We start from the raw sequence: 55,727 nt of genomic DNA on the forward strand, positions 1-55,727 counted from the left end.
CCGCGCAGGTTCACCGCGGTCAGGATCACGATGGCGCCGACCGCGAACTCCACCTTGTTGTTGGCCACGAACGGCACCACCGAGCCGATGTTGGCGGCAGCGGACGCGATCGACACCGACACGGTGAGCACGTAGTCGACGAGCAGCGCGCTGGCCACGACCAGTCCGGCGCTCTGGCCGTGGTTGGTGGTGGCGACCTCGTAGTCCCCACCGCCCGACGGGTAAGCGTGCACATTCTGCCGGTACGAGGCCACCACCGCGATCATGACCACGGCGACCACGAGCGCGATCCAGGGGCTGAACGCGTACGCCGAAACGCCGGCTACGGAGAGTGTCAGCAGGATCTCCTCGGGCGCGTAGGCCACCGAGGACATCGGGTCCGAGGCGAACACCGGGAGAGCGATCCGCTTGGGCAGCAGCGTGTGGGCCAGCCGGTCACTGCGGAACGGCCGTCCCACCAGCAGCCGCTTCGCCGCGGTTGCGAACTTGGGCACGGGAGCACAGCCTAGGCCGTCGGTTCACCTCATCGGAGCAGCCACCGGTAGGTTTCTCAAGGCCTCGCGATAGCGTTGGACCGGTCAACTCGCGAGGAGGCGATTCGTGCACGTCGTGATCATGGGCTGTGGCCGGGTGGGCAGCTCAGTGGCCGCGGCGCTGGAGCGGCTGGGCCACACGGTCGCCGTCGTGGACAAGGACCTGCAGGCGTTCCGCCGGCTCGGCAGCGACTTCCACGGCCAGCAGGTGGTCGGCAACGGGTTCGACCGGCAGGTGCTGATCGAGGCCGGCATCGAGCGGGCCGGCGCGTTCGCCGCGGTGTCCAGCGGCGACAACTCCAACATCATCTCCGCCCGGGTGGCGCGGGAGACGTTCGGCGTCGAGCACGTGGTGGCCCGGATCTACGACCCCAAGCGGGCCGAGGTGTACGAGCGGCTGGGCATCCCGACCGTGGCGACCGTGCCGTGGACCACCGACCGGCTGATGCGCACGCTGCTGCCGGACGGCGTGGCGGCCGCCTGGCGGGACCCGACCGGCAAGGTGGCCGTGCTGGAGATCCCGGTGGACGAGGGCTGGGTCGGGCACACCGTGCGCGAGCTGCAGGAGGCCACCGGCGCGCGGGTGGCGTTCATCATGCGGTTCGGCACGGCGGTGCTGCCCCTGGCCAAGACCGTGATCCAGGCCGACGACCAGGTCTACGTGGCGGCGCTGTCCGGCACGGTCAGCGACGTCACCGCGGCGTCGGCGCAGCCCCCCGAGGAGGGTTCCTGATGCGGGTCGCGATCGCCGGTGCGGGCGCGGTCGGCCGGTCCATCGCCGCCGAGCTGATCGCCGCCGACCACCAGGTCATGCTGATCGAGCGGGAGGCCCGGCAGTTCGAGCCGCACACCGTCGAGCAGGCCGAATGGGTGCTCGCCGACGCCTGCGAGCTGTCCTCACTGGAGGAGGCCGGCCTGCAGACCTGCGACGTGGTGATCGCGGCCAGCGGCGACGACAAGGTCAACCTCGTGGTCTCGCTGCTCGCCAAGACCGTGTTCGCGGTCCGCCGGGTCGTCGCCCGGGTCAACGACCCCGCCAACGAGTGGCTCTTCAACGAGGCCTGGGGCGTCGACGTCGGGGTGTCCACGCCGCGCCTGCTCGCCGCAATGGTCGAGGAGGCGGTCAGCGTCGGCGACCTGGTCCAGCTCCTCACGCTGCGCCAGGGCCAGGCCAACCTCGTCGAGATGACGCTTCCCGAGGACACCCCCCTCGCCGGCCGCGCCGTCCGCGAGGTCCACCTCCCCCGCGACGCCGCCCTGGTCACCATTCTCCGCGGCGGCCGCGTCATCGTCCCCCAACCGGATGACCCCTTAGAAGCCGGCGACGAACTCCTATTCGTGGCATCAGCAGACGTAGAAGACGAGATCCGCGCCGCCTTGGGATACTGAGAGTAGAATTCCACGCATCCCAGATGGGTTTGTCCATTCTTTGTCCAGAGTGGATTCCCAATCCCCGATGCACCCCGCCAATCTCGCGCGCTAAGCTCCGCGCCGTGGCAGACAGGACCAATGAGCCTTACACCGTTGAGCAGCGTGGGGATGGCGAGATCCCCCCGCTTCCCGCCGATCCCGTAAAACGTCAGGATCCGGCGGCCGGTGGTGGTTTCGAGCTCGACCAGACCACGATGCACGGCGTCCTCGGTGGGCTGGACCACGAGACCAGCCGAATCGGCGAGGACCAAGGTGGCTTGGTGGACGCCGAGTGGACCGGCCGAGCACCGGCCGAAGACATCATCAGCAGAGCGTATGCCGCGAAGCTCCAGGTGGCCCTGCTGGAGTTCGTGACGCACAACGAGGCGATGCGCAGCTACTCCACGACGAGTGTCGACAACATCAAGGCGAGCCTGGCCGCCTACCTTCACCGCGACACCGACATCAGCGCCTTCGTTGATTTGATTTGATGGGGTGAATCATGTCGACCATGTCCGGCCAGGCCATTTTTGAGAACTTCATCCAAGGTGACCACGCAGCGTTGTCTACGTGCGCCGAGTTCACCCAGTCCATTGGTGGCAGCTACCTCAGCCGTAGCGATGCGTTGCATACGTTGATCGGCAAGATGGCATTGGCCTGGAAGGGCGCGGCGTCGGGAGCCGCCCAGAATGGTATTGCGCCGCTGGCGGTCGAGCACCAGTTCGCCGCGGAACGGCTCGCCAAGGTGCGCGAGGCGATCGACCGCCAGATCGAGACCTTTCTGGCGGCCAAGGGTGCGGTCGTGGAGGTTCCACGAATGCCGGCGGAGCCGGGCTACTGGGAGAACTACGAGCCCAACGGCACGTCAAACGCCGGCTACGAACGGCTGCTGCGTGCGTTCAATACCGCGAACGACCACAACATCGAGGTGATGAAGGCGTACGAGGCGGCGACCCGGGAGAACGAGGCCCTGCTCGCCGCCGCGCTGCGGAACCTCAACACCGTCGAGCCGCCGCCGGGCGGACCGCCGCAGCCACCCGGCGGGCCCGGCCGGCCCGGGCCGGGGCCGACGCCGTGGCAGGCACCGCCCGGCGGTGGCCAGGCACCGGGCGTCGGGAGCAGCTCCAGCCAGTTCTCGGGTACCGGCGGGACGACCACACCCGACACCTGGACCGGGGTCGGGCAGACCGACCCGCAGTACACACCCTCGCGGCCGCAGACCCTGCCACCCGTGGAGAACGGCTGGTCGCGGCCCGGCGGTCAGGGACCGGTCCCGGGCGGTTCCGGTGGCGCACCGGGCCAGCTCGGCACGGGTCTCGTTCCGGTCGGCGACGGGCCGGGTTCGGCTGCCGAGGCCGGGCGCGGTGGCGCGGCCGGCACCCGCGGGTTCGGCCCTGGCGGTTCTGGTGGCACCGAGGGTCCGGGAGGAGAGCGTGGCCGGCGCGGCGGCGGACGTGGCGGCCTCGTTCAGGGGGGCCGCGCCGCAGCCGGTGAGGGCGCGGCCGGGCGAGGAGCGCGGGGCGGCGCGAGTGGCCCCGGCGGCGGCCCGGCCGGGCAAGGTGGCCATGGGCAGGGCGAGGAGGATCTGGAGCACTACCGGCCGTCGTACCTCGTCGAGGCCGACCCGGAAGAGGTCTTCGGTACCAGCGAGGTCACCGCACCGGCGGTCATCGGCGAGTAGCCGTCGGTCACCGGGCCGGAACTCGGGTCCGCAGCCGCTGCCAGGCGAACACGATGCCGAAGACGAGGGCGACGGCCAGCCCTGACATCTGGATCAGCCAGGTGGTCAGCACGAACGGGTCGTCGAGATCGAGTGAGGTGCCGCGGATGCCGGACGCGATCGCGCCGACGGCGAGGAACAGCGGCCAGGCCGCGGCCACGAGCGCGGTCCACCACCAGCGCGCACCGAGCACGACCAGAGCCGCCACGGCCACGGAGATCACCAGGCCGGGCGGGATCGTGGGATACACGTCGACGCCGCCGATGATCTGGATGAGGATCATCGCGCCGAAGACCAGCAGGCCGGCCACGGTCAGTGTGGCGGAGCGGGGAAGGTTCGATGTCATGCCGACGATGCTGCCCGCCCCGGTGCTCCAGGTCGTCGGGCCGGAGGCGGCACTCCGCCTACGCGTCGGGGCGTAGGCGTCAGTTCTCGGTGGCCGGCTCGCCGTACTTGGCCCGCAGCCGGGCCTCGATGGCGTGGTCGTCCTCCTCGGCGGCGTGCACGAGCTCCTTGACACGGTGGCCGGCGCGGCGCACGGCCCAGACCGTCACCAGCAGGGCCAGCGCGGTCAGCGGGTAGCCCATGGCGATCCGGGCGAAGGCGAGCCAGCCGGTCTGGTCCTCGTTGTAGAGCCAGCGCTGCACGATGAACCGGGCGGCGAACACCGCTGCCCAGGACAGCGTCGCCAGGTCGTAGGCGAGCAGCGCGCGGCGGTCGGCGCGCCAGGCGGTGCCGTGGCCGTTGAGCATGCTCCAGATCACGCCGGCCAGCGGCCAGCGGACGATCACCGACAGCGTGAAGATGCTGCCGTAGACCAGGCTCGCCCAGATGCCGAACAGGAAGAAGCCCTTGGCCGAGCCGGTGCGGTAGGCGATGAACGCGGCGATGGCCACCCCGAAGAAGCCGGAGATGGCCGGCTGCAGTGGCTGCTTGCGCACGATCCGGACCAGCGTGATGAGCAGGGCGCTGCCGACCGAGCCCCAGATCGCCGGCTGCAGGGAGAAGATCGAGTTGATGAGAACGAAAACGAGCACCGGAACGGAGGAGTAGATCAGCCCGCTGATCCCGCCCATCTCCTGGAGCAGGGTCCGCCGCTGGTCCGCCTCGTCGGCCGGTGTGTCCGCCTGTTCGTCCTGAGGCGGTTGTGTCATGTGGCCATCTGCAGTTCGTAGTAGGGGTTGTACAGCACCTTCCGGCCGTCCCGCACCGCGAGGCGGCCGTGTGCCTTGATCGTCCGACCCGGCTCGATGCCCGGGATCCGGCGACGACCGAGCCAGACTAACGTCACACCCTCGGTGCCGTCGAACAACTCCGCCTCGAACGTGGCGACCGCGTCGCGCGGACACATCTCGACCGTGCGTAACCGCCCGAGCACCGTGACCTCGTCGCCGAACTTGCAGTCGCAGGCCCGTTGCGCCCCCTGGGCCTCCGCATTCTCCGACAGGTCATCGGCGTCGAGCTCGTCGACGTCGGTGGTCAACTTCTTGACCAACCGGCGCCAATATCCATCCCCCTTAGTGCCCATGCTGCCCACTCCTGTACGAGGGACCGGCCCCGACTCCGGCCCGTGCACAATCAGCGTAACCGCGGGAGGCCCGACCGAGTGAAGGATCGGAATGGGAGTGTGACCGAGCATCCGATCTTGTCGCCGAACGGCATCCGTACGGCCGTTCTTCTACCGGGCACCGGTTCAGACGAGGTGTTCATCCGGTCGGTGTTCGAGATACCGCTCGCCGCGGTGGGCGTGCGTGCCGTGCTGCCGGCGCCCCGCCCCGGCGCCGGGCTCGGCGAGGCCTACCTGGCCGCACTGGACGAGGCGGCCGCCCAGACCCCGGACGGAATCCTCGCCGGCGGCATCTCCTTCGGCGCGCACCTGGCGGCGGAATGGGCCCTGCGCAACCCCGGCCGCTGCGCCGGCCTGCTGCTGGCCCTGCCCGCCTGGCACGGCGACCCCGGCGACTCCCCGGCCGCCGTGGCCGCCCGCCTGGCCGCCGACACGGTCCGGGCCGGGGGCCTCGAGCCCGCGCTGACGTCCCTGACCAGTTCCGCCGACGCCTGGCTGGCCACGGAACTGGCCCGAGCCTGGCGCGGCTACGGCGACGGCCTGGCCGACTCCCTGCGCGCCGCGGCCGACCGCCCCGCACCGACCCTCGACGACCTGGCCACGCTCGACATCCCGGCCGGGGTCGCCGGCTGCCCGGACGACCACGTCCACCCGCTCCCCGTCGCCGAAGAGTGGACAAAAGCGCTCAACCAGGCCGTGTTGTGCACCACCCGCCTGGACATCATCGGCGCCGACCCGGAAGCCCTCGGCCGCGCCACCGTGCTCGCCTGGCTCCGTGCCGGTGGCAGGGAAGGAACGTCACGTTGATGCCAGTAGAGCGAAAGCGAGAACGAGCACAGGCACGTTGCTTCCCCAGCCAACCCCTAACCACGCTCCGCCAGGGTCAGCGCGCCACCGAGACCGATCATGGTGACGCCGCTGGCCACCCGTTGCCGGCGACGCCAGCGGGGATCGGCGAGCAGGCGGGTGCCGAGGGTCCCGGCGAACACGGCGACCAGCAGATCCACCGTCAGGGCCATGAGCACCGCGATCACGCCGAGCAGTCCGAACACGAGCGGGGCCGGGGCGGTGCCGGGGTGGACGAAATGCGGCAGGAACGCCAGGAAGAACAGCGCCGTCTTGGGGTTGAGCAGCTCGCTCACCATGCCCTGGACCACGGCCGAGCGGTTGGCCCGGCGGCGCTCCTCGACCGGGGCGTGATCGCGGCTGAGGAGCGCCCGGGCGCCGAGGTAGATCAGGTAGCCGGCGCCGAGCAGCTTGACGACGGTGAACGCCGTCGCGGAGGCGGCGAGGACCGCGGAGAGCCCGACCGCGGCGGCCGCCACGTGGCCCAGCGCGCCGATGCCGTTGCCGATCGTGGAGCGGATGCCGTCGCCCCGGCCGCCGCGGAGGCTGCGGGCCAGCACGTAGAGGATGCCCGGGCCGGGGATGACCGCGAACAGCGCCGCGGTCCCGAGGAACACCAGCCAGTCGGTCGAGGTCGGCATGACGCCGAGGTTAGCCTCGGGGGGACCGTGACGGCACCCAGCCACAATCAACCGGTCAACCGCACCACCGGCTGGAACGCGACGACAGCAGTTAATCCCGGGGAGGCGGGTCAGCCTGGGTCTGGGCGATGTGCTCGGCGATGGCCTCGGGCAGGTCGATGGGCAGCGGGGTACGGACCGGCATGGGCAGGGTGCCGCGCGCCACGACCGTGCCCTGCAGCAGCTCGCGCAGGGCGTCCGCGCTGGCCCGGGCCCGGTCCGGAGGGCCGGCCACCACGCCCCGCAGCATCCAGCGCGGGCCGTCGACCCCGATGAAGCGCAGGGTCACCTGGCCCAGCGAGGCCACCAGCTCCTGACCCCAGTCGCCGGCCGCGCTGTGCACGGTGGCGCCGTCGCCGCGCAACTGGACCGCAAGCTCCCCGCACACCTCCTCCCACAGCCCGCCGGACTTCGGCGCGGCGTAGGCGTTCACGGTGAACTGGCCGTGCTGGGTGATCACGTGCACGGCCCGCACCGGGCCGGCCGGGTCCATCTCCACCTGCAGCTGCGCGCCGTCCGGCACCGGCACCCGCAGCGACCCCAGATCCAGCCGGGACACCCCGTCGTCCGGCGCGTCCTCCTCGTCGTACGGGCCCAGCTCGGAGATGAGCGAGCCCTCGACATGACCTGAGTGCTCGAGATCGAACTCGGGCTCCCCGGCTCCCCGACCGCGACGTTCCCGTCGGCCGAACAGTCCCACGTACCTAGTCCTCCATACCCGTGACCGCGAGCACCGAATGTCCGCCCGTCGAGCCGTATCCGCCGGTGCCCCGCGCCGAGTCCGCCAACCCGTCGACCTCGCGGAACACCGCGTGCTCGACGCGCTGGATCACCAGCTGGGCCACCCGGTCGCCGCGCCGGAGCCGCACCGGCTCCCGCGGGTCGTGGTTGATCAGGCAGATCCGGATCTCGCCCCGGTAGCCGGCATCGATTGTGCCCGGCGTGTTCACCACCGACAGGCCGACCCGGGCGGCGAGCCCGGACCGCGGGTGCACGAACCCGGCGTAGCCCTCCGGGATGGCCAGCGCGATCCCGGTGCCGACCACCGCCCGCTCCCCCGGCCCGAGCTCCACGTCCGAGGTCGTCACCAGGTCGGCACCGGCGTCGCCGGGTCTGGCGTAGGCCGGGACGGGCACGTCGGGGTCGAGGCGGGTCAGCAGGACCTCCAGGCTGGGCACGACCGGCGAGACTACCCTGGTCCCGTGGAGGACTCCCGAAGCGGGACAGACGCCCGGCTGGGCCAAGTGGTGTACGCGGAACGGCTCTACGTCACCTGGTACTGGTGGCCGCTGCCGTTGCTGGCGGCGCTGATCCTGGCCGCGGAGCTCCACGGCGGGGTAGGCGGGGTACGGGCCTGGCTGCCGTACGTGCTGCTGGTTCCACTGACCGCCGCGCTGATCTTCCAGACCGGCCGGGCGCGGATCGCCGTGGAGGAGGGGGCCCTGCGCGTCGGCGACGGTCGGCTGCCGCTCGAGTTCGTGAGCGAGGTGGAGGCGTTCGGGCCCGCGGAGAAACGGCGCGTACTCGGCCCCCAGCTGGACCCGGCAGCCCGCGTGCTGCACCGGGGATGGGTCGGACCGGTGCTGCGCGTGCGGCACACCGATCCGGCCGATCCGACCCCCTACTGGTTGTTCAGCACCCGCAACCCCGAACAGCTCGCCGAGATCCTCCGAACGCGAGCCGGCTAGTCGAAACCTCAGGCACAGTCGCGGCAGATGAACTGCCCGTTGCGCTCCTCCGCCAACCGGCTGCGGTGGTGGACGAGGAAACACACCGAGCAGGTGAACTCGTCAGCCTGCTTCGGAACCACCCGAACGGTGAGGTCCTCGCCCGACAGGCCGGACAGGTCGGCGCCCGGCAGTTCGAAGTTCTCGGCGGTGTCCGACTCGTCGACGTCGACGACGCCGGACTGCGTCTCGTTGCGGCGCGCCTTGAGCTCCTCGAGGGAGTCCTCCGCCAGGTCGTCAGCCTCGCTGCGGCGCGGCGCGTCGTAGTCGGTAGCCATCTGCTTTCACCCCTGCAGTCGAACCTCAAGATGTGCTTCAGATCTGTCTGTGCCGCTGGTCAACGTTCCAGGGCCGCGGTTTGTGCCCGCATCCGCCGATGACCGCGAACTCGCCCGCCGCCTGGTGGTTTTCGGTGGTGTTCGGCTGCTACGGAATCGATTCGGTTGGGACTTCCGGCGACGGGAGCGCGCAGAGGGTAGCCCATCGACCGCCGAGATGTGAGCAGGGCTCACCCCTTCGGGTGCGATTCGTCGAAGATCCCGATTCACCGGGGCGCGCCCACGGTGCGAGATCCACTCTTGCCGACCGGCCCGTCACGTGGTGCGATGCGACCGGGTATCACGGTTCGCGTTCGGTCTGTCGCGACTCGCGACCGGGACACCCCGGCCCGTGACGATCCCTGGATCGGACCCTGAAACGCCTAGGCTGTCCAGCGGCGAATAACGATGTGGGTGGAGCGGGCCTTGACGGGCACGAGGGGAGGGAGGGGCTCGTGGCGGCCGGGAACCTGAGTCGGGGCCGGGGCCGGGGGTACCGGCGGCGCCGTCCGCTGCCCGCGGTCATCGTGCTGTGCGTGCTCGCGGTGGCCGCCGTCATCGTCTGGCTCCGGGTGCTGGACAAGGGTTCCGGCAACGTGGCGGTCAAGTGCGACCCGCCGCGCACCGCGCCCGTGGCCACCTCCGGGCAGCCGCCCACCACGCTCGGCCAGTCGCTCGCCCCGGACGCGCTGGACCGGACCGTTCCGGCGGCCCCGGCCCAGACCCTCGTGCACGTGGTCAACGCGAGCACCCAGCGCGGCCAGGCCGCCGAAATTACCGAGGCACTTCGTCAACTCGGTTTCAGCCAGGTGGCCCCGCCGGCGAACGATCCGCTCTACCTCTCCGGCGACCTCACCTGCCGGGCCCAGATCCGCTTCGGCCAGCAGGGCACGGCCGCCGCCCGCACGCTGAGCCTCGTCGAGCCCTGCGCGGAGCTCGTCAAGGACAACCGCCAGGACGCCACCGTCGACCTCGCCATCGGCAAGCGGTTCGACAACCTCCGCCCCAAAACCGAGGCGCGCCGCCTGCTCGAGCAGCTCAACAAGTTCTCCCTCGAGCACCCAGAAGCCCAGGGCGGCCTGCAAGCCAACCCCGCCGCCCAACCCGACCTCGACCCCACCCAGATCAGCGCAGCCCGCCAGGCCACCTGCACCTGATCCGGCGAGTCCCCACTTCAGGCACGCGAGTCCCCGCTTCGAGACCACGAGTTCCCGGTTCACGAACCGCGAACTCGCGTGCTCCAACCGGGGACTCGCGGCTCACACCTCGGCGAGGCCGGACTCGATCATGGCGGTGCGCAGCTCGTCGGCCACGCCGGGGGCGGCGGCCAGCAGCAGGTCCGGGCCGAAGCCGTCACCGGCCCGGCCCGGCAGGCGCACCTGGGCGCCGGCCTCCTCGGCGATCAGCGCGCCGGCCGCCCAGTCCCACGTGGACAGACCGTTCTCGAAGTAGCCGTCGATCCAGCCGGCCGCGACCGCGCACAGATCCAGTGCCGCCGAGCCGGCCCGGCGGATGTCCCGGATCCGGCCCACCAGCTTCGCCACACCTGCCGCCTGGCGCCGCCGCCGCTCCGCCTGGTACCCGAACCCGGTGGCCACCAGCGCGAGGTCCAGCCGCGACGTCCGGGACACCCGCAGCGGCACGCCGTCCAGGGCCGCCCCGTGCCCGCGCGCCGCGGTCCAGCACCGCCCGCTGTCCGGCTCCACCACCGCGCCGGCCACCGACGCCCCGTCCACCCGGGCCGCCAGCGACACCGCGTACCACGGGTAGCCGTAGAGATAGTTGACCGTGCCGTCGATCGGATCGACGACCCAGCACACTCCGCCGGGCTCGACCGCGGAGCCGCCGCCCTCCTCCTCGCCGAGCACCGGCTCGCCGGGCCGCAGCTCCGCGAGCCGCTGCCGCACCAGCCGCTCGCTGGCCCGGTCCCCCTCGGTCACCACGTCGGTCTCGCTGGACTTGGTGTCCACGTCCAGAATCGCCTTCTCCCGAGTGGTTCTGGCCAGCTCCGCGGCCTCGCCGGCCACCCTGACCGCAACAGCCAACAACTCCCGCTGCCCAACATGCACGGGACTATCCGACCACACCCAGATAACCTCCGGTGCGAGCGCACTGAATCGAGTACGAAGGGACCACGGGATGGCTGGCACCCGCGGGTTCGGCATTGACGTTGGCGGGTCGGGGATCAAGGGCTGCGTGGTCGATCTTGACGCGGGGCAGCTGGACGGGGAGCGGATCCGGATCGACACCCCCGATCCGTCCACCCCCGAGCTGGTGGCCGGCGTGGTCAGGGAGATCGTGGCCGGGTTCGGCTGGACCGGCCCGGTCGGCGTGACACTGCCGGCCGTGATCAAGCGCGGCACGGCGCTGACCGCGGCCAACATCGACAAGTCGTGGATCGGCACGGACGCCACCTCGACGTTCACCAGGAAGCTGGGCCGGCCGCCGGGCGACGTGGTGGTGCTCAACGACGCCGACGCGGCGGGCCTGGCCGAGATCCGCTACGGCTGGCCGGGTGACCAGGCGGGCGTGGTGGTGCTGCTGACGTTCGGCACCGGCATCGGCAGCGCCCTGTTCCTGGACGGGAAGCTGGTGCCCAACACCGAGTTCGGGCACCTGGAGGTGGACGGCGAGGACGCCGAGACCAGGGCCGCCGCCTCGGTCAAGGACGAGCTCGGGCTGTCCTACGAAGAGTGGGCCCACCGCGTGTCCCGCTACATCCGGGTGCTCGAGGACCTGATCTGGCCCGACCTGATCATCGCGGGCGGCGGGGTGAGCAAGAAGGCGGACAAGTGGCTGCCGCTGCTGGACGTCCGCACCCGCGTGGTGGCCGCCGAACTGCGCAACGACGCCGGCATCGTCGGGGCCGCGGTGGCCGCCGCGGAGGGCGCCGGCAACTGATCCACAGCCGTGATCGCACCCCAGGCGCAACACGCCGTTACAATGGAACAGTGCCCGCGACTCCACGGTCGCCGGGCCTTCCCCGAAACTTCCGGTACGTCAGGCATTTCTGCAGGGTCTGACGCCGCCGTGACAGATAGCTGCGAAAGGGCGTAAGTGGCAGCCGCACGAACAGCAACCCGAGCCTCCACCGCTTCGGCGCGCACCGCCAACACGACCACAAGCGCATCGGTCGACGAGGTTCCGGCTGAGGCACCGCCGGGCACCGAGCAGGCAACCGGCACCAAGGCGCCGGCCAGGCCGAAGCGAGCCGCGGGGGGCGCCAAGTCCACCCGCACGCCGCGCAAGTCCCCCACCAAGACCGCGAAGGCGGACGAGACCGCCGGCAAGGCCGGTCCCGACGGCGAGCCGGACGGCCCGGCCGACGCCGAGGGCGAGCCCGACCTCGAGACCCCCGACCTCGAGGACCTCGAGGACGTCGAGAGCGAGATCGCCGCCGCGGCCGTCGACGAGGTCGAGGAGGAGACCGAGGCGAAGGACGCCAAGGACGGCGACTTCGTCTGGGACGAGGAGGAGTCCGAGGCCCTGCGCCAGGCGCGCAAGGACGCCGAGCTCACCGCATCGGCCGACTCGGTTCGCGCCTACCTCAAGCAGATCGGCAAGGTGGCCCTGCTCAACGCCGAGGAGGAGGTCGAGCTCGCCAAGCGGATCGAGGCCGGCCTCTACGCGGCCGAGCGGGTGCGCACCGCCGAGGAGGACGCCGAGAAGATCACCCCGCAGCTGCGCCGGGACCTCCGGTGGATCGTGCGGGACGGCGAGAAGGCCAAGAACCATCTGTTGGAGGCGAACCTGCGCCTGGTGGTGTCGCTGGCCAAGCGCTACACCGGCCGCGGCATGGCGTTCCTCGACCTGATCCAGGAGGGCAACCTCGGCCTGATCCGCGCGGTGGAGAAGTTCGACTACACCAAGGGCTACAAGTTCTCCACGTACGCCACCTGGTGGATCCGCCAGGCCATCACCCGCGCGATGGCCGACCAGGCCCGCACCATCCGGATCCCGGTGCACATGGTCGAGGTGATCAACAAGCTCGGCCGCATCCAGCGCGAGCTGCTCCAGGACCTGGGCCGCGAGCCCACGCCGGAGGAGCTGGCCAAGGAGATGGACATCTCGCCGGAGAAGGTGCTGGAGATCCAGCAGTACGCCCGCGAGCCGATCTCCCTCGACCAGACCATCGGCGACGAGGGCGACAGCCAGCTCGGTGACTTCATCGAGGACTCCGAGGCGGTCGTGGCCGTGGACGCGGTCTCCTTCACGCTGCTGCAGGACCAGCTCCAGTCGGTGCTGGCGACGCTGTCCGAGCGGGAGGCGGGTGTGGTGCGGCTGCGCTTCGGCCTCACCGACGGCCAGCCGCGCACGCTGGACGAGATCGGCCAGGTCTACGGCGTCACCCGGGAGCGCATCCGGCAGATCGAGTCGAAGACCATGTCCAAGCTCAGGCACCCGTCCCGCTCGCAGGTGCTCCGGGACTACCTGGAGTAGACATCTGGCAATTCACTCAGCGCCGCCGGCCCCTTGTGACCGGCGGCTTTGCTGTCTGGCCGGGTTTGTCCCGGATCTGTCCTTGACGCTGCGTGCCCTTCGGGTATGTCCTGGGGGCGTCCGCGGGAGCGGGCGCCACTGGGAAGAATGGGGAACCCGAGGGGGGTTCATTTCATGAGCGATCGTGGTATTGACGCGCGCCAGTCTCGACTCGACCTTGCGGAGGTGATCAGCCGGTCGCCCTGGCCGGACCAGGTGAACAACGGCGAGGAAGGCGACTACCCGTATCTAGCCAACTTCAGTAAAAGCTTGCCGCACAACGAGTTCGGCGAGGTCGACGCGGCCGCTTACAACGCACTGCTGCGCGCTCTGTCCACACAGGACAATGAGGATTTCGAGCGGATCCCGACCGGGTGTGAGAACGCCCGGCGGCTCATCAACCCGCAGGCCGGGTTGGCTTTCGACGTCGAGGGCCCCGATCCGCAGTCGCTGACCATTCCGCCCGCGCCCCGTATCGACAGCGCGCGGAACTCCGCCGAGGCGGTCGAGCTGTACTGGATGGCACTCAGCCGCGACATCCCGTTCACCGCGTACGAGAGCCACCGGCTCATCGCCGAGGCGGCGCAGGACCTGTCGGAGCTGTCCGACTACCGCGCCCCGAAGATCGGCGGCCGGATAACCCCGGCCACGATCTTCCGCGGTGACACCCGGGGCGACCTGCGCGGGCCGTACCTGTCCCAGTTCCTGCTGCGCGACATCCAGTACGGCACGCTGCGCATCCCGCAGCGGCAGGACACGGTGTCCGACGCGGACTACCTGACCGCCTGGGACGACTGGCTGGCCGTGCAGCGCGGCTGCCAGGTCGAGCCCGAGCGGCGCAACCAGCAGGACCGCCGGTACCTGCGCAGCGGTCGCGACATCGCCCACTACGTGCACTTCGACGCACTGTACGAGGCGTACCTCAACGCCGCGCTGATCCTGCTCGACCTGAACGCCCCGTTCGACCAGGGCAACCCGTACGTGCACACGCGGCGGCAGGAAGGTTTCGGCACCTACGGCGGACCACACCTGCTGTCGCTGGTGACCGAGGTGGCCACCCGGGCGCTGAAGGCGCAGTGGTTCCAGAAGTGGTTCGTGCACCGCCGGCTCCGCCCGGAGGCGTTCGGCGGGCGGGTGCACGCGCACCTGACCAACCTGCGGGACTACTCGATGATCGACTCCGAGGTGCTGGAGTCCCGCGCGCTCAAGGCGACGTACGGGAAGTTCGGCACTTTTCTGCTGCCCCAGGCGTTCCCGGAGGGCTCGCCGGTGCACCCGTCGTACGGCTCCGGGCACGCCACCGTCGCCGGGGCGTGCGTGACCGTGCTCAAGGCGTGGTTCGACGAGTCCTGGGTGCTGCCGGAACCGGTGGTGTCCAACGAGGACGGCACCGAGCTGGTGCCGTTCACCGGGCCGGACGCCAACCGGCTGACCGTCGGCGGCGAGCTCGACAAGGTCGCCTCGAACATCGCCACCGCGCGCAACATCGGCGGCGTGCACTGGCGATCGGACTACACCGAGTCGGTGCGCCTCGGCGAGGCGGTCGCCATCGGCATCCTGCGTGACCAGGTCCGGGTGAACCACGAGGCCGCCACGTTCGGCCTCACCCGGTTCGACGGCACCCGGATGACCATCTGATGCGCGTTCGTGTCGGTGGGATCTGCTAGGCACACGCCATGCGCATCCTGGAGTTGACATCGGTGTCCGGGTTCGTCGCGTTCGACCTGGACTGCCCGACCAGCGGCGGCGGCACCCGGTGGGCACCGGGCGTGACCCGCGCGGAGGCCGCGCTGCTGGCCCGGGCGATGACCTACAAGTTCGCGGTGCTCGAACGGCCGCTCGGCGGCGCGAAGGGCGTGCTGCGGTCCGACGACGGCACGCCGCGGGGGACCGCCCTCGAGCGGTACTGCCAGGAGATCACGCCGATGGTCGAGCGGCAGGTGTTTCTCACCTCCTCCGACCTCGGCACGGCCACCGAGGACTTCGCCTCACTGCCCGGCTACGACCCGGATTCGGTGATGCACCAGTGGGTCGGCCCCACGATGGTGGACTCGCTGATCACCGGCGTCGGTGTGGTGGCGGCTGCGGACACGGCGCTGGGCGGGCTGGCCGGCCGGCGGTTCGCGATCGAGGGCTTCGGCAAGGTGGGCGGCGCGGCGGCCGGCGAGCTCGAGCGCCGGGGCGGCACCCTGGTCGCACTGTCCACCGTGTACGGATGTGTCGCCGATCCGTCCGGTTTGGACATTCGCCGATTACTGGAGTTACGGCAGGCGCACGGCGACCGGTGCGTGGAACACGTTGGTCTGCCGATGCTACCGGTGACCGCACTGTTCGAAGTGGACACCGATGTGCTGGTGCCGGGCGCGCGCATCGGGGTGATCGACCGGAGCCGGGCGGCGGCGGTGCGAACCCGGGTTATCGCCCCGGCGGCCAACGTGCCGTACACCGCGGCCGGCCTCGCTGTGCTGCGCGAGCGCGGCATCCTGGCGCTGGCGGACTTCGTCTGCGGCGCCGGAGCCACGATCGGCTACATGGCCGAGCGGTTCCTCGGCCTGGCCGGAGTGGAGGCCGCGAGCGAGCTGGTGGACCGTGAGGTCAGCGCGCTCACCGCCCGCAGCCTGGACCATCCGGACGGGCCGTTCGCCGGGGCCACCGCGCTCGCCGAGAAGTTCCTCCGCACCTGGCGGTCGCCCGACGAGATGCCGGCCGGCCCGCCCCTCGCCCCGGAGGGTTGACAAGCCTCGCGCCTGCCAACATAACCTCAGGGGAACGTGACGGCACTCAGCCACGGTTCACCCGCCACCCGCACCATTAGCTGGAACGCAACCGCGTCAAAAATTTCGGAGAGGCGGACCAGCGGCCAGCTTGTTGGCGCGCTCGGTGTAGTCGGCCAGCACGCGCCGGGCGACGGCCACGTCCCCGGCCGGCAGCCCGGCCAGGATCTCGCCGCTGAGCTCCAGCACCTGAGCGAAGAGCCGGTCGAACCGGGCCTGGCCGTCCGAGGTCAACTCGACGCCGGCCGGGCTTTCGGCCAGCAGGCCCGTGGACCGCAGCCCGGCGAGCACTTGGCCGGCCGCCGCCGGGTCGAGGCCGACCCCGTTGGCCAGCCGGGTGACGAGGTCGTCCCGGGGCACGGGCACACCCTCGTCGTTGACCAGCTTGAGTGTGATCCATTCGGGGAACGCCGCCGCCTCCCGGTCCAGCACGGTGGTCAGCAGCCGCCGGCCGGCCGCCGAGGCCATGCCGATGTCCTGCCCGAACAGGGCGGTCGTTGCCTGTGTCATGTTTCTGTCTCCTTCCCCAGGTTGCTGCTCGCCGAGCAGCAACCGCAGCATGTCGGTCAGTTCGCGGTACCGCCGCCCGGACACCCCGCCGAGCGGCCTGGCCAGCTCGTCCTGCAGCCGGTGGACGGTGGTGACCGCCCCGTCGATCACCGTGACGCCGTGCTCGGTGAGCCGGAGCTGGACCGCCCGCGGGTCGGCCGGGTGGGTCGCGCGCTCCACCAGGCCGGACCGCTCCAGGGCGCGGATCAGCTTCGAGACGAACACCGGCTCCAGACCGGCGAAGTCGGCGAGCTCCCGCTGGCTGGGCCGGTGGCCGTGCCAGGTGAGCCCGCGCAGCGACGCCAGCAGCACGTACTGCGCGTGCGTGAGGCCGACCGGGGCCAGCGCCCGCTCCACCGCCGCACGCCATTTCAGCATCAGCCGCCAGACCAGGGACCCCGCGGTGGCCTGCTCAGACGTCTGCACAACCGATAATGTACATAGACATTATGTCCATGGCAACTATGGCGGTTCGCCGGTCTCGTCCCCGGAGCGCAGGGCCACCCCGGCCACCACGGCGAGGATGCCCAGCGCCTCCGGCACGGTCGGCACCTGGGCGAGCAGCACCAGCCCGCTGAGCGTCGCGGTGACCGGCAGCAGCGCGAGCAGCACCGCGAACCGCGCCCGGCCCACTCCGCGCCGCAGCACCACCTGGTCCAGCGCGTACGGCACGGCGGTGGACAGCACGCCCACCCCGACGCCCAGCACCAGCAGCCGCGGCGAGCCCCACACCGGCCCGGTGCCCAGGGCCAGCGGCCAGAGCGCCACCGTCGCCACCGCGAACCCCACCGCCAGCCCGTCCGCCCCGGAGCCGACCGCGGCCACCCGCCGGCCCAGCAGGATGTAGCCGATCCACAGTGCGGCCGCAGCCAGCGCGAACAGCACCCCGAGGGCGCTGCCGGACCAGCGCACGTCGGCGATCAGCACCACCCCGGCCGCCACCAGCACCAGCGCCAGGATGTCCCGCCAGGTGCGGGAGCCGACCGCGGCGACCACCACCGGGCCGGCGAACTCCAGCGCCACCGCGGTGCCCAGCGGCAGGCGCGCGATGGACTCGTAGAACGCGAGGTTCATCACGGCGGTGACCAGGCCGAACACCGCGGAAAGCCAGAACACCCGGCCGCGCCAGGCCGCGCGCGGCGGGCGGCGCCAGGCCAGCAGCACCAGCGCCGCGCCGAGCTGCCGCAGCCAGGTCACCGCGGCCGGTCCCACGTCGGCGAACAGCCACACGGCGACCGCGGCGCCGAGGTACATGGACATTCCGCCGGTAGCGAACAACAGCGGCGCCGGGACCCTGCGTGCCCGCAGGACATTGCGGGTAAAGCCCATCAGGTGATCCCTCCCGGGGGGTCCGGGGGGCGGAGCCCCCTGGTAGGGGGCCTGGGGGGCGTGCCCCCCAGCAGGCACAGGATTGGCGTTGCGACGATCGGGTTAATCACAGGTTGAGCGTCCGTCAACTGGGCGCGGGAACACTGACGGGTGGCCAAACGTCTGGAAGAGTGGAGGCAACGAGCACCGGCCGACTGGCCACTGTGGTCGTTGCCGACGGAGGGCGCCGGGGTACCGGTGCCCGGGACGGAGGGAGAACTGCCATGACACCGACGCTCACCCGCCCCGAGCTGACCGCCGCCGACCGGTGCGACCGCTGCGGCGCCGCCGCACAGGTACGCGTCATCCTCCCGTCCGGAGGCGAGCTCATGTTCTGCGGTCACCACGCTCGGAAGCACAACCAGAGACTCGTCGAGCTGGCCGCCGACCTCCAGTCCAACGCCTGACCCCAGCCGTCGCCGAACGCCGCGCCCGACCGCCGGGCGCGGCGTTCGCCTATCCGATGCCGCACTTGTCGTGGGTACTTCCCACGACCAGCCCGACTTGTCGCGGGTACTTCCCACGACAAGTCGGACCTGCCGCGGGTAGTTCCCACGACAAGTCGTTCAGACCGCGTCCAGAATCGGCTCGAAGGCGAGCTCGGCGGCGCCGATGAGCTTGGCGTCGGCACCGAGGGCGCTGGCCACGATGCGGGTGCCGCCGACCGCGCGGGAGACCAGGCAGCGCCGCCGGACCTCCTGGCCGACCTGGGTGACCAGCCAGCCGGGGAGCGCCGTGAACAGGTCACCGAGCACGACCAGCTCGGGGGCGAGCATGTTGACGATGTTGACCAGGCCGAGGGTGAGCCAGTCGACGAACTCGGCCAGCGGCGCCGGCACCGGGTCGGGCCGGGTGGTCAGCGCGCGCAATTCGGCCACCACCGCGCCGCGCGGGGAGCCCTCCGGCAGGTCCAGCGCCCGGCACAGCGCCGGCTCGCCGACCTCGGTCTCCCAGCAGCCGCGGCTGCCGCAGTAGCAGGGCCGCCCGCCCGGCCGGACCACCATGTGGCCCAGCTCCCCGACGTAGCCGGCGGCGCCGCGCAGTGGGGCACCACCGGAGATCACGCCGCCGCCCACGCCGACGTCCGCGGACACGTAGACCACGTCGGCGGAACCGCGGGCGACGCCGCGCAGGTGCTCGGCGAGCGCCGCGAGCTCGGCGTCGTTGGCCACCACGACCGGCATCCGGAGGATCCCGCGCAGCGTCTCGCCCATCGGCACGTCGGTCCAGTGCAGGTTGGGCGCCTCGTGGACCAGCCCGTCGGAGCGGCGCACCACGCCGGGCACCGCGACGCCGGCGCCGACCAGGTCCACCCCGAGCTCGCCGACCAGCAACCGGGTCGACTCGACGATGTGGGTCACCACCTCGTCCGGTTCCCGGGCCTTGCGCCGCAGGTTCCAGCTGTTCCGGCCGAGCAGCTCGCCGCCGAGCCCGACCAGCGCGATGGCCACCTGCTCGACCCGCACGTCCACGGCCAGCACCACGGCGGCGTGCGCCTGCGGCAGCACCAGCAGCGACGGCCGTCCGGCTCCGGTGCGCCGGCGCGGCACCCGCTCCTCCACCACGCCCGACTCGGCCAGGCCGTCCACCAGCGCCTTGATCGTGCTGCGGTTCAGGCCCAGCTCGGTGGCCAGCAACGCCCGGGTGCACGGCCCACCGACATGCAACCGCCGCAGGAGCACGGTGCGGTTGTGCCGGCGTACCTCGTCGGGCCGCGCGCCCGCGGTCGGCGTGCTGGTCACGCGTCACCCCCTCGTTGCAGGCTCGGACCGGCTAACCGGTCGCGAGCGCCGCGCGACGACGGGAGAGCGCGTCGACCGTGGCCGCCAGCAGCAGCACCAGGCCGGTGATGATGTTGACCACCGCGGCGGGCTGCTTGAGCAGGCCAAGCCCATTCTCCACGACGGCGAGCACCAGGCCGCCGATCACCGCGTGCACGACCTTGCCCCGGCCACCGAACAGCGACGTGCCGCCGATGACCGCGGCCCCCACCGCGAACAGCAGCGTGTTCCCGCCGCCGGCCTGCGGGTCCACCGAGCCGACCTTGGAGGAGTAGACGATGGCGCCGACCGCCGCGACCGAGGTGCTGATCACGAACACGCTGGCCCGGATCTTGCTGACGTTGACACCGGCGCGCCGGGCGGCTTCGGTGTTGCCGCCGACCGCGTAGATGTAGCGGCCGTACCGGGTCCGGTTGAGCACGTAGGTGCCGGCGACCAGCAGCACCAGCACGATCGGCACGACGTACGGGATGCCCTGGATGGTGACCAGGTCCGGGTTGGGTGAGCGGTTCACCGTGAGCGCGAACGTGGCCAGCACGGTCAGCACGGCCACCACCGCCGCCTTGAACAGCACCACCGGAGTGGGCCGGGTGACCAGGCCGCGCCGCAGCCGCAGGTAGTGCTCGCCGAGCAGGACCACGGCGTATCCCCCGGCGGCGATCACGCACAGCGCCCAGCTGGCCGCGACCGACAGGTTGCCGTTGGCGACGTCGTTCAGCGTGTTCTGGGTGGAGATGCCGAACACCCCGCCCTGCCCGATGAACTGCAGGATCACGCCCTGCCAGGTGATGAACAGGGCCAGCGTCACCACGAACGAAGGCATACCGATCTTGGACACCAGGAAACCGGTGATCGTCCCGATGGCGCCGCCGATGCACACCGCGAGCAGCATCTCCAGCCAGGCGTTGGCCCCGGCGCCGGACAGCGCGATGGCCACCGCGCCGATGGCGAGCGCCGCGCCGGCCCAGATCCGCATGATCACCGCGAGGCCGGCGGCCACCACCATGCCGCCGACGAACACGTAGAACACCAGGTTGCCCATGCTGCCGAGGAGGTTCCCGCCGCGCACGTAGTGCATGGCCATCACCGAGGCGCACACCCCGGAGGCGGTACCCGCGGACAGGTCGATCTCGCCGAGCAGCAGGACGTACACCAGGCCCATCGCGATGATCATCTTGCCGGCCGACTGGGCGATCAGGTTGGCCGTGTTGTCCAGGGTCAGGAAGTTGTCCGAGAGCGAGGTGAACACGATCAGCAGCACGGCGAGCCCGAGGAGCGCGGGCAGCGAGCCGAGCTCACCGGAACGCAGCCGGATCAGGTAGTCCCGCACCGCCTCGCCGGTGGACTGCGCGGTGGTGTCGATGCCGAAGTCGGAGATCACCGTGCTGGCGGGCGTGCGGCCCGTGCTCGTGGTCGGGGTGTCGGTCATGGGCAGTGCCTTCTTATTGGCTCGATGGCGTAGCGCCAGTCTTGCTAGATGGTGACGGTCTCGGGGCGGGCGAGACCCAGGTCGCCCGACCGGCCGGCGGTGATCAGCTCGACCACCTGCCCGTGGGTGGTGTCCTTCGCCGGCACCTCGGCGACCATCCGGCCGAGGTAGAGCGTGGCGATGCGGTCGGCGACCTCGAACACGTCGGCCAGGTTGTGGCTGATCAGCACGACGCCGAGGCCCTGCTCGGCGAGCCGGCGGACCAGGTCGAGCACCTGACGGGTCTGCGCGACACCGAGCGCCGCGGTCGGCTCGTCGAGCAGCACGACCTTGCTGTCCCAGAGCACCGCCTTGGCGATGGCCACGGTCTGCCGCTGCCCGCCGGAGAGCGCGCCGACCAGGGTGCGCACCGACTTCACCGTGCGCACCGCGAGCGAGGCCAGCGTCTCGCGGGCGGCCTTCTCCATGCTCGACTCGTCCAGCAGCCAGGGCGCACCGCGCTCCCGGCCGAGGAACATGTTCTGCACGATGTCGAGGTTGTCGGCCAGCGCGAGGTCCTGGTACACGACCTCGATGCCGAGATGGGCGGCGTCCCGCGGCCCGTGGATGTCCACCTTCTCGCCCCGGAACACCACGTGCCCGGAGTCCATCGGGTAGATCCCGGCAACGCACTTGATCAGCGTGGACTTGCCGGCGCCGTTGTCCCCCACCAGCGCGGTGACCTCGCCGGCCCGGACCGTGAAGTCCACGTCGTGCAGCACGTGCACCGGCCCGAAGCTCTTGTTCACCCCGGTCAGCTCAAGAATCGGCTCGCTCACGTCGTCCCCTCGCAGGCTCGGTGACGCCGCTCGCGGACGCCCTGTGTCAATGATTCGCTCACAAGCTCGCTCATAGGGGTGATGCTCCTCCCGGAGGACTGCCGCACAGGCGGGGGTGGGCCCCGCCCCCCTGCCCCCCGCAGGGGGTGGGGGTTGGGGCCCAATTGTGCTTTTGCGTGCGGCAGTCCGGGAATGGGTTCCGACTACGAAATGCCGAGCTGGGTGCAGACGGCGGCCAGGTCGCCGGCGCAGATCTCGGTCGCCTTGACGAAGCCGTCGGCCACCACGTCCTTGACGTTGGCCTTGGTGATCAGCTTTGGCTCGGCGAGCACCGACTTGACGTCGCGGTTGCCGGTCCCGTCGTGCACGGTGTCCTTGGCCAGCGCGTCGGCACCCGACTTGTCACCCTTGGCCAGGAACGCGGTCAGCTTCGCCACCGCCTCGGCCTCCAGCTTGATCGCCTTGTACACGGTCATGTACTGGTCGCCGATGAGAATCGCCTTGAGGCCCTCCGGGGTGGCGTCCTGCCCGGTGACCGGGACCTTGCCGTTCAGGCCGTTCTTCTTGAGCACGGTGATCACCGCGCCGGCCAGGCCGTCGTTGGCCGCGACCACGCCGTCGACCTTGCCGCCGTTGCCGGTGAGGATCTGCTCGAAGGTGGTGCCGCCCTTCTGGTTGTTCCACTCATCGATCGGCTGGCTCTGCACCAGCTTCAGCTTGCCGCCGTCGTACAGCGGCTTGAGCACCTTCTGCTGGCCCTCGTGGAAGAGCGTCGCGTTGTTGTCCGTCGGCGCGCCCTCGATCTCGATCACCTGGGCGCCGGCCGGCTTGTCCTTCATCGCGTCGGCCAGGCCCTGACCCTGCAGCTGGCCGACCTTCACGTTGTCGAAGGACACGTAGTACTCGGCGCTGCCGCCGAGGTTGAGCCGGTCGTAGTCGATCGTGGGAATACCGCGGGCCTTGGCCCGGGACGCGATCGCGTTGGCCGACGCGGCGTTGAGCGACGCCATCACCAGCACCTTGACCCCGGAGGCGATCATGCCGTCCGCCAGGGTGCTGAACTTCTGCACGTCACCCTGGGCGTTCTGGATGTCGGGGTCGAGGCCCGCGTCCTTCATGGCCTTCTCGAGCAGCGGCTTGTCGAAGCCTTCCCACCGCGCGGAGCTCGCGGTGTCCGGCAGGATCACGCCGACCTTGATCCCGCCGGAGGACGCCCCGCCGCTGGTGTTCCCCCCACCACCGCCGGCGTTGTTCGCCTGGTTGGCCCCGCATGCCGACAGGACAAGGGTGACACCCACGCCCGCGGACAGGAGGGCAAGAGTCGTCCTGCGCATCCGTCGTCCTTCCAAAAGCCGGAAATGTTGCGGGGCACAACATATGCGCTCGCCGCTCGTGACGGAAGCCACACCCCCGTCCGAACAGGACACGGTTTGGCAACGGCGGGGCCATCTCCTGGTCACACGCGGGAACACGATGTTGACCGTCCTTGTTGGACAGTCACGGCCAACGTCCAGAGGGCCGAACCCGGTCCCATATCCCGAACCTCCCAGGAATTTACCAGGTGCGGAGGGTAGCGATGCGTTGCTCGAGCTGCTCGGCGGTGGCCATGGCGACGGGTGGGCCGCCGCAGGTGCGGCGCAGCTCGTTGTGGATGGCGCCGTGCGGCTTGCCGGTGCGGTGGTGGTACATGGTCACCAGCGTGTTGAGCTCCTTGCGCAGCGCGGCGAGCCGCTCGGCCACCGACGCGGGCCGCGGTGCGGACTCCCCGGGCTGGGCGCGGCGCCTCGAACGGTCGCTGAGCTGGCGTTCCTGGCGCTGCCGGAGCAGGTCCCGGACCTGGTCGGGTTCCAGCAGGCCGGGCAGGCCCAGGTACTCCTGCTCCTCGTCGGAGCCGGCGAACGCGGCGGTGCCGAACGAGGAGCCGTCGTAGATCACCTGGTCCAGCTCGGCGGAGGCACCCAGCGAGACGAACGCCTTCTCCTCCTCGCCCGGCTCGTCGTCGACCCGGTTCGCCTCGGCCAACAGGTCGTCGTCCCAGCCGTCCTTCTCCCGGTGCGGCTTGCCGAGCACGTGGTTGCGCTCGGCCTCCATCTGGCTGGCCAGCTCCAGCAGGGCGGGCACGCTGGGCAGGAACACGCTCGCGGTCTCGCCAGGGCGGCGGGCCCGCACGAACCGGCCGATGGCCTGGGCGAAGTAGAGCGGGGTCGAGGCGCTGGTGGCGTAGACGCCGACGGCCAGCCGCGGGATGTCCACGCCCTCACTGACCATGCGGACGGCCACCATCCAGCGCTCCTCGGACGCGTCGGCGAACTCGGCGATCCGGCCGGACGCCCTGGGGTCGTCGGACAGCACCAGGGCGGGCTCACGGCCGGTGGTGCGAGCCAGAGTCTTGGCGTACGCCTTGGCGGCCTCGTGGTCGGAGGCGATCACCAGGCCGGCCGCGTCGGGCATGCCGTCCGCGCGGATCTGGCCGAGCCGCTGGTCGGCCGCGGCGAGCACGGCCGGGATCCACTCGCCGGTGGGGTCCAGCGCGGTGCGCCAGGCACGGGCGGTGTGCTCGGCGGTGAGCGGCTCGCCGAGGCGCGCAGTGAACTCCTCCCCCGCGCTGGTCCGCCAGCTCGTCTCGCCGGAGTAGGCCAGGAAGATCACCGGCCGGACCACGCCGTCGGCCAGCGCGTCGGCGTAGCCGTAGGTGTGGTCGGCCCGGGAGCGCTGGAAGCCCGCCGGGTCGGGCTCGTAGCCGACGAACGGGATCGGCGAGTCGTCGCTGCGGAACGGGGTGCCGGTCAGGGCGATCCGGCGCACCGCCGGGGTGAACGACTCGCGGATCGCGTCGCCCCAGGACTTGGCGTCCCCGCCGTGGTGGATCTCGTCCAGGATGACCACGGTGCGCCGGTTCTCGGTGCGCACCCGGTGCAGCGTCGGGTGCGCCGCCACCTGCGCGTAGGTCACCGCGACGCCCTGGTAGTCCGAGCTGGTGGCCCCGGTCGTGTTGCGGAAGTTGGGGTCGATGGCGATGCCCGCGGCGTTCGCGGCCGCCGCCCACTGGTGCTTGAGGTGCTCGGTCGGGGTGACGATGGTGATCGCCTCGACCGTGCGGTCGGCCAGCAGCTCGGTGGCCAGCCGCAGCCCGAAGACCGTCTTCCCGGCGCCCGGCGTGGCCACCGCCAGGAAGTCCTGCGGCCGGGAGGCCAGGTATTTCGCCAGCGCCCGCCGCTGCCAGGCCCGCAGCGGCCGGGAACCCGTGGTCGCCGACGGAGCCAGCTCCTCCTGCACCGACACGCGTCGAAGCCCCCTTCTATCCCACAGCAGCGAAACGCCCTCGGCGCGCGAGGCGTTGAGGGCACCCGGGAGCTTACCCGCCCGGGCCGCTCGAACCGGCGTACGACGCGACACGTCTACCAACGGACGGGCCATTCGCGAGCGGATGGACCATGCTTGAAGGTGATGAGCCCGCAGCCACAACACCCGACGCGCAACGCCGCCCAGGCGACCGGCGCGCTGTCCCGGCGCGGCCCGTGGCGGCTGGTGAAGCGCACCACGCGCAAGGCCTGGGACGGCAACGTGTTCTCGGAGGCCGCCGAGGCCGCGTTCTGGCAGATCCTGTCGCTGCCCCCGCTGCTCCTCGGGCTCCTCGGCAGCCTCGGCTACGTGGCCGGCTGGTTCGGCCCGGACACCATTCACACGGTGCAGGGGAAGATCACCGAATGGTCCCGCACCGCGTTCAGCGAGAGCGTGGTCAACGGCATCATCGCGCCCACCGTCACCGACATCCTCAACAACGGCCGCGGCGAGATCCTCACCGTCGGCTTCCTGATCTCACTGTGGGCCGGCTCCTCCGCCATGTCCTCGTTCGTCGACGCCATCACCGTCGCCCACGACCAGTACGGCGTCCGCCACGAGGTCTGGCAACGCATCTTCGCGCTCCTGCTCTACATGGCCAGCCTCGTCCTCCTCGTCGTCGGCCTCCCCCTGCTCGCCCTCGGCCCCGACATTCTCCCCCAGCTCTTCCCCACCCCCTGGCGCCCCGAAATCCAACAATGGGTCGACTGGCTCTACTTCCCCAGCCTCGGCGTCATCATCGTCCTGGCCCTCGCCACCCTCTACAAACTGGCCCTCCCCCGCAAACTCCCCTGGCACCGCGGCCTCCCCGGCGCCATCCTCGCCATGGCCGTGTTCCTCCTGGCCAGCAGCGGCCTGCGCCTCTACATCTCCTGGATCACCACCACCGGCTACACCTACGGCGCCCTGGCCACCCCCATAGCCTTCCTGCTGTTCGCCTTCTTCATCGGCTTCGCCATCGTCATCGGCGCCTACTTCAACGCCGCCATCCAGGAGATGTACCCCGCCAAAATGACCCGCCGCCAACGCCGCCGCTGGCGCAGACTGGAAATGGACCACGTAGCCGAACAAATCCGCTCCAACGACAATTTGCCCACCCGCCCCACCTCCCAGCCGCCACCACAACCCGCGCCCGCACCGAATCTCACGGGGCCTCGTCAACCGGCGGGGCGGCGTCCGCCTCGCGCCAGCCTTTCCGGCGAGCGACCACAAGAAGGATCACCCCGAAACCGATGACCAGTCCGATCGCGGTCCTCTCGCATGTTTGCCGCTGGCGTCGTTGTGTTGGCCTGTGGCGTTGGTGTGTTGGCCCCTGGCGGGGATAAGGGGTGGCTTGTGGTCGCGCGCGGGTGGGCAGGGGATCGCCTGCTGTCTCGTGATCGGCCAACGCAGCGACGCGAGGCGCCAACACGGCGACGCAGCGCGCCAACACGCCCGAAGTTCTAGTCGCCGCCTGGGGGGAGGTTGTTGAAGATGCGCTTGCACTCGGGGCAGACGGGGGAGCCGGGCTTGGGGGAGCGGGTTACGGGGAAGACCTCGCCGCAGAGGGCTACGACGAGGGTGCCGGTCACCGCGCTCTCGGTGATTTTGTCCTTGCGGACGTAGTGGAACATCTTCGGGGTGTCGTCACCCGTGGTGTCGGTGCCGTCCGGGCGGGTGTCCGGGAGGACCTGAGTCTGCGTAGTCATCGTCCCTCATGATGCCCGACCTGGCAGGATCGGCGCATGTTCCAGAAGGTGTTAGCCAGCTTTGGCTCGGGCGGCGCGAAGGTGGACGCCCGACTACTCGATCGTAGTGTCCGCCCGGGCGGGACGCTGCACGGTGAGGTGCTGCTCGCCGGGGGTCAGGTCGACCAGGAGGTCGAGTCGCTGTCGGTGACCTTGCTGGCCAGGGTCGAGACGAACGGGAGTGGGCCGGCGGAGACCCTCGACCTGCCGTTCCAGAACGTGCAGCTGGCGGGGCGGGAGATGATCCGGGCCGGCGCGCAGGTGCGGGTGCCGTTCGAGGTTCAGATGCCGTGGGAGACGCCGATCACGGCGGTGTTCGGGAAGTACCTGACGGGCATGGCGGTGGGGTTGCAGACGAACCTGAACCTGTCCGGCACGCTGGTGGACCCGCAGGACGTGGACGCCGTGGCGATCGAGCCGCTGCCCGCGCAGCACCGCATCCTGGACGCGTTCTCCCGGTTGGGGTTCCAGTTCAGCCGGGCGAGCCTGGAGCGGAACCGGCTGGATGGCGTCGACCAGCAGCTGCCGTTCTTCCAGGAGATCCACTTCGCGTCGGCACAGGGGTTTGCCGGGGTGTTCAGCGAGCTGGCGGTGAGCTTCCTGGCCCGGCCGAGCGACCTGCAGGTGGTGCTGGACGTGCACAAGCGGGTGCGGGTGGTCAAGGGCGGCGGGCTGGGCGCCCGGGCGCAGTCGTTCGTCGGCTCGTTCACGCTGGAGTACGCCGCGCTCAGCCGGACCAACTGGGAGCAGCAGATCGAGGGCTGGTTGCGGGAGGTGGCCAAGCCGCGTGGCATCTTCGACTGAGCCACGGGCCTCCCGGCCGCACATGCCGGGCTACGGCGTCCTGCCGGCCGACCAGGGCACAGGGCTGTTGCCGTGGTCCTGGGCGCTGCAGCGCTTGCGGGACAGCCACGACTACTGGGTGGCCACGGTGTGGCCGGACGGGCGCCCGCACACGATGCCGGTGTGGGCGGTGTGGGACGACGGCACCCTGTGGTTCTCCGCCAGCCTGCGGTCCCGCAAGATCCGCAACATCCAGGCCGGCTCGGCCGTCTCCATGTCCACTGAGGACCCGCGGAACCCGGTCGTGCTCGAGGGTACCGCCGAGATCGTCACCGAACCGGGCGCGCTGCAACGGTTTCTGGACGGGATGAACGCCAAGTACGGCACGGACTATCCCCTCGAGTTCCTGGCCCCGGCGCGGAACGCGTCCGTCCGGGTCCGGCCGCGGTGGGCGTTCGGGGTGGCGGAGAAGGACTTCGAGGGTTCCCCGACCCGGTGGGAGTTCGGGTTGGGGGCGGGGTCAGCACAGTGATCATCGCCGGGGAGGTGGCCGAAGCGCTGGCGGACGGGCGGGCCGTCGTCGCGCTGGAGAGCACGCTGCTCGCGCACGGGCTGCCGGCCGGGCGCAACCGCGACGTGGCACGCCGGCTGGAGGCGGCCGTGCGGGCGGCGGGCGCGGTGCCGGCGACGATCGCGGTGCTCGGCGGGCAGGCCCGGATCGGGCTCAGTGAAGCCGAGTTGGACCGGGTGTGCGATCCGGACGCCGACCTGGTGAAGCTGTCCCGGCGGGACCTCGGCCCGGCCATGGCGCTCGGCCGGGACGGCGCGACCACGGTGGCCAGCACCGCGGCGCTGGCCGCGGCGGCGGGCGTCCGGGTGTTCGGCACCGGCGGCCTCGGCGGCGTGCACCTGAACGACCCGCGCACGGTGGCGTCCTGGGACGTCTCGGCCGACCTGGACGTGCTGGCCGGCACCCCGGTGCTGGTGGTCTGCTCCGGCGTCAAGTCCATTTTGGACATCGCGGCCACGGTGGAGGTGCTGGAGACCCGCTCGGTGCCGGTGATCGGCTACCGCACCGACTCGTTCCCGGCGTTCTACCGCAGGGTGTCCGCGTTCGACGTGCCGTGGCGGGTGGACACCCCGGCGCAGGCGGCTGCGGTGGTCGCGGTGCACTTCGGGCAGGTGCCGGGAAACTCCGGCGCGCTGCTGGTCAACCCGGTGCCCGTCGAACACGAGCTCGACGTCGCGCTGCACGACCGGCTGCTGGCCGAGGGGATGGACCTGATCAGCCAGCGTGGGGTGCGCGGCCGGGATGTCACCCCGGTGCTGCTCGAGCACTTCCACAACGGCAGCGGCGGCGCCAGCCTGGACGCCAACGAGGCGCTGGTGCTGGACAACGCGAAGGTGGCCGCCGAGGTCGCGGTGGAGCTGGCGCGCCGGTAGGGAGGCAACGTGACGTTGCTTTCCTACCGGGACGCCGAGTAGAGCCGGGCGATGACGTCCTCGATCTCCGGCTCCCGCACGGAAAGGTCCCGCAGCGGCACCGCCTGCGCCAGCCGCGCGACCACCTCGCCGGCGGTGACCCCGTTGAGCGCCAAGGTGATCCGGCGCCCGTCGGCCTCCATGGCGATCACCTCGGCACCGGCCAGCACCAGCCCGTCCGGCCAGGGAGCGTCCAGATCGGCCACGACGGTGCGCCGCGAGCCGTACCGCCCGTGCAGGTCGTCCAGCGTGCCGTCGTGCACCACCCGGCCGTGGTCGATCACCACCAGCCGGCGGCAGAGCTTCTCGATGTCGGCGAGGTCGTGCGTGGTGAGCACGACCGTGGTGTCCCCCGCGGCGTGCAGCTCGGCCAGGAAGCCGCGCACCGCCTGCTTGCTGATCACGTCGAGGCCGATGGTCGGCTCGTCCAGGAACAGCACCTCGGGCCCGTGCAGCAGCGCCGCGGTCAGCTCGCCGCGCATCCGTTGCCCCAGCGAGAGCTGCCGCACCGGGGTGGCCAGGAACGCGTCGAGGTCGAGCAGCGAACGGCAGCGCGTCAGCCGGGCGGCGTGCTCGGCGGCCGGGACGCGGTACACGTGCCGCAGCAAGGAGAACGAGTCTGCCAGCGGCAGGTCCCACCACAGCTGTGAGCGCTGCCCGAACACGACACCGATTCGCCGGGCCAGCTTCGTCCGCTGCGGCACCGGTTCCAGCCCGCACACCCGGACGGTGCCACCGGACGGGGTGAGCACGCCGGTCATCATCTTCAGCGTGGTGGACTTCCCGGCGCCGTTCGGTCCGATGTAGCCGATCAGCTCCCCCGGCGCCACGCCCAGGTCCACGCCGTCCACAGCGGACACCGGGTGCTTCTCCCGGCGCAGCCGCCCGGCCTTGCGCCGCACGGTGAACTCCTTGCGCAGCCCAACGGCTTCAATGATCATGATCCCGTGCTCCGGTAGTGACGGATTCCTGTTCGCCACAGCAGAAAGGCCATGAACGCGGCAGCCATCGCGGCCAGCGGCGAGCACCAGTGCAACCACACCGGCGTGCCGACCGGATCGGTGCGGCCGAGCAGCGCGAGCGCCGGAAGGTAAGCCACGAAGGCGAATCCCAGACCGAACGCGAACAGGGTGCGGAAGGCGCCCCGGTACATGGTGAGCGGGTAGGAGGCGAAATCCCTGCCACCGTAGGTGAACGAGGCGGCGAACTCTCCCGACTCGATCCACCAGAACGCCACCGTGGCCCCGGCCACGAACAGGCTCGCGAACAAGGTCGCGCCGGCCAGCGGGGCGACCACGGCGAGCAGCGCCCGGCCCGGCGTCCAGGGGATCCCGGCGACCGCGAGCGCGACCACATAGACCGCCAACCCCTGCGCCACCCGTCCGATCCGGCGCGGCGCGAAGTCCATGGCCAGCAGCTGCGCAAGCGCCGGCAGCGGCCGGATCAGCAGGCTGTCGAACAGACCTGTGCGGACGTAGAGGCGCAGCCGCTCCACGTTGCCCACGGCCAGGTCGGCGAGCGGGAAAGCCAGCGCCGTCAGGGCCGCCATGAGCAGCACCTCCCGACCGCCGAAACCGCCGAGCGAGCCGTGCACGCTGAACAGGATGAAAACCGTGCCCAGGTCGAGCGTGGTGAACACGGCGCTGCCGAGCAGGTCGATGACGAACGAAGCGCGGTACTGAGCCTGTGCCCGGACCTGGGCCAGCAGCAGGTTCCGGTACGGCCGGAAGTTACCCACCCTGCACCACCAGCTTCCGCCAGGCCCGGCGCTGCACGTGCCGGCAGGCCAGCAGCGTCACCCCCAGCCACGCGACCTGGGCCAGCAGCACCAACCCGGCGTGGCCCGGCCCGCCGCGCTCGACCGCGATGTCCAGCGGCGCCTGCAGGGTCGACGGGAACGGGGTGCCGATCCACAGCACGAGCTGCAACCAGTCGGGCAGCACCGGCAACGGGAAGTAGAGGCCGCTACCCCCACCCCAGAAGAACACCCAAACCTGGTTCAGACCACGCGTGTCGAGCAGCCAGAACGCGGTCAGCGCGATGAGATAGCGCCCGCAGAAGGAGATCACCACCGCGATGGTCACCGACACCCCGAACAGCACGTAGCTCAGCGGGTTCCTGGGCAGGTAGAGGCCGAACGCCAGCAAGCCGGCGGAGATCGGGACGACGAACCGGGTCAGCATGGCGAAGCCGGCGCGACCGAGGTCGGTGCACAGGTGCGCGGCGAACGGGCCGACCGGGCGCAGCAGGTCGGCCACGATGTCCCCGGTGCGTACCCGGTCGGCGAGGTCGACGATGGTCCACGCGTTGACCACCGCGATCAGGCCCTGCCCCACCCACACGAACGTGAGCAGCTGCGCCTCGTCGTACCCGGCCAGCCGGCCGGCCGAGCCCGCCACCGAGAGCAGGATGTAGGTGCGCAGGAAGCCGAACGTCGTGTTGGCCACGATGCCGGCGACCGTGGCCTGGAGGTAGGTCGAGTAACGGCGGAAGCCGGCGCGCGCCAGGGCGGCGTAGGCCCGTAGCGTCCCCACCTTGTGAGCACCCCCCGACCCGGCGTGGTGGTCGTCGGCGACGCCGCCCTCGACGTCATCGCCCGGCGCGCCGCGCCCATCGTGCCCGGAGACGACGTGCACGCCAAAGTGATTACCGTCCCTGGCGGTGCGGCGGCGAACACCGCGGCGTGGCTCGGCCACCTTGGCGCCGAGACCGTGCTGGTGTCCCGGGTGGGGAACGATCACGCCGGCGGGTACCTCCGTGACACGCTGACCGCGGCGGGCGTGCGCTGCGTGTTCACCGTCGACCCGGACGCGCCGACTGGCTGCGTCGTGGTGCTGGTCGACGAACGCGGCGAGCGCAGCATGCTGCCCGACCGCGGCGCCAACGCCCGGCTGTGCCCCGCCGATCTCGACCCGGCCGTGCTGGCCGGCGCGCGGCACCTGCACCTGACCGGGTACGTGCTGCTCGACGCGTCGTCCCGGGACGCGGGGGTGGCCGCGCTGGCCGCCGCCCGGCGCGCCGGCCTGTCCACCTCGGTCGACCCGCAGGCGGCGAACCTGATCACCGACCCGGGCGGGTTCCTCGACCTGGTCCGCGGCGTCGACCTGCTGCTGCCGAACGCGGCGGAGCTGGCCGTGCTGAGCGGTTTCGGCGATGTGCTCGACGCGGTCGGCGCGGTGGCGGTGACGTCCGGCGCGGGCGGCGCGACCTGGGTGGACCGGGACGGGTCGGTGTCGGTGCCGGCCGAGCCGGCCGACTGCGTGGACACCACCGGCGCCGGCGACGCGTTCGACGCCGGGCTGCTGGTCGCGTGGCTTCGGGGCGGGTCGCCCCGCGAGGCGCTGCTCGGCGGTGTCCGGGCGGGCGCGTCCGCGATCAGCCAGGCGGGCGCCTGGCCACGGTCGCTCAGCCCTCGATGACCTGGTGGTCGCCGCCCTCGATGGCGCGCGGTTCGCGCTGGTACCGGCTGACCTCTTCGGCCTTGCGCGGCGGCCGGTCGTTGGCGATCAGCACCGCGATCCACGGCAGTGGCACGGACAGCAGCAGGAACCCCAGCGCCAGCCACCAGACGTTGTAGAAGATCAACGCCAGCGCGAAGCACGGCAACCGCATCGCCATCATCGTGATGTACTTCCGCTTGCGCGCCGCGTGCTGATCGTCGTGCGACGGCTCCGCCGCCGTGATCAGAACCGGGGTGTCGTCCCGCTCGGAGCCCATCACGACACCACCTCCGGTACCCATCTTCGCACCCTTCGCCAGGAATTGGGCCATCCGGGTGTTCCTAGGGGGCGATTGTGTGGTTAACGGGCGTTCAACAGGTATGAAGGGTGGCATGACGGCTTCGGGGTTCGAGACCCGTCTGGACGCGTTCCAGCAGTGGCAGGCCACCCCGTGGGGGCGGCTGCGCTACCGGGTCACCGAGGCGAACCTGTTGCGGCACCTGGAAGACGGGCCGCAGCGGATACTGGACGTGGCCGGCGGTAACGGCGTCGAGGCGGTGCGGCTGGCCGCCCGGGGGCACGAGGTGACGCTGCTGGACCCGGCCGGCGCGATGCTCAGCAGCGCCAAGGAGCGCGCCGAGGCCTGCGACGTGGCGGACCGGCTGCACGTGGTCCAGGCCAGTGCGCAGGACGCGCCGGAGCTCTTCGCCCCGGACTCCTTCGACGTGGTGCTGTGCCACAACCTGCTGCAGTACGTGGCCGACCGGAGCGCGACGCTGGGCGCGATCATGGCTCCGCTGCGCCAGGACGGGCTGCTCTCGGTGCTCGCCCCGAACGCCGACTCGGACGTGCTGCGCACCGCGGTCCGCGGGCTGGACCCGCACCGGGCCCTTCGGGAGCTGGACTCGGACCTGTCCTACGTCGACCTGCTGGAGACCGAGCTGCCGGCGTGCACCGCGGCGGAGACCGTCAGCCAGCTCGCCGAGCTGGGGTTCGGCCTGGTCACCCGGTACGGCGTGCGGTGCGTGTGCGACTACATCGCCGACAACGAGATCAAGCACGACCCGGCGTTCTTCGCCGACCTGGAGCGGCTCGAGCTCACCCTGTCCGACCGCATGCCGTACCTGCTCACGGCGCGGTTCTTCCACCTCGTCGCGCAGCGCTGACACACTGGGCCACCATGCGCGCGGTGGTGGCCCGGGTGACGCGGGCGAGCGTCACGGTGAACGGCGAGGTGGTCGGCGCGATCGACGAGCCGGGGCTGCTGGTGCTGCTCGGCGTCAGCACCACCGATGATTCGGACAAAGCTGCCACCATGGCCCGAAAACTGCACGAGCTCCGGATTCTGCGGGACGAGGAGTCCTGCGCCACCACGGGTGCGCCGCTGCTCGTGGTGAGCCAGTTCACGCTCTACGGCGACACGCGCAAGGGCCGCCGCCCCTCCTGGACCGCCGCCGCCCGGCCCGAGGTCGCCGAGCCGCTCGTGGCTGCGGTGGTAGCCGAGCTGCGCCACCGCGGAGCAAAGGTCCAGACCGGTCGGTTTGCCGCGGTGATGGCGGTCAGCAGCGTCAACGACGGGCCGTTCACGGTACTTCTAGACGTGTGACGCGGCGCACATGAACCGTCGCGCGTGGACGGAAGTGTTCTCAGCAAAACCTCAGCCTTGGTTGAGCAACGGAGCGGATGACTGTGACGTCATCCAGGGTGTAAGCCGGGAACGAAACCAGAGCCATAGACGTTTGCAGGTTGTGTGACGCAGGAGCACACCAGCCCGCCAAAAAGGGGGAGGGGAGATGACGGTCCCACAGCAACGTGAGCCGGAGATGAGCGAGATCGACCTGGACGCCCAGGGGCCCGCGGCCGACCTGGTTCGAGTTTACCTCAACGGGATCGGCCGAACCGCGCTGCTGAGCGCCGCGGAGGAGGTCGAGCTCGCCAAGCGCATCGAGGCCGGTGTGTTCGCCCAGCACATGCTCGAGACGGTGGAGAAGCTGCCGCCGGCGCGCCAGGGGGAACTGCGCGCGCTGATGGTCGACGGCCACCGGGCGAAGAACCATCTGCTGGAGGCGAACCTGCGCCTGGTGGTGTCGCTGGCCAAGCGCTACACCGGCCGCGGCATGCCGCTGCTCGACCTGATCCAGGAGGGCAACCTCGGCCTGATCCGCGCGGTGGAGAAGTTCGACTACACCAAGGGTTTCAAGTTCTCCACGTACGCGACGTGGTGGATCCGCCAGGCCATCACCCGCGGCATGGCCGACCAGGGCCGGACCATCCGGCTGCCGGTGCACCTGGTGGAGCAGGTCAACAAGCTGGCCCGGATCAAGCGCGACCTGCACCAGCAGATGGGCCGCGAGGCCACCACCGAGGAGCTGGCCAACGAGGCCGGGTTGACCCCGGAGAAGGTGGCCGACCTGCTCGACCACGCCCGCGACCCGGTGAGCCTGGACATGCCGGTCGGCTCGGAGGAGGACGCCCCGCTCGGCGACTTCATCGAGGACGGCGAGGCGGCCGACGCCGAGTCCGCGGTGATCTCCGGTCTGCTGCAGGACGATCTGCGCCGGGTGCTGGCCACGCTGGACGAGCGCGAGCAGTCGGTGATCCGGCTGCGCTACGGGCTCGACGACGGGCAGCCGCGCACCCTCGACCAGATCGGCAAGTTCTTCGGCCTGTCCCGGGAGCGCGTCCGGCAGATCGAGCGTGAGGTCATGGCCAAGCTCCGCCAGGGCGAGCGCGCCGAACGCCTGCGCGCCTACGCCAGCTGAATTTTCGCTGAACCGAGCAACGTTCGACCGCTCTGCTACGTCTTTACCGTTGAAGCATTGAACTGTGACCTGAGTCACGGCAGTATCAACGCTAGGACTACGCGACGCGGGCGGTCGCTGACAGCTCGTAGTCGCCCCCAACGGGAGGTCGAGACGGCCGGGGGCCGTCTCGGCCTCTCGGCCATCCGAGCCCTGCTCGCGGAAAGCGCTCGCGGGGGCCTCGAGGATGATGTTGGGGGGGCCGAGCCCCCCAGACGCCCCACGGTGCTAACTCCTTATGACCCGGCGCTGGGCACGCTGGTCTCAGACCAGCACGGCAGCCGGCGAGTCTTGGGCGGCGCGCGATAACGTGATGGCAATCCGAACGCGCGAGGGAGCACGGCTGGTGACCGCCACCACAACGTTCGAGTACACCGATGTTCTGCCGGTCGGTCCGGATCATCAGACGGAGTACCGGCTGGTGACGTCCGAAGGTGTCCGGGTGCTCGACGCTGGCGGCCGGCGCTTTCTGGAGATCGAACCGGAAACGCTGACGCTGCTGGCCAAAGAGGCGGTTTCGGACATTCAGCACCTGCTGCGGCCGACGCACCTGGCGCAGTTGCGGGCGATCGTGGACGACCCGGAGGCGAGCGCCAACGACCGGTTCGTGGCGATGGACCTGTTGCGCAACGCGTGCATCTCGGCGGGCGGGGTGCTGCCGATGTGCCAGGACACCGGTACCGCGGTCGTGATCGGGAAGCGGACCGAGGGGGTGCTCACCGGGGGCCGGGACGAGGAGGCGTTGTCCCGCGGGATCTTCGCCGCGTACCAGGAGTTGAACCTGCGGTACTCGCAGCTGGCGCCGGTGACGTTCTGGGACGAGCGGAACACCGGGACGAACCTGCCGGCGCAGCTCGAGATCTACACCGCGCCCGGGACCGAGCCCAGGTACGACTTCCTGTTCCTGGCCAAGGGCGGCGGAAGCGCGAACAAGACGTTTCTGTACCAGGAGACCAAGGCGCTGCTGAACCCGGACCGGTTGGCCCGGTTCCTGGACGAGAAGCTGCGCTCGCTCGGCACGGCCGCGTGCCCGCCGTACCACCTGGCGATCGTGGTCGGGGGCATGTCCGCCGAGTACACGCTGAAGGTGGCGAAGTTGGCTTCGGCGCGGTACCTGGACACCTTGCCGCTGGAGGGATCCGCGGCGGGGCACGCGTTCCGCGACGTGGACCTGGAGCAGCAGGTGCTGGAGCTGACCCGGCAGTTCGGCATCGGCGCGCAGTTCGGCGGGAAGTACTTCTGCCACGACGTGCGGGTGATCCGGCTCCCCCGGCACGGGGCGTCCTGCCCGGTCGGCATCGCGGTGTCCTGCTCGGCCGACCGGCAGGCCAAGGCGAAGATCACCGCGGACGGGGTGTACCTGGAGCAGCTCGAGCGGGACCCGGCGCGGCACCTGCCGGACGTCTCCGGCGAGGAGCTGCCCGGTGAGGTGGTGCGGGTCGACCTGACCCGGCCGATGGCCGAGATCCGCGCGACGCTCTCCGCGCTGCCGGTGAAGACCCGGCTGTCGCTGACCGGGCCGCTGGTCGTGGCCCGGGACATCGCGCACGCCAAGATCAAGGAGAGGCTGGACGCGGGCGAGCCGATGCCGGCGTACCTGCGGGACCATCCGGTGTACTACGCCGGGCCGGCCAAGACCCCGGAGGGTTACGCGTCCGGCTCGTTCGGGCCCACCACGGCCGGCCGGATGGACGCCTACGTCGCCCAGTTCCAGGCTGCCGGCGGCGCACTCGTCATGCTGGCCAAGGGAAACCGGTCGCGGCAGGTCACCGAGGCGTGCGCCGCGCACGGCGGGTTCTACCTCGGCTCGATCGGCGGGCCGGCGGCGCGCCTGGCCCAGGACTGCATCCGCAAGGTCGAGGTGCTGGAGTACCCGGAGCTCGGCATGGAGGCGGTCTGGCGGATCGAGGTCGAGGACTTCCCCGCGTTCATCGTGGTCGACGACAAGGGCAACGACTTCTTCGCCGCGACCACGCAGCCGACCCTGCAGATCAGCTTCCGCTGACCGCCTCTCCGGAATTTTGACGTGGTTGCGTTCTAGCCAGTGGTGCGGTTGGCGGGTGAGCCGTGGCCAAGTGCCGCCACGTTCCCCTGAGGTTACGTTAGCTGACACGAAACTATGTGCGCCCTAGGAACCGATCAGGACGACCTTGCGGTTGCCCAGCGGGACCTTGAGATCCACCGTGACCATCCGCGGGGTGACCACCTGGGCGCAGAAGCCGCCGCCGTCGGGCTGACCGCCCTGCGGCACATCCATCGGGCTGATCTCGATCCGCACCAGGTCGGCGTTCTGCTCGACCACCCGGGCCTGCACGCCGGTGCAGGCGTCCCGGCCCATGCCCGGCACCACCAGGCTCCGGCCGCCGTTCAGTGACCAGACGTTGCGCTCGGTGTAGTACGACGGCAGACCGCTGGTGTCGACCTGGCTCTTGGGCAGCAGGGTCGCGCCCTCGGGCACCTTGGTGTCCGTCGGTCCGGGTGGTTGCGGTGGCGGCTTGGTGATCGGCGGGGCCGGCACGCTCACGCTCGGCGGCTCGACGATGGTCGGGCTCGGGCTCCCCGACGTGGAACCGGGCGCGCTCGCTGCCTGGCCGCCCTGGTCGGCCGCCTGCCCGCAGGCGGCGAGGGCGAGCAGCAGCCCGGCCGTCCCCACGAAGACACGCATGGCTCTCATGGGCAGAGGACGTTACCCGTGCGCCCACCGGTTGCACGCCCGGCGTGTTGGCACGTCACGTCGGTGTGTTGGCGCTTGACGTCGGTGTGTTGGCCGCTGGCGGCCACGGCGTTCGCGTGAGCGGCCAACATGGCGACGCCACGGGCAAACATGGCGACGTGAGCGGCAAACATGCCGGTTAGGTGGCGAGTGGGAGCAGGACGCGGAAGGTGGCGCCGGCGCCGGGGGTGGTGTGCAGGTCGATGCGGCCGTTGTGCGCCTCGAGGATCGCCGCGGTGATGGCGAGGCCCAGCCCGGTGCCGCCGCTGCGGCGGGAGCGGCCGGAGTCGAGGCGGTAGAAGCGGTCGAACACCAGGGGCGCGGCGTCCAGCGGGATGCCGTCACCGCGGTCGCGCACTTCGAGGACGGCGGCCTCGGCGAGGTCCTCCAGCGGCGCGCCCGCGGTCGCGGCGGGCTTCCTTCCGTTCACCCCGTTCAGCCGCGACGCGGCCACGGTCACGGTGACCAGGGTGCCGGGCGGAGTGTGCGTGACGGCGTTGGTCACCAGGTTCATGGTCACCTGGCGCAGCCGGTGCTCGTCGCCGATGACGCGCACCGGGCCGTCGGGGGTTTCCAGCCGCACCGGGCGGGCCGGGTCGCGGGCGTTGACGTCGTGCACCGCGTCCGCGGCCAGCACCACCAGGTCCACCTCGTCCAGCTCCAGCCCGCGCTGCTGGTCCAGCCGGGCCAGCAGCAGCAGGTCGTCGACGAGCAGGCCCATCCGCACGGCCTCCTCCTCGATCCGGCTCATCAGCCTGTCCACTTCGGACCGGTCCGGCGCCCCGCCGCGCCGGTACAGCTCGGCGAAGCCACGGATGGAGGTGAGCGGCGTGCGCAGCTCGTGCGAGGCGTCCGCGACGAACCGGCGCAGCCGCACCTCGGAGCGCTCCCGCTGGCGCATGGCCGAGCCCAGCCGGCCGATCATGGTGTTCAGCGCGCGGCCGAGCCGGCCGGTCTCGGTGTGCGCGTCGGCGTCCAGCCGCCGGTCCAGGTCGCCCTCGGCGATCTCCGCGGCCGTGTGCTCGATCTCGGTCAGCGGCCGCAAACCCAGGCGCACCACGGCGAACGCCACCGCGCCGAGCACCACCAGGAGCAGCGAGCCGACCGCGAACTCGATCACGATGAGCTGCCGGGTGGTGGCCTCCACGGTGTCCAGGGAGACCGCGATCGCGGCGATGCCGTCCGGCGCGTGCACCACCTTCACCCGCCAGGCCGCGCCGCCCGCCTCGTCGCCCACGGTGAACGGACCCCGAAAGTCCACAGTGGACACGTCCACGGTGGGCAGGCTGGGCCCGCCGGCCTCGTCGTCGGGCTGGCCGAAGGTGTTGATCCGGGAGCCGGCCGAGGTGAACAGGATGACCCGGTAGTCGGTCGGCAGATCCCGGGGACCGGGGCCGCCGGACTGCAGCCGGCGGAACAGGCCCGGCCGGTTGAGCGCTCCGGCGAGGTCGGTGAGCTGCGCGTCCACCCGGTCCAACTGGGACTTGCGGATCAGCAGGACGCTGGCCACGCCGAACACCGCGAGCGCCACCGTGGCCAGCACCAGCAGCGCCGCGACCAGCCGGGCCCGGAGTGTCCACTTGCGACCATCGGGCGCGGTCATGGCAACCGCAGCGAGTAGCCGACGCCGCGCACGGTGTGGATCAGCGGCGCGCCCTCGGCGTCGACCTTGCGCCGCAGGTAGCTGATGTAGGACTCGACGATCCGGCCATCGCCGCCGAAATCGTAGTGCCACACCCGGTCCAGGATCTGCGCCTTGCTGACCACCTTCTCCGCGTTGACCATCAGATAGCGCAGCAGGTTGAACTCGGTGGGCGACAAGCGAACCTGCCGCCCGGCCCGGGACACCTGGTGCGCGTCCTCGTCCAGCACCAGGTCGGCGTAGCTGAGCAGCCCGGGCGTCGGCCCCGGCCGCTGGCCGTCACGGGTGCGGCGCAGGATCGCCCGCAGCCGGAGCACCACCTCCTCCAGGCTGAACGGCTTGGTCACGTAGTCGTCGCCGCCGACGGTGAGCCCGGCGATCCGGTCGGCCACCGCGTCCCGGGCGGTGAGGAACAGCACCGGCAGCCGCTCCTGCACCCCGCGCAGCATCCGGGCCACCTCGAACCCGTCGAAGTCCGGCAGCATCACGTCGAGCACCACGATGTCCGGCCGGTGCTCACGCACCGCCGACACCGCCGCCGCCCCGCAGTCCGCCGAGATCACCGCGAACCCGCTCAGCCGCAGCGCCGCGGAGAGCAGCTCCAGGATGTTGGGCTCGTCGTCGACCACCAGGACCGTCGCCCTGTCCACGCGGTGAGCCTGACCGGTCAACCTGTGAGAATCCTGGGAGGAAGCTGACCGTTAGCCGAGCAGTTGGTAGGCCGGCAGCTTCGCGGTGACCAGCAGGCCCTCCGGGCGGCCGCGCAGGCGCCGCCACAGCCACGGCCCGCCGGAGCGGAGGAACCAGCGCACCTGCTCCCGCACGCCGTCCTCGGTGGCCACGTCGAACGGCGGGCGCTCCAGCACCGCACCGGAACGGACGCCGGTGAGCAGCTCGAGAAACTCGTCGGCGACCAGCTGGTGGCCGTACGGCCCGGGATGCAGCCGGTCCTCGCTCCACCCGGCGATGTCCCGCACCGCCCGGTCGGCGAGATCGGCACAGACCGCGCCGTGCCGGGCCGAGGTCTGCCGGACGTGCTCGTTGAACAGCTCCAACCGGCGGCCGAAGCGCCGGCGCACCAGCCCGGGCAGCGGCACCACCGAACCCGGGTTCGGCAGCGTCGCGGTGAGCACCACCGCGCCGGTCCCGGCCACGGTCGCCACCAGGTGGTCGAACAGCTCGCAGACCCGGGTCAGGTTGACCGCCGGGCGGATCAGGTCGTTCATCCCGACCACGATGCTGGCCAGGTCGGGTTCGAGCGCGATGGCGGGGCGGAGCTGGGTGAGCACGACGTCGGCGGTGAGCCGGCCGCGCACGGCCAGGTTGGCGTAATGCAGCCCGCTCTGCCGGCGGGCGATCTCCTCGGCGAACCGGTCGGCCCAGCCGCGCGGCCGGCCGTGCGCGTCGTAGTCGCCGATGCCCTCGGTGAGACTGTCCCCCAGCGCGACGAATTGCGTCCACCTGCCGTTCATCATTCGGCCACGGTACTTGACCGCGATCACTCAACCGCTAACGTCCGATGTATGTCCGCGATCCTGGTCGACGAAGCGAGCCGCACCTGGCTGCTGTCCACGCCCGGCACGTCCTACGCGCTGCGCCTCGACGGCGATGACGTGCCCCGGCACCTGCACTGGGGACGGCCGCTGACGCTGGCCGGCGCGGTCGCCCTGCCGGTTCCGCCGCCGCCGTTCGTGGCGAGCTTCGACGGCGCGTTCGACGGCGACGCGGAGCTGCCGGCGGAGGGCGGCGCGATGTTCGGGCTGGCCTCGCTGCAGGTCCGGTTCGCCGGCGGGGCGGGTGGGGTGGAGTGGTCGTTCGTGGACCACGCCGTGGACGACGGCAGCCTGGAGCTTCGGTTTAAAGATCGGACCTATCCGCTGTGGATCACCTTGCGCTACCGGGTGTACGAGGACAGCGACGTGCTCGAGCGGTGGGTCACGCTGCGTTCCGACGTCCCGGTCTCGGTGCGGCGCAACGACTCCGCCAACTTCGCGCTGCCCCGGCTGTCCGGGTACCGGGTCAGCCACGCGGTCGGCTTCTGGAGCGGGGAGAACCAGCTGCGCCGGACCGCGCTGCCGGTGGGCGAGACGGTGTTCACCAGCCGGCGCGGGATCACCAGCCACCAGGCCAACCCCTGGGTCATGATCGACTCCGGGGCCGCCACGGAGGACACGGGCGAGGTGTGGAGCGCGGCGCTGGCCTGGAGCGGCAGCTGGCGGATCACCATGCAGCACAGCGCTTCCGGCCGGGCAAGCGTGTCCGGAGGGTTCGGCCACGAGGGCGTGAGCTGGCGGCTGGAGCCCGGCGAGGAGTGGACCACGCCGGTGTTCGCCGGGCTCTACGCACCCGACGGGTTCGGCGGCACCAGCCGGCGCTGGCACGCCTACGTCCGCGCCCACGTGCTGCCACATCCCGAAGAGCTCCGCCCGGTGCTCTACAACTCCTGGGAGGCCACGGGTTTCGCCGTTACCGAGGACAACCAGCGGAGCCTGGCCGCGGTGGCGGCTTCGCTCGGCGTCGAGGCGTTCGTGGTCGACGACGGCTGGTTCGGCGGCCGCCGCGGGGATGCCGCCGGGCTCGGCGACTGGTACCCCAGCCCGGTCCCGTTCCCACGCGGCCTGCGCCCCCTGGTCGACGAGGTGCACCGGCTGGGCATGCGATTCGGCCTCTGGGTCGAGCCCGAGATGGTCAACCCCGACAGCGACCTCTACCGCGCACACCCGGACTGGGTGCTGCACATGCCCGGCCGCCGTCGCACCGAGCTGCGCAACCAGCTCGTGCTCAACTTCGCCCGCCCCGACGTCGCCGCCTGGGCGCACACGTGGCTGGACCGCCTCGTCGCCGACCACGCCATCGACTTCCTCAAGTGGGACATGAACCGCGCCTTCACCGAACCCGGCTGGCCCGGCCACGGCGACCCCGACCGGCTCTGGATCGACCACGTCCGCAACGTCTACGCGGTGCTGGACTCCCTGCGCCGCGACCACCCCGGGTTGCGCATCGAGGCCTGCTCCGGCGGCGGCGGCCGCACCGACCTCGGCATCCTCGCCCGCACCGACCAGGTCTGGACCTCCGACAACACCGACCCCGCCGACCGCCTCGCCATCCAGCACGGCCACACCCAGCTCTACCCGGCCGGCACCATGTCCGCCTGGGTCACCGACTCCCCCAACATCTTCACCGCCCGCGGCACCCCCTTGCGCTTCCGCTTCCACGTGGCCATGGCCGGCGTACTGGGCATCGGCGCCAACCTGCTGCACTGGTCCGCCGCCGACCGCGCCGAGGCCACCACACTCATCGCCCAGTACCAGGAGATCCGCCCCACCGTCCAACTGGGACAGCAATACCGGCTCGCGTCCGCCGACGGCACCACCACCGCCATGCAGTACGTCCACGACGACTCCGTGGTGGTCCTCGCCTACCGCCCCACCACCTCCTGGGGTCATGGCCAGAACCCGCTCCCCCTCGCCGGGCTCGACCCAGAGTCGTCCTATCGCGACAGTCGCACCGGCGCGGTGCACGCGGGCGGCGCCCTGCTCACCCGCGGCCTCCCCCTGGACCTGCCGGGCGGGGACTACGCCAGCACCTGCGTCCGGCTGATCCGCCAGCCCTGAGCCGACTTTGCCCGTACGGACGTTGACATCGTGGCGTGCGGACTTCGACGATGAGCGATCCGGGATCGAGCGAGGAGCCGGCATGTCCAGAATCCGCGTCGACCACGACGGCCTGGCCGCGCCGATCGTCGAGCCCAACCTGGTACGGCGTGCCTCCGGAACCGTTCCCCTGCTCGGACTGCAGTCGCTCGCCGGAAACCGTGCGGTCAGCCAGGCGCTCGCCGCCAGGACGCTGCAGCGCTGCGGTCCGGGGTCGGACTGTGACTGCCCGCCCGAGGAGCGGGCGGCCAAGGAGGCCGCCATGGCCCCGGCGGTCCAGCGCGAGACCGAGGACGCGGGCGCCCAGGCGAGCGCGGGCGGCGCGGCGGGTGCCCAGTCCACGGCCGCCGGCCCGCAACCGTCCTTCGGGCCGGCCCTGCAGCTACCCGAAGAGCAGGCCCGGACGCTGATCAACGAGTGCTGCGAGGTGCTCGGTGGGAAGCGCTGGCCCGACACCGGGGCCGCCGTCGCGGCGGGTCCTCCGCCGGCCGGCAGCTCCGTCCAGACCATGCCGGTCGAGGCGCTCCTCCAGCGCTCCATGACCGTCCAGCGGGCTGGCGGCTACACGGCCAATGTCGAGTTCGGCGTGGTCGGCTCCATCCAGGCGTGCTACGACTTCTGCACCGGCGACCTCGAGTTGAGCGGCTGGATCTGGACCGGCATCGGCACCCATCTCCCCGTCGTCGGCTGGGTCGGCCCCTACTACTTCAAGGAGGGCCACTTCGGCAAGATCAACATCGGCGGCCTGCTCCCCTGTGGCAAGTGTGCCGACGGCTGCGCTCCCGCCCCAGGCGGAAGTCACGGGGGGTGGGGCATCGCCGGCTTCCCGGTCCACATCAAGACTGGCGACTGGGCGCGGTTCAAGAAGGCCGGCATCGAGATCGGCGTGCTGATCACCCCGCACAGCCGCTGCGACGCGGACATCGAGGCGATCGTCCTGCTGAACCTACTCGGCTACCTCGGCCCGGCCGGCGCCGCGATCACCCGGTTCGTCGACGGGATCAACCAGATGGGTGCGCGGTACGGCGTCAACGTGATGCTGGAGTTCGGCCTCCAGGTCAACGGCGGCGGGCACCTGTGCCGGTCGGCCAGCGGCGGGGTGACCGCCGACCACCTCAGCCTCTGCGGCGGCGGCTATGTCGGTGGTGGTGTCGGACTCTCCCGCGACAAGGGCGCCCTTCCGCACTGACCCCTCACGTGGCCCGCAGGCGGCGCGGGCCGGTGTCGGGGCGGGTGGGTGGTGGGCCGACGGTGATCCGGGCGCCGGTGACGTGGGCGCCGTGCGGGGAGGCGAGGATCGGCTCGAGGGAGAGCCAGCGGATCTCGGGAAGGTCCTCGGCGAGGGCGTTGACGCGGAGGACGAGGTCGGTGAGGGCGCCGAGGTCGGCGGGTGGGGTGCCGGAGTAGCCGGTCAGCAGCGGGGCGGCCTTGGGGGTGTGGATCAGGGACTCGGCGTCGGTGTCGGTGAGCGGCACGGCGCGGTAGGCGCGGTCGCCGAGGAGGTCGCTGAGGACGCCGGAGAGGCCGAAGGACAGCACGGTGCCGAACGAGGGGTCGTCCTGCAGGCCGATGGCGCAGGCGGTTCCCTTGGGCGCCATGCGTTGCACGTAGGCATCGGGCACACCGGACTCGGCGCGGAGGTCGGTGCAGGCGGTGCGGACGGCGTCGCCGGTGGCGAGGTCGAGGCGGACGCCGGCGAGGTCGGTGCGGCGCCAGAACCGTTCGCCGGCGGCCTTCAGCGCGACCGGGTAGCCGAGGGCGCGGGCCGCGGAGACCGCTTCGTCCGGTGTGGACACTCGGCGGTAGGGCACGATCTCGATGCCGTAGCAGGCAAGGAGCCTGGTCGCGGTGGGGTCGTCGAGCTCGGTGGTGGCCGCGGCGGTGACGAGGGTGCGGGCGGTGTCGGGGTCGAGGCCGCCGGGACGGCGCGGCCGGCCGGGTGGGGCGGAGCGCCAGCGGGCGTAGCGGGTGACCCGGGCCAGGGCCAGGGCGGCGCGCTCCGGGCCGGGGTAGGACGGGATGCCGAGATCCTCCGGGATTCCTTCCACGGCAAGGAAAGTGGAGACGATGGGCTTGTGCCGGGCGGCGTCGAGCTTGGCCACGACCTCGCGCAGCGTGCGGGCGTAGTCGGCGCCGGGGACCGCGACCGGGGGGACGAACACCACGATCAGCGCGTCGACTTCCGGGCGGCGCAAGGCGTCCGCGACGGCGGCGGCGAACGTGTCGGGGTCGGCCGGCACGCCCACGTCGACCGGGTCGCCGGCGAGCTCGAGCCCCTGGGTGAGCGCGGCGTCCGCGGCGAGCAGGCCGATCGCGGACGAGTTGCCCACCACGGCGACCCGCGGGCCGCGCGGAAGGGGTTGGTGGGCAAGGAGAACCGCAGTGTCGAGGAGCTGGCTGAGGGTCTCCACCCGGATCACGCCGGACTGCTCGAACAGGGCCTGCACGCTGGACTCGTCCACCGGCACGGACGTCGCGGCCAGCGCCGGCACCATGGCGCTGCGGCCGGACTTGACCGCGACGATCGGCTTGACCCGGCCCAGCCGGCGCGCCAGCCGGGCGAACTTGCGCGGGTTGCCGAACGACTCCAGGTACAGCAGCACGATGTCGGTGGCCGGGTCGGTTTCCCAGTACTGCAGCAGATCGTTGCCGGAGACGTCGGCGCGGTTGCCGGCGGAGACGAACGTGGACAGCCCGACCCCGCGCGCCTCGGCGTCGGCGAGGATGGCGATGCCGAGCGCGCCGGACTGGCAGAAGAAACCGGCCCGGCCGCGGCGGGGCAGGCGCGGCGCCAGCGTCGCGTTGAGCCGCACCGACGGGTGCGTGTTGAGCACGCCGAGCGCGTTCGGGCCGACCACCCGCATGCCGTGCGCCCGGGCCAGCGTCACCAACTCGTGCTCCACCCCGCCCGACACCACGATGAGTGCCTTGACCCCCTTGGCCAGGCACGCGTCCAGCACGTCGTGCACGCTCCCGGCCGGCACCGCGACCACGGCGAGGTCCACCGGATCGGGGATGTCCAGCACGGTCGGGTACGCGCGCACCCCGCGCACCGAGCGGCGTTCGGAGTTGACCGGGAACACCGGGCCGGCGAAGTTCGCGGCCAGCAGGTTGTCCAGCACCGCGTAGCCGATCTTGGCCGGGTCCGCGGACGCGCCGATCACCGCCACCGAGCCGGGGTGCAGCAGGTTGTGGACGCTGCGTGCCTCGGCCGCCTGCTCCCGGGACCGGGCCACCTCGACCGACTCCTCGGTCGGGTCGATGGCGTACTCCAGGTGCAGCACGCCCTCCTCGATCCCGCTGCTGATGCGGGTGTAGCCGGCCTCGCGGAACACGTTGATCATCTGGGCGTTCTCGGCGAGCACGTCCGCGACGAACCGCCGGACGCCGCGCTCTCTGGCGGCATCGGCCAGGTGCTCCAGCAGGATCGAGCCGAGGCCGCGCTTCTGGTGCGCGTCCGCGACCACGAACGCGACCTCCGCCGAGTCGGTGTGCTCGATCCGCTCGTAGCGGCCGACCCCGACGATGTCGTGGCCCAGCAAGGCGATGAACGCGACCCGGTCGTGGTGGTCGACGGTGCTGAACCGGACCAGGTCCCTGGGCGGGATCCGCGGGTACGGGCCGAAGTAGCGCAGGTACCGGGTGCGGTCGGAGAGCCGGCCGTGGAACGCGACCAGGGCGTCCGCGTCGGCCGGCGTGATCGGTCTCAAATGGACGGTGCCGCCGTCGGCCAGCACGACGTCGGCCTCCCAGGCCTTCGGGTAGCCGGCCGGGTCAGTCCCGGGGGTCATCGGGATCCAAGCCGTGCAAGGGAAACACCGCGTGCCGGGTGTCCCGGGCGGCGACGTCGGCCGGGTCGGTCGAGGTGGGATCCCAGGGGTCGAACCCGGTCTCCCGGCCGTCGCTCATGGTCTGCGGCAGCTCCGCGGACGGGGCCAGCTTGAGGACCGTGCCCGTCCACTCGTTCGGGAGCCGCGCGGCCGGGTCCACGTCCCGGTCGAGCACCGTGGCCAGCAGATGGGTCCAGGACCGCGGCACCACCCGGAGCAGCTGGTAACCGCCGCCGCCCGCGGCCAGCCACTTGCCGCCGGCATGCTCCTCGGCCAGTGCGCGCAGCGTCTGGTAGATCGCCCGGTGCCCGTCCACGGACAGGGACAGCTCGGCCAGCGGGTCCTCCTCGTGCGTGTCCACTCCGCACTGGGTCACCAGGATCTGCGGGCGGAACGCGGCCACCAGCGACGGCACCACCGCGTGGAAGGCCCGCAGCCAGGCCGAATCCTTGGTGTGCGGGGGAAGCGCGACGTTCACCGACAGGCCGGGAGCGGCCGGCCCACCGGTCTCGTCCGGGAAACCCGTGCCGGGGAACAGGGTCATCGGGTTCTGGTGCAGCGAGATGGTCAGCACCCGCGGGTCGTCGTAGAACGCGGCCTGCACCCCGTCGCCGTGGTGCACGTCCACGTCGACGTAGGCGACCCGCTCGAACCCGTTGTCCAGCAACCAGGAGATGGCCACGGCCACGTCGTTGTACACGCAGAACCCGGCCGCCCGGTCGCGCATGGCGTGGTGCAGCCCGCCGGCGATGCTCACCGCCCGGTTGGTCGCGCCGGTCGCGATCTGCCGCGCGGCCAGCAGTGAGCTGCCCACCACCCGGGCGGACGCCTCGTGCATCCGGTCGAAGATCGGGTTGTCCGGCGTGCCCAACCCGTGCCCGACGTCCCAGCCGGCCATCGGCGCCTCGCGCACCGCGCTGATGTAGCCGGCGTCGTGGATCCGCTCGATCTCCGGGTCGCTCGCCTCCTCCGGCACCAGCAGCTCCACACCGTCCAGCACCCCCAGCGCCGCGGCCAGCCGGACGGTCAGCTCCAGCCGGATCGGATGCAAGGGATGATCGCCGCCGAGGTCGTAGCCCAGCAGCGACGAATCCCAGACGACGGCGGCTTTCGCACCCATAGCGAAACCCTAGTCGCGGCCGCGCCGCCCGGCTGACCGATGAGTTTCCGCATCCCGGTCGTCTCCATGGTCATGACGGGCCACCATGTCACCGTGACCGACGAGCTCACCGAGTCGATGCAGCGGCACCGGCGCGAGCTGCATGTGCACTGCTACCGCATGCTCGGCTCGTTCGAGGAGGCCGAGGACGTCGTGCAGGAGGTGTTCCTGCGGGCGTGGCGGTCCCGGGACACCTACGCCGGCCGGGCGAGCCTGCGGGCCTGGCTCTACCGCATCGCCACCAACGCCTGCCTGGACGTGCTGCGCCGGGAGACCCGCCGCGGCTCGACCAAGGTCGCCGACATGCCGTGGATCTCGCCGTACCCGGACCAGCTGCTGGACGAGCTGGCGCCGCCCGACGCCGAGCCGGACGCCCAGCTGATCGCGAAGGAGACCATCGAGCTGGCCTTCCTCGCCGCCATCCAGGTGCTGCCGCCGCGCCAGCGCGCCGTGGTGATCCTGCGCGACGTGCTGGGCTGGTCCGCCGCCGAGACCGCGTCGTTCATCGACGGCACGGTGGCCGCGGTCAACAGCGCGTTGCAGCGGGCCCGGGCGGCGCTGCAGCACCAGTGGCCCGGCGGGCGCCTCGACGCCGCGCCCGCCGCCGAGCCCAGCGAGACCGAGCGCCGCCTGCTGCAGAGTTACATCGAAGCGCACGAGCGGGCCGACGCCGACCGGCTGATCGAGCTGCTCCGCGACGACGTCCGCCTGTCGATCACGGCCCTGGGCACCTGGGACGGTCGGGAGACCGTGGCCGCCGGGCTGAAGGAGGGCATGAACTCGCTCGGCGCCTGGCGGGTGCTGCCGGTCCGGGCGAACCGCCAGCCGGCCGCGGCCGGGTACCTGCGCCGGTGGGGCGACGACACGTTCCGGGCGTTCGCCATCACGCTGCTGCAGGTCGTGGACGGCGGCCTGAAGGAGATGGCCGCGTTCGAGCGGCCCGACCTGTTCCCCCTGTTCGGCCTGCCGGCCGTGCTGGAGGACCCTGCCTAGCCGGGCTCCGGGCCGGTCGCCACCGGGCGTTCGGGGTCGGTGCACCAGTGCGACCAGGAGCCGGCGTAGAGCGCGGCCGGGGCCTCCCGGGTGGTGACGCCGGCGGCTTCGAGGGCGAGCACGACGGAGGCGGCGGTGACCCCGGAGCCGCAGTACGCGCCGACCGGTTCCCCTGGCGTGACACCGAGTTCGGCGAACCGCTCGGCGAGCGCGGCGGGTGTGTGCCAGCGGCCGGTCCCGTCCGTGTGGGCGGCGAACGGGGCGTTCCGGGCGCCGGGGATGTGGCCGGCGCGCGGGTCGACCGGCTCGGTGTCGCCGCGGTAGCGCTCGGGTGCGCGGGCGTCCAGCAGGGTGCCGGTGCGGGCCAGGGCGGCGGCTCGGCCGGCGGCGAGAACGGGTAGCTGACCGGGGCGGACGTCGATGTCGCCGGGCTCGGGGTGCGGGGCGTCGGTGCTGACCGCGCGGCCCTCGGCGAGCCAGGCCGCATGACCGCCGTCGAGCACGGCGACGGCGTCGTGACCGGCCCAGCGCAGCAGCCACCAGGCACGGGCCGCGATGGAGCCGTCGGCGGCGTCGTACACCACCACCAGCCGGTCTGTTGTGACGCCCGCCGCCCGCAGAACTCGTTGCAGGTCGGCGGGATCCGGCAGCGGGTGGCGACCGCCCGCACCCGGCGGGGCGGCGAGGTCGGTGTCCAGATCCAGGTAGACGGCGCCGGGCAGGTGGCCGGCGGCGTACTCGGCGCGGCCGGGTGGACCGCCGAGGCGCCAGCGCACGTCCAGCGGCACCGGCGGGCGCGGGCCGGCCAGCAGCGTGGCCAGACCGGCGGTGGACACCAGGGGTGAGGTCAGCTCCGGCACCCGCACATTCTTGCCCCACTACGCACGGCGACAGTGCGGCCGGTTTGTCGTCCGGAAGCACTAACATGGACACGGACGAAGGGTGAATGGCGCAGTGAGCGAGCTTGCGAGCGAACCTATGAGCACTGCCCCGGTCGCCGAGCCTGCGAGGCGACCGGGTCGCCAGCACCGAGCTTGCGAGGTGATGGCTTGAACGAGCTCATTGACACCACCGAGATGTACCTCCGGACGATCTACGAGCTCGAGGAGGAGGGCGTCGTTCCGCTGCGGGCCCGGATCGCCGAACGGCTCGGGCAGAGCGGGCCCACGGTCAGCCAGACCGTCGGGCGGATGGAGCGCGACGGGCTGGTCGTGGTCGCCGGCGACCGGCACCTCGAGCTCACCGATCATGGCCGGGCGCTGGCCGTCGCCGTGATGCGCAAGCACCGGCTGGCCGAACGCCTGCTGGTGGACGTGATCGGCCTGGAGTGGGAGCACGTGCACAGCGAGGCCTGCCGCTGGGAGCACGTGATGAGCGAGGCCGTGGAGCGCAAGCTGGTCAAGCTGCTCGGACACCCCACCACGTCGCCCTACGGCAACCCGATCCCCGGCCTGGACCTGCTCGGCGAGGGCGACCCGGCGCCGGGCATCGAGGCCGGCCTGGTCCGGGTGGACGAGGTGGCCAGGCGCGGCGGCGGCAAGGTGGAGATCCGCCGGATCGCCGAGCACGTGCAGATGGACCCCGACCTGATGGCCGAGCTGCGCGCGGTCGGCGTCATCCCCGGCCGCACCGTCAACGTCGGCCCCTCCAAGGGCGACGGCAACAACATCGAGATCGACAACGAGGGCGTCACCGCCCAGCTCGCCCCCACCGTCCTGCACGCCATCCTCGCCGTCGCCCGATGAGCACACCCGCCCGAGCCGCGGAGGAGTTCCGGCGGCTACATGAGCGCGCGCCCGTGGGGGTCTGGTCGGCGCCCGGGCGGGTCAACCTGATCGGCGAGCACACCGACTACAACGACGGCTTCGTGCTGCCGTTCGCGCTGCCGTTCCGGATCGCGGTGGCGGCGGCCCCGCGCGCCGACGGGCGGCTGGCGGTTACCACGGTGGGCGACGACGGCGTGCCGCAGCGGGTCGAGCCGGTGCCGGTGGACGCCCTCGAGCCGGGCGCGGTCACCGGCTGGGCCGCCTACCCGTCCGGGGTCGCCTGGGTGCTGCGGGACAACGGCGTGCGGGCCGGGGCCGACCTGGTGATCGTCGGCGATGTTCCGGCCGGCGCCGGCCTGTCGTCCTCGCACGCGCTGCAGTGCGCCACGGCGCTGGCCCTGCTCGGGCTGGCCGGCATCGAGCTGGACGCGGCCGGCGCCCCGAGCCGCCCGGAGATCGCGGCCTGGGTGCAGCGCTCGGAGAACGAGTTCGTCGGGGTGCCGACCGGGCTGCTCGACCAGACCGCGTCGCTGTGCTGCGTCTCCGCGCATGTGCTGTTCCTGGACGTCCGGACCGGCGCCATGGAGCAGATCCCGCTGGACGCGCCGGCCGGCGGGCTGGAGCTGCTGGTCGTGGACACCCGCGCGCGGCACTCGCACGGCGACTCCGGCTACCGCGACCGGCGCCGCGGCTGCGAGCACGCGGCCGAGCTGCTCGGCGTGCCGGCGCTGCGCGACGTCGGCCAGGAGGCGCTCGACCGCGCCGAGCTGCCGCCCGAGCTGCGCCGGCTGGTGCGGCACGTGGTCACAGAGAACGAGCGGGTGCTGCACACCGTCGAACTGCTGCGGGCCGGCAAGCTCCCCGAGATCGGACCGCTGCTCACCGAGTCGCACACCAGCCTCGCCCGGGACTACCGGGTGAGCTGCCTCGAGCTCGACCAGGCCGTCGAGTCCGCCCTCGGCGCCGGCGCGCTGGGCGCCCGGATGACCGGCGGCGGGTTCGGCGGCTCGGCCATCGCGCTGGTCGACGCCGCGGCTGTGGACGAGGTCGGCGCCGCGGTGACCGCGGCGTTCGCCCGGCGGGGGTTCGCCCCGCCCCGGCTCTTCCCCACGGTGCCCTCCGCGGGTGCCGGGCGCGACCGGTGATTCACCTCCTTGCAGAATGCCCCGGGTAGGGGGTGTGCCGGTGTCAAGGAATCGAGGCTTGCGGTGAAGCTGCTCGTCACGGGCGGGGCGGGGTACGTCGGGAGCGTGTGCGCGGCGCGGATGGTGGAGTCCGGACACGAGGTCGTGGTGGTGGACGACCTGAGCACCGGGCACATTGACGCGGTGCCGGACGGCTGCCGGCTGGTCCAGGCCGACCTCGCCGACGTCGCGGATCCGCTGCTGGCCGAGGGGTTCGACGGGGTGCTGCACTTCGCGGCCAAGTCCCTGGTGGCCGAGTCGATGGCGGACCCGGCGAAGTACTGGGCCGGCAACGTGCTCGCCTCCGTGCGCCTGCTCGATGCGGTCCAGCGGCACGGCACCCCGCGGCTGGTGTTCTCCTCCACCGCCGCCGTGTATGGCGAGCCCGACCAGGTACCGATCCCCGAGTCTGCGCCCACCCGGCCGACCAGCACCTACGGCGCCACCAAGCTAGCCATCGACCACGCGATCACCTCCTACGCCACCGCGCACGGCTTCGCCGCGGTGAGCCTGCGCTACTTCAACGTCGCCGGCGCGCACGGCCGCTTCGGCGAGCGGCACACCACCGAGACACACCTGATCCCGATCGTCCTGCAGGTCGCCCTCGGCCAGCGGGACGAGGTCAAGATCTACGGCACCGACTGGCCGACCGAAGACGGCACCTGCGTCCGCGACTACATCCACGTCACCGATCTGGCCGACGCCCACCTGCTCGCCCTCGAGCACGCCGTCCCCGGCGAGCACCGTATCTACAACCTCGGCAACGGCACCGGCTTCTCCGTCCGCCAGGTCGTCGACACCTGCCGCGAAGTCACCGGCCACCCCATCCCGGCCACCGTCGCCGGCCGCCGCCCCGGCGACCCCGCCACCCTGGTCGCCGCCAGCGAACGCGCCCAGGCCGACCTCGGCTGGAAACCCGAACGCCCCACCCTCGAAACCATGGTCACCGACGCCTGGACCTTCGCCCGGCTGACTCCGCGAGTTCGACGCTCCAGCGACTGAGTTGTACGTTCCGGCAACTGAGTTCGACGCCCGGGCAACTGAGTGTTCCATCGTGCAGGCAGCTCGAGTGCGATCGCGCTCGGCGGTCTCAACCGGACCGAGCCCCGGCCGGCGTGAGCAGCCGGCCGATCTCCGCCATCTGTTGTGGCGTCAATGGTCCGAAGTCCATGGCCTTGGCGTTTTCCTCGGCTTGGTGGAGGCCCTTGAAGCCGGGGATCGGGAGGGTGTTCTCGCCGAGGGCCCAGAGCCAGGCGAGGGCGCCCTGGGCCGGGGTGCGGCCGTTGCTGGTGAGGATGTCGCGGATGGCGGTGAAGGTGGTGAGCAGGGTGGGGTCGGGGCGGCCGTCGGGGAATCGGTTCTCGATCCAGTCGTGGCCGGCGCCGCGGACGTCCTGTTGGGACAGTCGCGTGGCAGCGGTGTACTTGCCGGACAGCAGGCCCATGGCCAGGGGGCCGCGGAGAAGGGTGGCCAGGTTGTTGGCGGCGCACAGGGAGACGAGCTGGCGGTTGCCCTCGAGGACGTTGAGGTGGATCTGGGCGGCCGCGCAGTGGGGGCCTTCGGCGAAGAGCCCGATGTTGCCGGGATCGTCGGTGCTCCAGCCGTAGGCCCGGATCTTTCCTTGTTGTACCAACGTTTCCAGCTCGTCACGGAGCTCGAGGGCGGCAGGCTGCGGGCAGTCTCCCACGTGCAGTTGGTAGAGGTCGACGACGTCGGTTCGGAGGCGTCGCAGGCTGCCCTCGAGCGCGCGGCGCAGGTGCGCGCGGGACAGATCCACGCCGGTGATCGTGTGGCGTTCGCGGTCGTAGGTGCGGCCGAACTTGGTGGCGATGACCACCTGGTCGCGGCAGCCCGCGAAGGCCCGGCCGAGGATCTCCTCGGAGCGACCGTAGACGTCGCCGGTGTCGAACAACGACACACCGAGATCGATGGCCAGGTGGATGGCGCGGATCGACTCGCCGTCGTCGACGTCGCCCCAGCCGACGGACCGGCCGTCCTGGATGATCAGCCCACCGATGGGCCAGCAACCGAAGCCGACCGGGCTCACCTCGATGCCGCTTCGACCCAACTGACGCGTTCGCATGCCACCGCACGGTAGGTCCTGGTGCGCGCTCCAGGACAAGGGTCTGCGCTTCCGGCGGGTCAGCGTTCGGTGAAGGCGGCGGCGAAGCACTGGCCGAGCATGGTGCGGAAGCCGGCGGGGGTGACGCCGAAGGTGATGATGCGGCGGACGATGTTGGCCAGCCGGTGGCCGGGGTCGGCGGAGCGGGCGGTTTCCAGTGCCACGGCGGCGAGGGCGCCGTCGCCGCGGAGGTAGGCGCAGGCCGCGAGCAGGGTGGCCGGGCCGGCCAGGGCCGGGGCGGGGGTGGCGCGGGTGAGCGCCGTCCAGACACGTTCGGCGGCGGTGGCGCGCACGGTGAGGGCGAACGCCAGGCAGGCTTCGCGGATGTCCGGATTGGACAGGGCGTGGGCCAGGCGGGCGACCGTCGCGTCGTCGAGCGTGACGACGTCGCTGACCGGAGCGGCCGGGTCGAGCTGGTCGAGGGTGTCGCGGACATAGGGGTACTCCTGTTCGGGGACGGCCGGCGGGAGGGCGGCGATGAGCTCGGCGCGGCGGGCGAGGTCGCCGGGCGGGTCGGGGGTGAGCTGGCCGGCGAGCTCGGCGCGGGTGGCGAAGGTGACCTGGCCGGCCACGGTGACGGCGGTGGTGACGGGGCAGGTGACCGGATCCCGAACCCGGCCGGCGCAGTCGGGATCCTCGTAGCACCGCCAGATCTGATCCGGCGCGATGCCCGGCGCCCAGATCGCGTGGGAGACCACGATGCCGGCTCCCTCGAAGGCGTTGGCGAGCACCTCGACCAGCGCCCGGGCCGGGAGGGCGATGGGCTCCGGCGGGTCGGCGGCGGCGCCACAGAGCACCACCAGTTCGATCACGGACGCCGCGTGGTTCAGCGCGACCAGGCGCAGGTGGGCGGCGACGACCGGGGCGTCCTCGGGTTCCGGGATGTCCAGGCGCAGCACGCATTCCAGGTGCAGCTCACGCTGGCCGGAGTAGGTGACCAGGACGAGGGAGTCGGTGGGGACGAAGCGCAGCAGCCCGGGGATCGCGGCGATGAGCTCGCCGGGGTCGTCGCAGAGGAGGCTGGTGCGGAGCGGGGTGGTCATGCGTCCACGATGCGGGGGCCGGGGGGTGGGTGGGGGCGGGGAGGGTCGA

The 55,727-nt window shown here is 71.6% G+C and carries 57 protein-coding genes; 27 read left to right on the forward strand and 30 right to left on the reverse strand.

Translation table 11 applies throughout. From position 1 onward, the window contains the following. Positions 1-494 (reverse strand): amino acid permease (locus VGR06_RS35170; protein ID WP_327563518.1); only part of this gene is annotated, 494 nt, incomplete at its 3' end. 106 nt (positions 495-600) lie between these two features. Between VGR06_RS35170 and VGR06_RS35175 the strand changes: the two genes are divergently transcribed. The 4 genes from VGR06_RS35175 (at position 601) to VGR06_RS35190 (ending at position 3,624) form a co-directional block, all read left to right on the forward strand. Beyond that, positions 601-1,266 carry a TrkA family potassium uptake protein gene (locus VGR06_RS35175; RefSeq protein ID WP_327563519.1) on the forward strand — a complete coding sequence of 222 codons (666 nt, stop codon included), beginning with the start codon at positions 601-603 and terminating at the stop codon, positions 1,264-1,266. Further along, complete coding sequence (locus VGR06_RS35180; RefSeq protein ID WP_327563520.1) at positions 1,266-1,922, forward strand: TrkA family potassium uptake protein; 657 nt, start codon at positions 1,266-1,268, stop codon at positions 1,920-1,922. Before VGR06_RS35175 ends, VGR06_RS35180 begins: the two co-directional genes overlap by 1 nt. A 104-nt stretch (positions 1,923-2,026) precedes the next feature. Continuing rightward, entirely contained in the window at positions 2,027-2,434 is a 408-nt protein-coding gene (locus tag VGR06_RS35185; RefSeq protein WP_327563521.1) for a hypothetical protein, read from the forward strand. Between the two features lie 11 nt (positions 2,435-2,445). Then, the gene (locus VGR06_RS35190; RefSeq protein ID WP_327563522.1) at positions 2,446-3,624 is read left to right on the forward strand and encodes a hypothetical protein; all 1,179 of its coding nucleotides are present in this window, start codon (positions 2,446-2,448) and stop codon (positions 3,622-3,624) included. Positions 3,625-3,631: 7 nt separating this feature from the next. Here the strand turns inward: VGR06_RS35190 and VGR06_RS35195 are convergent, their stop codons facing one another. The 3 genes from VGR06_RS35195 to VGR06_RS35205 form a co-directional block, all read right to left on the reverse strand. Then, the gene (locus VGR06_RS35195) at positions 3,632-4,009 is read right to left on the reverse strand and encodes a hypothetical protein (protein WP_327563523.1); all 378 of its coding nucleotides are present in this window, start codon (positions 4,007-4,009) and stop codon (positions 3,632-3,634) included. Between the two features lie 79 nt (positions 4,010-4,088). Further along, positions 4,089-4,817, reverse strand: a complete 729-nt coding sequence (locus VGR06_RS35200) for a DUF3159 domain-containing protein (protein ID WP_327563524.1) — start codon at positions 4,815-4,817, stop codon at positions 4,089-4,091. After that, the gene (locus VGR06_RS35205; RefSeq protein WP_327563525.1) at positions 4,814-5,191 is read right to left on the reverse strand and encodes an OB-fold nucleic acid binding domain-containing protein; all 378 of its coding nucleotides are present in this window, start codon (positions 5,189-5,191) and stop codon (positions 4,814-4,816) included. The genes VGR06_RS35200 and VGR06_RS35205 overlap by 4 nt, the downstream gene beginning before the upstream one ends. 99 nt (positions 5,192-5,290) lie before the next feature. Here VGR06_RS35205 and VGR06_RS35210 point away from each other — a divergent pair, with 99 nt between their 5' ends. Further along, positions 5,291-6,037 (forward strand): alpha/beta hydrolase, encoded by a 747-nt coding sequence (locus tag VGR06_RS35210; protein WP_327563526.1) that lies wholly within the window; start codon positions 5,291-5,293, stop codon positions 6,035-6,037. 56 nt (positions 6,038-6,093) lie between these two features. On the opposite strand, the gene VGR06_RS35215 is transcribed toward VGR06_RS35210, so the two are convergent. The 3 genes from VGR06_RS35215 to dut all read right to left on the reverse strand — a co-directional run bounded on the left by VGR06_RS35215 (position 6,094) and on the right by dut (position 7,934). Continuing rightward, positions 6,094-6,717 (reverse strand): LysE family translocator, encoded by a 624-nt coding sequence (locus VGR06_RS35215; protein ID WP_327563527.1) that lies wholly within the window; start codon positions 6,715-6,717, stop codon positions 6,094-6,096. Between the two features lie 91 nt (positions 6,718-6,808). Then, entirely contained in the window at positions 6,809-7,456 is a 648-nt protein-coding gene (locus VGR06_RS35220) for a DUF3710 domain-containing protein (RefSeq protein WP_327563528.1), read from the reverse strand. 4 nt (positions 7,457-7,460) lie between these two features. Then, entirely contained in the window at positions 7,461-7,934 is a 474-nt protein-coding gene (gene dut, locus VGR06_RS35225) for a dUTP diphosphatase (protein WP_327563529.1), read from the reverse strand. Between the two features lie 24 nt (positions 7,935-7,958). Here dut and VGR06_RS35230 point away from each other — a divergent pair, with 24 nt between their 5' ends. Next, positions 7,959-8,444, forward strand: a complete 486-nt coding sequence (locus VGR06_RS35230; protein WP_327563530.1) for a DUF3093 domain-containing protein — start codon at positions 7,959-7,961, stop codon at positions 8,442-8,444. An 8-nt stretch (positions 8,445-8,452) separates the two neighbouring features. Here the strand turns inward: VGR06_RS35230 and VGR06_RS35235 are convergent, their stop codons facing one another. Next, entirely contained in the window at positions 8,453-8,761 is a 309-nt protein-coding gene (locus tag VGR06_RS35235; RefSeq protein ID WP_327563531.1) for a DUF4193 domain-containing protein, read from the reverse strand. 494 nt (positions 8,762-9,255) lie between these two features. Between VGR06_RS35235 and cei the strand changes: the two genes are divergently transcribed. Further along, a complete protein-coding gene (gene cei, locus VGR06_RS35240) occupies positions 9,256-9,957 on the forward strand; it encodes an envelope integrity protein Cei (RefSeq protein ID WP_327563532.1) in 702 nt (233 codons plus the stop codon). Positions 9,958-10,059: 102 nt separating this feature from the next. Here the strand turns inward: cei and VGR06_RS35245 are convergent, their stop codons facing one another. Further along, positions 10,060-10,869: an inositol monophosphatase family protein gene (locus tag VGR06_RS35245; RefSeq protein ID WP_327563533.1), complete on the reverse strand. Its 810-nt coding sequence runs from the start codon at positions 10,867-10,869 to the stop codon at positions 10,060-10,062. A gap of 70 nt (positions 10,870-10,939) precedes the next feature. On the opposite strand from VGR06_RS35245, the gene ppgK reads away from it, so the two are divergent. The 4 genes from ppgK to VGR06_RS35265 all read left to right on the forward strand — a co-directional run bounded on the left by ppgK (position 10,940) and on the right by VGR06_RS35265 (position 16,014). Continuing rightward, positions 10,940-11,701, forward strand: coding sequence for a polyphosphate--glucose phosphotransferase (gene ppgK, locus VGR06_RS35250; protein WP_327563534.1), 762 nt, complete (start codon positions 10,940-10,942; stop codon positions 11,699-11,701). Between the two features lie 156 nt (positions 11,702-11,857). Further along, on the forward strand, positions 11,858-13,240 hold the full coding sequence (locus VGR06_RS35255; RefSeq protein WP_327563535.1) for an RNA polymerase sigma factor: 1,383 nt from the start codon (positions 11,858-11,860) through the stop codon (positions 13,238-13,240). Between the two features lie 174 nt (positions 13,241-13,414). Continuing rightward, positions 13,415-14,917, forward strand: a complete 1,503-nt coding sequence (locus tag VGR06_RS35260; RefSeq protein ID WP_327563536.1) for a vanadium-dependent haloperoxidase — start codon at positions 13,415-13,417, stop codon at positions 14,915-14,917. A gap of 38 nt (positions 14,918-14,955) precedes the next feature. After that, a complete protein-coding gene (locus VGR06_RS35265; protein ID WP_327563537.1) occupies positions 14,956-16,014 on the forward strand; it encodes a Glu/Leu/Phe/Val dehydrogenase dimerization domain-containing protein in 1,059 nt (352 codons plus the stop codon). A 96-nt stretch (positions 16,015-16,110) separates the two neighbouring features. Here VGR06_RS35265 and VGR06_RS35270 read toward each other — a convergent pair whose 3' ends face one another. Together VGR06_RS35270 and VGR06_RS35275 are read right to left on the reverse strand one after the other, a co-directional pair. Next, positions 16,111-17,028: a MarR family transcriptional regulator gene (locus VGR06_RS35270; protein ID WP_327563538.1), complete on the reverse strand. Its 918-nt coding sequence runs from the start codon at positions 17,026-17,028 to the stop codon at positions 16,111-16,113. Between the two features lie 36 nt (positions 17,029-17,064). After that, entirely contained in the window at positions 17,065-17,856 is a 792-nt protein-coding gene (locus VGR06_RS35275; protein WP_327563635.1) for an EamA family transporter, read from the reverse strand. Between the two features lie 338 nt (positions 17,857-18,194). On the opposite strand from VGR06_RS35275, the gene VGR06_RS35280 reads away from it, so the two are divergent. After that, positions 18,195-18,377, forward strand: coding sequence for a DUF7455 domain-containing protein (locus tag VGR06_RS35280; protein WP_327563539.1), 183 nt, complete (start codon positions 18,195-18,197; stop codon positions 18,375-18,377). Positions 18,378-18,536: 159 nt separating this feature from the next. Here VGR06_RS35280 and VGR06_RS35285 read toward each other — a convergent pair whose 3' ends face one another. The 5 genes from VGR06_RS35285 to VGR06_RS35305 form a co-directional block, all read right to left on the reverse strand. Then, positions 18,537-19,712, reverse strand: coding sequence for an ROK family protein (locus VGR06_RS35285; protein WP_327563540.1), 1,176 nt, complete (start codon positions 19,710-19,712; stop codon positions 18,537-18,539). 31 nt (positions 19,713-19,743) lie between these two features. Next, on the reverse strand, positions 19,744-21,180 hold the full coding sequence (locus VGR06_RS35290) for a sugar ABC transporter permease (RefSeq protein ID WP_327563541.1): 1,437 nt from the start codon (positions 21,178-21,180) through the stop codon (positions 19,744-19,746). Positions 21,181-21,224: 44 nt separating this feature from the next. Further along, positions 21,225-21,998, reverse strand: a complete 774-nt coding sequence (locus VGR06_RS35295) for an ATP-binding cassette domain-containing protein (protein WP_327563542.1) — start codon at positions 21,996-21,998, stop codon at positions 21,225-21,227. A 203-nt stretch (positions 21,999-22,201) separates the two neighbouring features. Next, positions 22,202-23,332, reverse strand: coding sequence for a sugar ABC transporter substrate-binding protein (locus VGR06_RS35300; protein WP_327563543.1), 1,131 nt, complete (start codon positions 23,330-23,332; stop codon positions 22,202-22,204). 220 nt (positions 23,333-23,552) lie between these two features. Continuing rightward, positions 23,553-25,280: a DEAD/DEAH box helicase gene (locus tag VGR06_RS35305; protein WP_327563544.1), complete on the reverse strand. Its 1,728-nt coding sequence runs from the start codon at positions 25,278-25,280 to the stop codon at positions 23,553-23,555. 165 nt (positions 25,281-25,445) lie between these two features. Here VGR06_RS35305 and VGR06_RS35310 point away from each other — a divergent pair, with 165 nt between their 5' ends. Further along, on the forward strand, positions 25,446-26,576 hold the full coding sequence (locus VGR06_RS35310) for a YihY/virulence factor BrkB family protein (protein ID WP_327563545.1): 1,131 nt from the start codon (positions 25,446-25,448) through the stop codon (positions 26,574-26,576). A 206-nt stretch (positions 26,577-26,782) separates the two neighbouring features. Here VGR06_RS35310 and VGR06_RS35315 read toward each other — a convergent pair whose 3' ends face one another. Next, on the reverse strand, positions 26,783-27,028 hold the full coding sequence (locus VGR06_RS35315) for a DUF3039 domain-containing protein (RefSeq protein ID WP_327563546.1): 246 nt from the start codon (positions 27,026-27,028) through the stop codon (positions 26,783-26,785). Between the two features lie 36 nt (positions 27,029-27,064). Here VGR06_RS35315 and VGR06_RS35320 point away from each other — a divergent pair, with 36 nt between their 5' ends. From VGR06_RS35320 to VGR06_RS35330, 3 genes are read left to right on the forward strand one after another with little or no spacing between them, the layout of a single operon-like run. Then, on the forward strand, positions 27,065-27,871 hold the full coding sequence (locus VGR06_RS35320; protein WP_327563547.1) for a sporulation protein: 807 nt from the start codon (positions 27,065-27,067) through the stop codon (positions 27,869-27,871). Then, positions 27,855-28,382, forward strand: coding sequence for a pyridoxamine 5'-phosphate oxidase family protein (locus VGR06_RS35325; protein WP_327563548.1), 528 nt, complete (start codon positions 27,855-27,857; stop codon positions 28,380-28,382). Before VGR06_RS35320 ends, VGR06_RS35325 begins: the two co-directional genes overlap by 17 nt. Continuing rightward, positions 28,379-29,293, forward strand: a complete 915-nt coding sequence (locus VGR06_RS35330; protein WP_327563549.1) for a pseudouridine-5'-phosphate glycosidase — start codon at positions 28,379-28,381, stop codon at positions 29,291-29,293. Before VGR06_RS35325 ends, VGR06_RS35330 begins: the two co-directional genes overlap by 4 nt. Positions 29,294-29,316: 23 nt before the next feature. Here VGR06_RS35330 and VGR06_RS35335 read toward each other — a convergent pair whose 3' ends face one another. Genes VGR06_RS35335 through VGR06_RS35345 form a run of 3 tightly spaced genes read right to left on the reverse strand, consistent with a single transcriptional unit; the run spans position 29,317 to position 31,866 of the window. Further along, the gene (locus VGR06_RS35335) at positions 29,317-30,273 is read right to left on the reverse strand and encodes an ABC transporter ATP-binding protein (protein ID WP_327563550.1); all 957 of its coding nucleotides are present in this window, start codon (positions 30,271-30,273) and stop codon (positions 29,317-29,319) included. Continuing rightward, positions 30,270-31,070 carry an ABC transporter permease gene (locus VGR06_RS35340; protein ID WP_327563551.1) on the reverse strand — a complete coding sequence of 267 codons (801 nt, stop codon included), beginning with the start codon at positions 31,068-31,070 and terminating at the stop codon, positions 30,270-30,272. The genes VGR06_RS35335 and VGR06_RS35340 overlap by 4 nt, the downstream gene beginning before the upstream one ends. After that, positions 31,063-31,866 carry an ABC transporter permease gene (locus VGR06_RS35345; RefSeq protein WP_327563552.1) on the reverse strand — a complete coding sequence of 268 codons (804 nt, stop codon included), beginning with the start codon at positions 31,864-31,866 and terminating at the stop codon, positions 31,063-31,065. Before VGR06_RS35345 ends, VGR06_RS35340 begins: the two co-directional genes overlap by 8 nt. A 3-nt stretch (positions 31,867-31,869) precedes the next feature. Between VGR06_RS35345 and VGR06_RS35350 the strand changes: the two genes are divergently transcribed. Continuing rightward, on the forward strand, positions 31,870-32,751 hold the full coding sequence (locus tag VGR06_RS35350; RefSeq protein WP_327563553.1) for a carbohydrate kinase family protein: 882 nt from the start codon (positions 31,870-31,872) through the stop codon (positions 32,749-32,751). Here the strand turns inward: VGR06_RS35350 and VGR06_RS35355 are convergent. After that, positions 32,738-33,073, reverse strand: coding sequence for a DUF3099 domain-containing protein (locus VGR06_RS35355; protein ID WP_327563554.1), 336 nt, complete (start codon positions 33,071-33,073; stop codon positions 32,738-32,740). The two genes, VGR06_RS35350 and VGR06_RS35355, sit on opposite strands and share 14 nt — an antisense overlap. A 91-nt stretch (positions 33,074-33,164) precedes the next feature. Here VGR06_RS35355 and VGR06_RS35360 point away from each other — a divergent pair, with 91 nt between their 5' ends. The 4 genes from VGR06_RS35360 to VGR06_RS35375 all read left to right on the forward strand — a co-directional run bounded on the left by VGR06_RS35360 (position 33,165) and on the right by VGR06_RS35375 (position 37,578). After that, positions 33,165-33,938 carry a methyltransferase domain-containing protein gene (locus tag VGR06_RS35360; RefSeq protein ID WP_327563555.1) on the forward strand — a complete coding sequence of 258 codons (774 nt, stop codon included), beginning with the start codon at positions 33,165-33,167 and terminating at the stop codon, positions 33,936-33,938. Positions 33,939-33,952: 14 nt separating this feature from the next. Further along, a complete protein-coding gene (dtd, locus tag VGR06_RS35365; protein ID WP_327563556.1) occupies positions 33,953-34,378 on the forward strand; it encodes a D-aminoacyl-tRNA deacylase in 426 nt (141 codons plus the stop codon). Positions 34,379-34,565: 187 nt separating this feature from the next. Next, positions 34,566-35,534, forward strand: coding sequence for a sigma-70 family RNA polymerase sigma factor (locus VGR06_RS35370; RefSeq protein WP_327563557.1), 969 nt, complete (start codon positions 34,566-34,568; stop codon positions 35,532-35,534). 385 nt (positions 35,535-35,919) lie between these two features. Continuing rightward, complete coding sequence (locus tag VGR06_RS35375; protein WP_327563558.1) at positions 35,920-37,578, forward strand: fumarate hydratase; 1,659 nt, start codon at positions 35,920-35,922, stop codon at positions 37,576-37,578. A gap of 123 nt (positions 37,579-37,701) precedes the next feature. On the opposite strand, the gene VGR06_RS35380 is transcribed toward VGR06_RS35375, so the two are convergent. From VGR06_RS35380 to VGR06_RS35395, 4 genes are all read right to left on the reverse strand, one after another. Then, entirely contained in the window at positions 37,702-38,247 is a 546-nt protein-coding gene (locus VGR06_RS35380) for a hypothetical protein (RefSeq protein ID WP_327563559.1), read from the reverse strand. A 178-nt stretch (positions 38,248-38,425) separates the two neighbouring features. Further along, entirely contained in the window at positions 38,426-39,889 is a 1,464-nt protein-coding gene (locus tag VGR06_RS35385) for a HAMP domain-containing sensor histidine kinase (protein WP_327563560.1), read from the reverse strand. Then, complete coding sequence (locus tag VGR06_RS35390; RefSeq protein WP_327563561.1) at positions 39,886-40,578, reverse strand: response regulator transcription factor; 693 nt, start codon at positions 40,576-40,578, stop codon at positions 39,886-39,888. Before VGR06_RS35390 ends, VGR06_RS35385 begins: the two co-directional genes overlap by 4 nt. Before the next feature lie 51 nt (positions 40,579-40,629). After that, the gene (locus VGR06_RS35395; RefSeq protein WP_327563562.1) at positions 40,630-41,403 is read right to left on the reverse strand and encodes an SGNH/GDSL hydrolase family protein; all 774 of its coding nucleotides are present in this window, start codon (positions 41,401-41,403) and stop codon (positions 40,630-40,632) included. Positions 41,404-41,451: 48 nt separating this feature from the next. Here VGR06_RS35395 and VGR06_RS35400 point away from each other — a divergent pair, with 48 nt between their 5' ends. Continuing rightward, positions 41,452-43,542, forward strand: coding sequence for an alpha-galactosidase (locus VGR06_RS35400; protein ID WP_327563563.1), 2,091 nt, complete (start codon positions 41,452-41,454; stop codon positions 43,540-43,542). Positions 43,543-43,624: 82 nt separating this feature from the next. Continuing rightward, positions 43,625-44,770, forward strand: coding sequence for a hypothetical protein (locus VGR06_RS35405; RefSeq protein ID WP_327563564.1), 1,146 nt, complete (start codon positions 43,625-43,627; stop codon positions 44,768-44,770). 4 nt (positions 44,771-44,774) lie between these two features. On the opposite strand, the gene VGR06_RS35410 is transcribed toward VGR06_RS35405, so the two are convergent. Together VGR06_RS35410 and VGR06_RS35415 are read right to left on the reverse strand one after the other, a co-directional pair. Beyond that, on the reverse strand, positions 44,775-47,372 hold the full coding sequence (locus VGR06_RS35410; RefSeq protein ID WP_327563565.1) for a GNAT family N-acetyltransferase: 2,598 nt from the start codon (positions 47,370-47,372) through the stop codon (positions 44,775-44,777). Beyond that, positions 47,356-48,531: an acetoin utilization protein AcuC gene (locus VGR06_RS35415; protein WP_327563566.1), complete on the reverse strand. Its 1,176-nt coding sequence runs from the start codon at positions 48,529-48,531 to the stop codon at positions 47,356-47,358. The genes VGR06_RS35410 and VGR06_RS35415 overlap by 17 nt, the downstream gene beginning before the upstream one ends. A gap of 93 nt (positions 48,532-48,624) precedes the next feature. Here VGR06_RS35415 and VGR06_RS35420 point away from each other — a divergent pair, with 93 nt between their 5' ends. Next, entirely contained in the window at positions 48,625-49,563 is a 939-nt protein-coding gene (locus VGR06_RS35420; protein ID WP_327563567.1) for an RNA polymerase subunit sigma-70, read from the forward strand. Here VGR06_RS35420 and VGR06_RS35425 read toward each other — a convergent pair. Then, complete coding sequence (locus VGR06_RS35425) at positions 49,560-50,414, reverse strand: sulfurtransferase (protein ID WP_327563636.1); 855 nt, start codon at positions 50,412-50,414, stop codon at positions 49,560-49,562. The genes VGR06_RS35420 and VGR06_RS35425 overlap by 4 nt on opposite strands. Positions 50,415-50,612: 198 nt before the next feature. Here VGR06_RS35425 and VGR06_RS35430 point away from each other — a divergent pair, with 198 nt between their 5' ends. The 3 genes from VGR06_RS35430 (at position 50,613) to galE (ending at position 53,515) form a co-directional block, all read left to right on the forward strand. Further along, entirely contained in the window at positions 50,613-51,308 is a 696-nt protein-coding gene (locus VGR06_RS35430) for a metal-dependent transcriptional regulator (protein WP_327563568.1), read from the forward strand. Continuing rightward, positions 51,305-52,474 (forward strand): galactokinase, encoded by a 1,170-nt coding sequence (gene galK / locus VGR06_RS35435; RefSeq protein ID WP_327563569.1) that lies wholly within the window; start codon positions 51,305-51,307, stop codon positions 52,472-52,474. Before VGR06_RS35430 ends, galK begins: the two co-directional genes overlap by 4 nt. Positions 52,475-52,537: 63 nt before the next feature. Next, on the forward strand, positions 52,538-53,515 hold the full coding sequence (galE, locus tag VGR06_RS35440; protein ID WP_327563570.1) for a UDP-glucose 4-epimerase GalE: 978 nt from the start codon (positions 52,538-52,540) through the stop codon (positions 53,513-53,515). Between the two features lie 88 nt (positions 53,516-53,603). Here galE and VGR06_RS35445 read toward each other — a convergent pair whose 3' ends face one another. Continuing rightward, complete coding sequence (locus tag VGR06_RS35445) at positions 53,604-54,596, reverse strand: aldo/keto reductase (protein WP_327563571.1); 993 nt, start codon at positions 54,594-54,596, stop codon at positions 53,604-53,606. A 59-nt stretch (positions 54,597-54,655) separates the two neighbouring features. Continuing rightward, the gene (locus VGR06_RS35450) at positions 54,656-55,678 is read right to left on the reverse strand and encodes a DUF4192 domain-containing protein (protein WP_327563572.1); all 1,023 of its coding nucleotides are present in this window, start codon (positions 55,676-55,678) and stop codon (positions 54,656-54,658) included. Positions 55,679-55,727 lie beyond the last annotated feature (49 nt).

It is taken from the genome of Actinophytocola sp. (assembly GCF_036002505.1).
Classification (GTDB): domain Bacteria; phylum Actinomycetota; class Actinomycetes; order Mycobacteriales; family Pseudonocardiaceae; genus DASYTH01.

What these genes read in the sequence shown, in the direction of transcription:
- VGR06_RS35180 (WP_327563520.1), top strand. Translation starts at nt 1,266, where the DNA reads ATGCGGGTCGCGATCGCCGGTGCGGGCGCGGTCGGCCGGTCCATCGCC.
- VGR06_RS35190 (WP_327563522.1), top strand. Translation starts at nt 2,446, where the DNA reads ATGTCGACCATGTCCGGCCAGGCCATTTTTGAGAACTTCATCCAAGGT.
- VGR06_RS35195 (WP_327563523.1), bottom strand. Translation starts at nt 4,009, where the DNA reads ATGACATCGAACCTTCCCCGCTCCGCCACACTGACCGTGGCCGGCCTG.
- VGR06_RS35200 (WP_327563524.1), bottom strand. Translation starts at nt 4,817, where the DNA reads ATGACACAACCGCCTCAGGACGAACAGGCGGACACACCGGCCGACGAG.
- VGR06_RS35205 (WP_327563525.1), bottom strand. Translation starts at nt 5,191, where the DNA reads ATGGGCACTAAGGGGGATGGATATTGGCGCCGGTTGGTCAAGAAGTTG.
- VGR06_RS35215 (WP_327563527.1), bottom strand. Translation starts at nt 6,717, where the DNA reads ATGCCGACCTCGACCGACTGGCTGGTGTTCCTCGGGACCGCGGCGCTG.
- VGR06_RS35235 (WP_327563531.1), bottom strand. Translation starts at nt 8,761, where the DNA reads ATGGCTACCGACTACGACGCGCCGCGCCGCAGCGAGGCTGACGACCTG.
- ppgK (WP_327563534.1), top strand. Translation starts at nt 10,940, where the DNA reads ATGGCTGGCACCCGCGGGTTCGGCATTGACGTTGGCGGGTCGGGGATC.
- VGR06_RS35260 (WP_327563536.1), top strand. Translation starts at nt 13,415, where the DNA reads ATGAGCGATCGTGGTATTGACGCGCGCCAGTCTCGACTCGACCTTGCG.
- VGR06_RS35265 (WP_327563537.1), top strand. Translation starts at nt 14,956, where the DNA reads ATGCGCATCCTGGAGTTGACATCGGTGTCCGGGTTCGTCGCGTTCGAC.
- VGR06_RS35275 (WP_327563635.1), bottom strand. Translation starts at nt 17,856, where the DNA reads ATGTACCTCGGCGCCGCGGTCGCCGTGTGGCTGTTCGCCGACGTGGGA.
- VGR06_RS35280 (WP_327563539.1), top strand. Translation starts at nt 18,195, where the DNA reads ATGACACCGACGCTCACCCGCCCCGAGCTGACCGCCGCCGACCGGTGC.
- VGR06_RS35290 (WP_327563541.1), bottom strand. Translation starts at nt 21,180, where the DNA reads ATGACCGACACCCCGACCACGAGCACGGGCCGCACGCCCGCCAGCACG.
- VGR06_RS35300 (WP_327563543.1), bottom strand. Translation starts at nt 23,332, where the DNA reads ATGCGCAGGACGACTCTTGCCCTCCTGTCCGCGGGCGTGGGTGTCACC.
- VGR06_RS35310 (WP_327563545.1), top strand. Translation starts at nt 25,446, where the DNA reads ATGAGCCCGCAGCCACAACACCCGACGCGCAACGCCGCCCAGGCGACC.
- VGR06_RS35315 (WP_327563546.1), bottom strand. Translation starts at nt 27,028, where the DNA reads ATGACTACGCAGACTCAGGTCCTCCCGGACACCCGCCCGGACGGCACC.
- VGR06_RS35320 (WP_327563547.1), top strand. Translation starts at nt 27,065, where the DNA reads ATGTTCCAGAAGGTGTTAGCCAGCTTTGGCTCGGGCGGCGCGAAGGTG.
- VGR06_RS35335 (WP_327563550.1), bottom strand. Translation starts at nt 30,273, where the DNA reads ATGATCATTGAAGCCGTTGGGCTGCGCAAGGAGTTCACCGTGCGGCGC.
- VGR06_RS35355 (WP_327563554.1), bottom strand. Translation starts at nt 33,073, where the DNA reads ATGGGTACCGGAGGTGGTGTCGTGATGGGCTCCGAGCGGGACGACACC.
- VGR06_RS35360 (WP_327563555.1), top strand. Translation starts at nt 33,165, where the DNA reads ATGACGGCTTCGGGGTTCGAGACCCGTCTGGACGCGTTCCAGCAGTGG.
- dtd (WP_327563556.1), top strand. Translation starts at nt 33,953, where the DNA reads ATGCGCGCGGTGGTGGCCCGGGTGACGCGGGCGAGCGTCACGGTGAAC.
- VGR06_RS35370 (WP_327563557.1), top strand. Translation starts at nt 34,566, where the DNA reads ATGACGGTCCCACAGCAACGTGAGCCGGAGATGAGCGAGATCGACCTG.
- VGR06_RS35380 (WP_327563559.1), bottom strand. Translation starts at nt 38,247, where the DNA reads ATGAGAGCCATGCGTGTCTTCGTGGGGACGGCCGGGCTGCTGCTCGCC.
- VGR06_RS35385 (WP_327563560.1), bottom strand. Translation starts at nt 39,889, where the DNA reads ATGACCGCGCCCGATGGTCGCAAGTGGACACTCCGGGCCCGGCTGGTC.
- VGR06_RS35395 (WP_327563562.1), bottom strand. Translation starts at nt 41,403, where the DNA reads ATGATGAACGGCAGGTGGACGCAATTCGTCGCGCTGGGGGACAGTCTC.
- VGR06_RS35400 (WP_327563563.1), top strand. Translation starts at nt 41,452, where the DNA reads ATGTCCGCGATCCTGGTCGACGAAGCGAGCCGCACCTGGCTGCTGTCC.
- VGR06_RS35405 (WP_327563564.1), top strand. Translation starts at nt 43,625, where the DNA reads ATGTCCAGAATCCGCGTCGACCACGACGGCCTGGCCGCGCCGATCGTC.
- VGR06_RS35410 (WP_327563565.1), bottom strand. Translation starts at nt 47,372, where the DNA reads ATGACCCCCGGGACTGACCCGGCCGGCTACCCGAAGGCCTGGGAGGCC.
- VGR06_RS35415 (WP_327563566.1), bottom strand. Translation starts at nt 48,531, where the DNA reads ATGGGTGCGAAAGCCGCCGTCGTCTGGGATTCGTCGCTGCTGGGCTAC.
- galK (WP_327563569.1), top strand. Translation starts at nt 51,305, where the DNA reads ATGAGCACACCCGCCCGAGCCGCGGAGGAGTTCCGGCGGCTACATGAG.
- VGR06_RS35445 (WP_327563571.1), bottom strand. Translation starts at nt 54,596, where the DNA reads ATGCGAACGCGTCAGTTGGGTCGAAGCGGCATCGAGGTGAGCCCGGTC.
- VGR06_RS35450 (WP_327563572.1), bottom strand. Translation starts at nt 55,678, where the DNA reads ATGACCACCCCGCTCCGCACCAGCCTCCTCTGCGACGACCCCGGCGAG.